Origin of the sequence: Kitasatospora sp. HPM-01-4 (genome assembly GCF_051374625.1) — a bacterium.
Taxonomy (GTDB): Bacteria; Actinomycetota; Actinomycetes; order Streptomycetales; family Streptomycetaceae; genus Kitasatospora.
Genome location: NZ_JBPQGP010000005.1, coordinates 6,744,646 through 6,799,945 on the forward strand (window position 1 = coordinate 6,744,646; position 55,300 = coordinate 6,799,945).

Genomic DNA, 55,300 nt, shown 5'->3' on the forward strand with positions numbered 1-55,300 from the left:
GGACGGCCGGGATCCACTCGATCGCGGCTCCGTCCTCCGCCGGACGCAGGCCTGGCAGCCGGGTGAGCAGGGTGCCGAGGGCGATCTGGAGTTCGGCGCGGGCGAGCGCGGCGCCGGGGCAGAAGTGGATCCCGTGGCCGAAGGACAGATGGGAGTTGGGGGTGCGGTCGAAGTCGAGGGTGTCGGCCTCGGGGAACTGCTCCGGGTCGCGGTTGGCGGCGCAGAGCGAGACGATCACGGAGTCCCCGGCGGGGATCCGGGTGCCGTGCAGCTCGCTGTCCTCGGCGAAGAAGCGCCAGGTGGTCAGCTCGAACGCGCCGTCGTAGCGCAGGAGTTCCTCCACCGCGCGGGGCAGCAGCGCGGGCTCGCGACGCAGCCGGTCCAGCTGCTCGGGGTGGCGCAGCAGGGTCATCAGCATGGTGCTGATCTGGTTGGTGACCGGCTCCTGGCCGGCCACCAGCAGCTGGAAGACCATGGAGTCCAGCTCCTCCTTGCTGAGCTCCCCGCCGTCCCGGGCGGCGACCAGCCGGCTGAGCAGGTCGTCCCCGGCCTGGCTGCGCTTGGTCTCGACCACGTCGGCGATGTAGCCCTGGAGCGCGCGCAGCCGGGCCTCGTAGGCGGGGCGGCCCGGGTCGTTCGGCCCGACCGGCTGCACCACCTTGCCCCAGTCGCGGTCGAAGCGGAGCGCCAGCTCCGGCGGCAGCCCGATGACCTCGGCCAGTACCCGGAACGGGAAGTGGGCGGCGAAACCGCCGATCAGGTCCGCGCCGCCGTGCTCGGGCAGCGCGTCCACCAGGGCGTCGGCCAGTTGCCGGAAGCGCGGCCGGAGCGACTCGATCCGGCGCGGCGCGAAGGCGTCCAGCACCAGGCGGCGCATCGTGGTGTGCTTGGGCGGGTCCTGGTGCAGCAGGTGCACCTGGAGCTGGGAGTGCTGGGGCTCGGGCATGATCGAGGCGAGCTTGCGCCAGCCGTCGTTGCCGAGGGCGTGGTTCTTGCCCAGACGTGGGTCGTTGAGCGCCTGGTGGGCGGCCTGGTAGCCGGTCACCAGCCAGGCGGCTATACCGCTGGGGAACCGTACCCGGTGCACCGGACCGGCCTCGCGCAGCTCGCGGTAGAGCGGGTACGGGTCGCGCTTGTACTCGGGTCCGTACAGGGGAACGGGCTCGGCACCGTGGCCGAGCGGGCAGCGCGGCGGATCGGTGGCACGGCGTGGGTCGGGCGGGGTCATCGGGTCATTCCTTCGGGCGGGGCGGGTCGACGGGCGGGAGGGCGAGGGCCGGCCGGGCCGGAGCTCACAGGGCGAGCGTCGGCCGGTGGTGGTCGAGCCAGAGCGAGAGGTCCACCACCCGTTCCAGGCGCAGGCGCATCCCCCAGGACAGCTGTTCGGGGGCGGCGTCCAGGGCGGGTTTGAGGGCGGCGGCGTCGGCGATCTCGCGTACCGCCGCCAGGTCGAGGGCCGCGCGGGCGAGCCGCTGCAACCCCCGGGTGTACTCGGGGTGGTGGGTGGCCGGGTAGTGGTTCTTGGGGCGGAGCAGTACCGACTGCGGGGCCAGGCCGGCGCCGATGTCGCGCAGCAGGCTCTTCTCCCTGCCGTCGTGGCTCTTCAGCGCCCAGGGCGTGTTGAAGGCGTACTCGGCCAACCGGTGGTCGCAGTAGGGGACTCGGACCTCCAGGCCCTGGGCCATGCTCAACCGGTCCTTGCGGTGGAGCAGTTGGCGCAGCCAGCGGGTCAGCGAGAAGTGCTGCAGCTCGCGCCGGCGCCGCTCCGCCGGGTCCTCGCCGTCCAGGTGCGGGACGGCGGCCAGGGCCTCGCGGTAGGCCGCGTCGCGGAACTCGCCGATCCGCAGCTCGGCGGCGAGTTCGGGGTGCAGCGGCATCGCCGCGGTGTCGCCGGTGACCAACAGCCAGGGGAAGGTCTCGGCGGCGAGCGCGGCCGGGCTGTGGAACCAGGGGTAGCCGCCGAAGACCTCGTCGGCCGCCTCGCCGGAGAGCGCGACGGTCGAGTGCCGGCGGATCTCGCCGAACAGCAGGTAGAGCGAGGTGTCCATGTCCCCGACGCCGATCGGGGAGTCCCGGGCGACCACCACCGCGCGCCGGTGTTCCGGATCGAGCAGTGCGGCAGGGTCGAGGACCACCGTGCTGTGCTCGGTGCCGATGAAGCGGCCCGCCTCGGCGGCGTACGGGGTGTCGTGGCCGGTGCGCAGCACGTCGCCGGTGAAGGACTCGGCCTGGTCGAGGTAGTCGACGGCGTACGAGCGCAGCCGCGCCCGCGGACCCTCGGCGGATCTGAGCTCGTCGGCGGCGAGTGCGGTGACGACGGTCGAGTCGAGGCCGCCGGAGAGCAGGCTGCACAGCGGGACGTCCGCCTCCAGCTGGGTGCGCACCGTGTGGTCGACCAGGAAGCGCACCTGCTCGACGGTCTCGGGGAGGCCGTCGGTGTGCGGGCGGGCGGTCAGCTCCCAGTACCGCCGCTCCCGTACACCGGCGCGGTCCACGACGAGCAGGTGGCCGGGCGGTACCTCGCGCACCCCGGCCCAGAGCGTGGGCCCGGTGCCGAACAGCAGGCTGTAGGCCTCGCGCAGCCCGTCCGCGTCCACCCGGGGGCTCAACTCGGGGTGTGCGAACAGGGCCTTGGGCTCGGAGCCGAAGGCCGCACCGCCGTCGATCCGTGCCCAGAACAGCGGCTTGACGCCCAACCGGTCGCGCACCAGCAGGAGTTGACCGCGGCGCTCGTCCCAGACCGCGAAGGCGTACATGCCCTCCAGCCGGTCGGCGACGCCCTCGCCCCACTGCAGGTAGCCGCGCAGGACCACCTCGGTGTCACTGCGGGTGCGGAACTCGTGCCCGAGCGAACGGAGTTCGGCGCGCAGCCGGTGGTGGTTGTAGACCTCGCCGCTGTAGCTGAGGACGACGTCGGGCCGCTCAGGGCGGTCGGCCATCGGCTGCACACCGCCGGCCAGGTCCAGTACGGAGAGTCTGCGGTGCCCGAGGGCGGCGTGCGCGCCGAGCCAGACGCCGCCGGCGTCGGGGCCGCGCCGGGCCAGGGTGGCGGTCATCTCCTCGATGACCCGGGCGTGCCCGGCGGTGCGCGGGCCGTGGTCGTCCTGCGGGCCGGGGCGGAAGGCCGCCCAGCCGGTGATGCCGCACATACGGCTGCTCCTTGATACGAGTCGGGGGTCAGATCGGGCGCCGGCCGGGCCGGAGCAGCAGGGCGGTCGCGGTACCGGCGCAGGCCGCGGCCAGTGCCAGCCCGGCCCGTACGCCGCCGCGGTCACAGCCGCCGAGCGCCCAGACGGCGGTGGCCAGCGCGGGACCGAGGGTGAACCCGAGGCTGCGGGCGAGCTGCACGGCGGATCCCGCCGTGGCCATCCGCTCCGGCGGTGCGGCGCTCAGCACCAGGGCCTGCACCGGACCGCCGTACAGCCCGGTGCCGAATCCGGCGAGGGCCAGCCGCCAGGCGAGGTCGGCGGGTGTCCAGCCCTCGCCGAGCGGTACGAGCAGCAGCAGGCCGAGGGCGGTCAGCGCGGCCCCGCCGACCGCCGGGGTCCGGGCGTCGAAGCGGTCGGCGAGCCGGCCGCCCAGCGGCCCGGCCAGGCCCATGGCGGCCGGGAAGCAGAGCAGGGTCAGGCCCGTCGTGGTGGCGCTCGCGGCGTCGTCCCGTTGGAGGTGGAGCGCGATCAGGTAGTGCATCGCGGCGAAGCCCGCCGCCAGCGCCAGTACGGCGGCGTTGACCCCGTGAGTACCCGCCTCCCGCAGCACGGCGGCGACCTGTCGACCGCCCGGCCGGCGCAGCCAGCGGGCGGCGAGCGGTACGGCGGGCAGGGCCAGCAGCAGCCAGAGCGGCGAGTCGGGGGAGAGGCTGAGCGCCAGCAGTACGGCGGCCACGGCACCGCCGACCAGGCCGGCGTCGGCGAGGGTGCCCCGCTCGGGCGGGCGCAGCGATCCGTCGGCCGGGGCGCGGCGACGGACGATCAGCAGCGCGGCCAGGCAGACCGGGAGCTTGACCAGGAAGATCGCCCGCCAGCCGAGGTGGTCCAGCAGCAGCCCGCCGAGAGCCGGTCCGGTCACCGCGCCGAGCGGCCCGAGGGTCGCGGGCACGCTCATCGCCCGGCCGCGCAGCTCGGGGCGGACCGACCGGGCGGCCAGCACCGGCATCAGCACGAACAGCGCCGCGCCGAAGGTCCCCTGCACCAGCCGGGCCGCGATCAGCCAGAGCGCCGAGGGCGCCGCCGCGGCGGCCAGGCTGCCCAGCGCGAAGCCGCCGATCGAGCAGAGCAGCGCGGGCCGGAGCCCCACCCGGTCCAGCCACCGGCCGGCGGGCAGCAGCAGGGCGACCACGGGCAGTTGGTACCCGAGCACGGCCCACTGGGCGGTCTCCACGGACACCCCGAAGCCGCGGGAGAGCGCCGAGACGGCGAGGGTGACGATGTTCATGTCGAGCATCGCCACGAAGGACAGCAGACCGGCGACGACCACCAGGCTCCACCGGTCCACCGTCGGCGGCGTGACGGCTGCGCCCGGGGCCGGACCGTTCCCGGCGGACCGGCGCGGACCCGGGACCGGATGGGCTTCCGGTTCTCGTGGCGTCAACTGCGGGTCCCTCCCTCCACGGTGACGGACGCCGTCGGGCGACGGCGTCCGTCACAGCAGTCGGGTGGCCGCCGCCGCGGGTTCCCGAACAGACTGCTGATTTTCGGGACGGCCGGCGGGGCGGCGGCGGGGCGGTGGCGGGACCGGCCGATGGGACGGCCGACAGCGGTGGCGGGACCGGCCGGTGGGGTACCGCCGCCAGCCCGCCAGCCCGCCAGCCCGCCAGCCCGCCAGCCCGCCAGCCCGTCAGCCCGTCAGCCTGCCAGCGCCGGGGAGCGCTCCCGTCCGGGCCACGGCGTCCGCCCGGTGACCTGCCGCGCCCCCGCCGCGCAGCGCGCGGCCGGAGCGCTCACCGGCCCGGCCGCGGGCCCGACCGCGGGGCCGCTCGGGCTCCAGTCGCCGTCCGCCGAGCGCAGCAGCGCCACCAGTTCGTCCCGTGCCCGCGCGACCCTGGACCGTACGGTTCCCACCGGGCAGCCGGACACCGCCGCCGCCTCGGCATAGCTGAGCCCTACGACCTGGGTCAGGACGAAGGCCTCCCGCCGGGGCGCGGGCACCCGGTCCAGCAGGTCGCTCAGCACCACCTCGTTCTCGAACCGCGGTACCTCGTGGGGCCGTTGCTGCTGCTCGGCGGCGGCCTGCCAGTCCTGCACCGCCGCGTACTGCGGCCGGGCCGCCGCGCTGCGGTAGCGGTCCACCACCACCCGGCGGGCGATCGACAGCAGCCAGGTCCGGGCGGAGGAGCGCCCGGCGAAGCCGGGCAGGCTGCGCAGTGCCCGCAGGAAGGTCTCCTGGGCGAGGTCGTCCGCCGACTGGACGTCGGTGAGGTGTGCGACGAACCGCCAGACATCCCGTTGGGTGGCCCGGACGAAGGCCTCGATGTCGGCGGGGCGGCCGCTGCGCGCGCGCAGGGCCAGGGCCGTCAGCTGCTCGTCATCCACGGTGCGCCCCCGGCTCCTCGGCCCGGGCGGCGGCGCGGGTCGGCGCCGCCGGGGACTCCGGCGCTACCGCACACACGGTCGGGTGCGAGACCATGGCGGCATGATCTGCGCCGAGTACCGAACCGCGATGTCCGCCCGCCTCGACGGTGAGCGTACGACCGTCGTGGTCGGCGGCGAGGCCCTGGCCGGGCACGGGGAGCGGTGCGCCGACTGCCGCGACTGGCTGGCGGCGGCCCGCGGGCTGCGGGCGCTGACGGCCGGGGCGCCGGGTCCGTCCCCGGAGTGGTCCGCCGGGCTGGTGGACCGGCTGCTCGACCGGCTCGCCGCCGACGGCGGCGAGGACGCCCGGACGGCGTGAGGGCGCCGCCGGCCTGGCGGCGCGGGCGCGGAGGGATGCGGCGGGGTGCTGGCCGCCTACGGGATGTCCTGAGGTCATGGCATGTCCTGAGGGCAGGGAGTGGCTGCGGCACCACGCTCGGGTGGTACCGCCAGGTGAGCGCCCGTCACCACGGCGCGCCGGAGACCCGCCGCCGGAAGGGGCGGAGCCGGAACGGGCGCCCTGGGCGGCTGCCCGGGCACGGTCGTCGTCCGTCGCGGTGGTACGGGCCGGCCCTCGTGTCCGTCCCGGTCCGGGACGGCGTACGCAGGGCGACCTGCCCGCCGCTGCCGAGCGGACGCCGGTTCGGACGTCTCCGGGCTCAGGCGAGGCGGGCGCTGGGTACGGCGAGGACGGCCGGCGGCCCGCGCCGGACGAGGGCGTGCGTGAGCAGCACCGACCTGAGCTGCCCGGTCCGACGGAGCGTCGGAAGACCGGGGACGGACGGCTCCGGGCTGCCCGGTACGAACAGCAGGAGCAGCGGTACCAGGACGTCCGCCAGGGTCCGCACCAGCTCGAACAGACCGGCCACCGCGGCCTCGCCGCGCCAGAGCAGCAGCGCGCAGGCGAGGCCCGCGAGCAGGTGGGCGATGAACATGCCCGTCGAGAGCCCGTGCGCCATCGGCATTCCGGACATCGGCGCACCGGGCATCGGCATGCCGGGCATCGACCCCGTCATGCCGGCGGCCGACAGGGCGTCAGGGTCGAGGCCCGCCGTGCGCGCCAGCTCCAGGGGCTGCACCCCGGCGGGGACGCCGTCCGAGGTGCAGAGCAGCAGCCGGGTCCAGTCGAGCGCTCCGTGCGCCCGTCCGGCCGTACCGGCGGCACCCGCGCCCATCGGCGAGCCGTACTCGAAGAGCAGGTGCAGGAAGGTCTGGGCGGCGACCATCCACAGACTGATCACGGCCGGTCCGCGGCGCCGCCCGGCCAGCAGCCAGGTGACCGCGGCCGTTCCGGCGAACGCGGCGAGCAGTACCCACCCGGAGATCCCGGCCGTGGACATGCTGAGGTGCGCGGTGGCGGACACCGCCACGCACAGGGTGGCGAAGACCGCGGCGCGGATGGTGCGGAGCTGCCAGGTCGTCACGATGCCGACCATCGTCGCATCCGCCGGCCCCGGCCGTCCGACCGCCTCCGGGTTGTCGGACACGCCCCGGGTCGGCGCCCGGCAGGCGGCGGGGGTGCGGACGGGCACGCCGGGCTGCCCGGACCCCTGTTCCGGGCAGCCCGAAAAGGCCGTGTCCGACCGGGCTCGGACGCGTTCCGTACGTGGATGTCTTCAGTACCCGAACGGATTCGGTGTCCGGAGGTGCCCGGCGGCGGGAGGCCCCTCAGCGGCGGGAGGCGTCACAACCCGAGGGGCTCGTGCCGGACCGCCGCCGGATGCTGGTGGGACGGCAGCTGGTGCGAGGTCACGGGGATCGGCGGCGCGAAGTGGCGTTCGGGCCGGTGCAGTGTCGGATCGCCGGTGACACCGGTACGCGGCCTGGCCGCATCGTTGCCAGGGAGCGGGATGAGCCGGCGGGCGGCGAGGTGGCCGACCCAGTGGCGGTGGCACTCGGGGCAGGCGGGCGCGCCGTCGGCGGAGTAGGGGGAGGCGACGGGGATGCCGTCGTGGGAGAAGTACTCCCAGTCGGCGCCGTCGTCGTCACGGTAGTGCTGCACGTCGTAGTCCGCGCTCCAGGCGTGCCAGCAGTGCCCGCAGGTGAATTCGACTCGTTCCACAGCAAGTTCGGTGATCATGGCGCCTGCCTTTCCGAGGGCGGTTCGGCGGTGGCGGCTCGGGGTCGGGGCTCGCGGGGCCGCTACGCGAGCTGGGCGGTGGGTGCCGGGGGCGCTACGCGAGCTGGGCGGGTACCGGGGGTGGTGCCGGCGGAGGCTCGGTGACGGCTGCCGGTGCCAGGGCGGCGCCGGGTCCGCCCGGCGGGAGCGGTAGGAGCGAGCCGGGCCGCGGCAGGAGATCGGCGACGGCCGCGCGGGCGGCATCGTGGACCGTCGGGAACACCGGCAGCAGCCGGTCGAGACCGGTCAGCCGCAGCAGCCGCAGCACCCGGCCCTCGGGTACCACCAGGCAGAACCGTCCGCCGTGGCGCCGCGCGGTCCGGTAGGCGTCGATGAGCGCGGACGCGCCGCAGGCGTCGCAGAAGTCGAGCTCGGACAGATCGGCGATCACCCGGGCCCGCGGGCCGCGCCGGGCGAGGACCCCGCTGACCTGCTGGCGCAGCTGCTCCGCGGTGGCGATGTCGAGTTCGCCCGCCACGTGCACCACCGACCAGCCGTCCTCCCGGTGTGATGACAGCTGCAGATACATGACCTGCCCTCCCGGCTCGAAGCTCCGCGGATCCTTCGGGGGAGTCTGCGGACGCTGCTGGGTGCGGGGCCTTTCTCCGCTGCGCGCGGCCTTCCGACCAAAACCGGATATATCGGTCATATAACCCAAACGGTGCACCCTTGACAAGGGCCTGGCCCGCTCCGGTCCGGATCCGTGGGGCGGGCCCTGGCCGCTCGCGATCGCCGCCGCCCCCGCTGCCACCGGCATCGCCTTGCCGAACCGCCGTGACCCGGGCTGACCCGGGCTGAACCGGGTCTGCCGGCCGGGTCCGTCCGGGGCCGGTCCGCCCGCCCGGGACGGGTCCGGCACCATGGCGGCCGGTGGTGCGTTGGCAGCGGGGGAGGCAACTGATGAGTGGACGCACCGGGGTCACCCGGCTACTGGTCGCGGCGGGGGCCGCGCTGGTGATCTGGCTGCTGGTACGCGGCGGGCACGAGCCGGGTCGGCCCGTGCCGGAGCAGGCGTCCCGGCAGCCGGCGGCAGGAGCGAGCGCCTCCGCGCGGCCGACGGAGGACGGGAGCACGTCCCCGGCGCCCGCCGAGCCGTCCACCCCCGCTACGGGCAGCGGTGCCTACGATCCCGCGAACTTCGCCGAGCAGGTCCGCACCTTCGCACACCCGGCCGAGGTCAGTCCGCAGCTGCTGATGGCGATCCTCTACAACGAGTCGTACAAACCGCACGATCCCGCGCTGGAGCGCGCCTGGCAGCGGATCAAACCGGACTCCGCCTTCGGGATCGCCAACATGCACCGGGCCGCCTTCGACGACACCAAGCAGGGCCGGGACTTCGCCGGCCGCAGCTGGGAGGAGCTGCCCGACCACCCGGATCTCGCCATCGAGGCGGCGGCCTGGTACCTGCACGACCTGGCCGCACAGCTCCCGTCCCACTGGTCCGGGCCGTACACCAGGGACGAGCTGCTGGCCCTGGGCTACAACGCCGGGGCCGGGAACATGCTGGCCTTCGCCCGTGGAGCGACCCTCGGCACGCTGTCCCGGTCCTACCTGGACCGGCTGCACGACAACTGGGCCAAGGCGGGCCAGGCCGTGGGCTCCGGGCAGTAGCCCGGACCGTGCGGCCGCCCCCGGTCGCCCCGTGCGGTCCCCTGCGCTCCCGGCCGGCCGGCGGCGCCGGACCGTGCGGCCCCGGTGCCGGGCTCAGTCCGCCAGGCTGCCCGCGAGAAGGCTGCTGCGGCGCGCGAGGATCCGCAGCGCGGCCTCCGAGGGGGAGCCCGCCTCCACGGTGTGCATCAGCAGGGACTGGTCCGGGTCGTCCGGCAGCCGCAGCGTCTCGTAGGAGACGGTGAACTCGCCCACCGCCGGGTGGCGCATCCGGTGCGTGCCGTGCGTCTTGTCCCGGACCTCCTGGTCCGCCCACAGCCGCCGGAAGTCCGCACTCTCCTCGGACAGTTGGCCGATCAGCAGGGCGAAGTCCGGATCGCACGGGTGCCGCCCGGCGTCCATCCGCAGATAGGCGACCAGGTCGCGGGCCTTGGCCTCCCAGTCCGTGAACCGGCTCCGGGCCTGAGGGTGGCAGAACACCAGCCAGGCGAGATTGCGCTGCTCGGGCGGGAGCTCGGCGAGATCCACCATCATCGCGGCGAACATCTCGTTCCAGGCCAGGATGTCCGTCCGGCGCCCGACGACGTAGGCGGGCACCTCCGCCACCGACTCCAGCAGCCGCAGCAGCCCGGGGCGCACCACCTGCGTCTCCGCAGAGGCGTAGTGGTGCCCGTCGACGGCGTGCGGCCGGGCCAGCCGGAACAGGTGGGCGCGCTCGTCGTGGTCCAGCCGCAGGGCCCCGGCCACGGCGTCGATCACCGCGTCCGAGACGTTCTCGGTCCGGCCCTGCTCGAACCGTACGTAGTAGTCCACGCTGACCCCGGCGAGCTGGGCCAGCTCCTCCCGGCGCAGACCGGGCACCCGTCGGCGCTCACCGTACTGCTGCAGTCCCGCCTGCTGGGGCTTCAGCCTCGCCCGGCGGGAGCGCAGGAAGCTGCTCAGCTCAGCTCGATTACCCATGCCCCGATCCTAAAGGGGGTTCTGCCGGGCCCAGGTTCGCCGGACCCAGGTCCGGTGGTTCCCAGGAAGGATCCGGCCCTGGGAGGGGTCCGTCGAGCCGTGCAGGATAGGGACCGACAACGAAATCGAGACGGGCACCGGGACCGGAACCAGCCGCAGAGCCCGGGCCAGCAGAGGACCAGCAGACATGACCACCACCGTCGCCGCCTACGCCGCACCCGCCCCCAAGGCACCGCTGGAGCGCACCACCATCACACGCCGCGCGGTCGGCGAGCACGACGTTCTGATCGAGATCAAGTTCGCGGGTATCTGCCACTCCGACATCCACCAGGTCAACGAGGACTGGGGGCAGTCACCCTTCCCGATGGTCCCCGGCCACGAGATCGCCGGAATCGTCACCGAGGTCGGCTCCGGCGTCACCCGCCACGCGGTCGGCGACCGGGTCGGCGTCGGCTGCTTCGTCGACTCCTGCCGCGAGTGCGCCAACTGCCTGGCCGGCATGGAGCAGTACTGCAAGAACGGGACGCCCACCTACCCGGCCGGCCACGACGGGCAGCCCACCTACGGCGGCTACAGCACCCACATCGTGGTCGACGAGAACTACGTGCTGCGCATCCCCGAGGGCATCGGCCTCGACGTCGCCGCGCCGCTGCTCTGCGCCGGGGTCACCCTCTACTCCCCGCTCAGCCACTGGCAGGCCGGCCCCGGCAAGAAGGTCGCCATCGTGGGCCTGGGCGGCCTCGGGCACATGGGCGTGAAGATCGCCAAGGCGATGGGCGCAGAGGTGACCGTGCTCAGCCAGAGCCTGCGCAAGCAGGAGGACGGCCTGCGACTGGGGGCCGACCACTTCCACGCCACCTCCGACCCGGCCACCTTCACCGAGCTCGCCGGCACCTTCGACCTGATCGTCAGCACCGTCTCGGCCCCCGTCGACCTGGACGCCTACCTCGGCCTGCTCGCGGTCGACGGCACCCTGGTCAACGTCGGTGTTCCGGCCGAGCCCAACTCGATCCGCATGTTCTCCCTGATCATGGGCCGCAAGTCGCTGGCCGGCTCGATGATCGGCAGCATCCGGGAGACCCAGGACATGCTCGACTTCTGCGCCGCCCACGGCTTCGGCGCCGAGATCGAGACGATCGGCGTCGAGCAGATCAACGACGCCTACAAGCGCGTGCTCGACAGCGACGTCCGCTACCGCTTCGTGATCGACATCGCCACCTTCGCGGCCTGACGGCCGCCGGGGCCAGGACGGCCCGCCGGCCCCGACGATGGGGTCGGCGGGCCGTCAGCCCTTCCGCCGACTCCCGCCCGGGGGTGGGTAGTTGTGCTCAGGGAGCACTACTCCCTTCCGGGGAAACCCGGTTGCGCACCTGGACGGCTACTCCCGTCCGGGAGCGGCTACTTGAGCAGGCGGGACAGCCGCCGGTCGGCGAGGACGCGGCCGCCCGTCTGGCAGGTGGGGCAGTACTGCAGCGACTTGTCGGCGAAGTTCACCGACCGGACGGTGCTCCCGCAGCGCGGACAGGGCTCGCCGGCCCGGCCGTGGACGGCGAGAGCGGCCTTCTTCTCCGCCTTCAGGGCGTCGGCCGGGGCGGCGTGCGCCTCGGCCACCGCCGTCCGCAGCACCTCGCGGATCGCCCGGTACAGCCGTGTGCGCTGCTCCTCGTCCAGTGCGGCGGCGGTCGCGTACGGCGAGAGGCGGGCCGAGTGCAGGATCTCGTCGGAGTAGGCGTTGCCGATCCCGGCGAGGACGGACTGGTCGGTGAGGAAGGTCTTGAGCCGCCGGCGGGAACGCGAGGCGAGCTCGGTCAGGACGGCCGGGGTGAAGGCCGCGCCGAGCGGGTCGGCACCGAGCCCGCTGATACCCGGCACCAGCTTCGGGTCGGTGACCACATAGGCGGCGAGCCGCTTGGTGGTGCCCTGTTCGGTGATGTCGAACCCGGAGCCGTCGTCGAGCACCAGCCGGAGGGCGAGCGGGCCGCGCCCGGGGCGGACCGGCTTGGGCGGAAACGAGCTCCGGTGCCGGATCCAGCCCGCCCGGTCGAGGTGCAGGACCAGATGGGGCCCACCCGCCGTCCGCACGTCGAGGAACTTGCCGTATCTGCCCACCCCTTCGACGGCCAGCCCCTCCAGAGCGCTCACCGGCGGATCGAAGGTCTTGAGGACCTGGACGGAGAGCACCTGTACGCGCGCGACGGTCCGGCCGGCGAACGCCTCGGCCATCCGCTCGGCCAGGGCCTGCACCTCGGGCAGTTCCGGCACACCGCCAGTCTGGCCCGCTCCGCCCGCACCCGGCATCTCCTCGGGGCGCGGGCCGCGACGCGAAGGGCGGCCGCCCCGGACCGGACCGGGAGGCGCGACCGGAGCAGGAAAGGCGACCGGACCGGGCAACGCGGGCCGCGACCCGTCCCCGGGCACCGGCCTTCCCTCAGCCGAAGGCTTCACGCAGGCGGGCGATGCCCTCGGCGACGTGGGACGGGCCAGGCGCGCAGGCGTAGCCGATCCTCAGGTGCGGGGCCGGGGCCTCGGCGACGAAGTACGGGCGGCCGGGGCTGACCGCGACCCCCGCGCGCAGCGCGGCGGTGGTGAGGGCGGCCTCGTCGGAGCCGTCGGGCAGCCGAAGCCAGAGGTGGTATCCGCCGTACGGGATCTGCGGGCCGAGCAGCGCGGGCAGCTGCTCGTGGAGCGCGGTGACGGCGGCCCTGCGCCGTTCCAGCAGCGCACCGGAGAGGTCGCGCAGATGGCGGGCCCAGGCAGGGGAGCCGACCAGTTCGAGCGCGGCCTCCTGGAGCGGACGCGGGACGAAGAAGCTGTCCACCGCCTGGACCGAGCGCAGCCGGTCCAGCGCCGGGCCCCAGGCGGTGAGCGCGCCGACCCGCAGGTTGGGGGAGGCCGCCTTGGTGAGCGAGCGGACGTGGACCACCACGCCGTCCGGGTCGTCGGCGGCGAGCGGCAGCGGTGGGGCGGGCGCGTCGGCGTGGACCAGGTGCCGGGCGAAGTCGTCCTCGATCACGAAGGCCCCGGCGCTGCGGGCGATCCGCAGTACCTCCCGGCGTCGCTCGGCCGAGAGCACCGTGCCGGTCGGGTTCTGGAACAGCGGCTGGCACACGAAGGCGCGGGCGCCGCTGGCCGCGAAGGCGTCGGCGAGCAGGTCGGTCCGTACGCCGTCGCCGTCCACCGGCACCGGGACCGGGCGGAGCCCGGCGGCGCGGGCAACCGCGATCAGGCCGGGATAGGTCGGGGACTCGATGAGCACCGGGGTGCCCGGTGGGACCAGCGAGCACATCGCGGTGGTCAGGGCGCTCTGCCCGCCCGCCGTGATCAGGACGTCGGAGGCGGTGAGGTCTCCGCCGGGACCCGCGATGTCCTGGGCGAACCAGGCCCGCAGCTCCGGTAGGCCCTCGATCGGCGGCCGTCCCCAGGCGCCGGGCCGGCGGCCCGCCCTGGCGAGCGCGCCGGCCAGCGCGCGTTCGGGCTGCAGCGAGGAGTGCAGGTAGCCGCTGTTGAGGTCCAGCACGTCCGCCGGGGGCAGGGCGAGCGCGTTGAGCACTCCGGTGGCGTCGGTGCTGCGGGCCGGGGCGCGGCCGGCCTCGGCGCTGAGTGCGACCTCCTGCCAGGAGACGTCCCGGGGCGCGGCGGAGGCGGAGTGCGGTTCGGCTCGGAAGACCCCGGCGCCCGGCCGGGTGACCACCAGCCCTTCGGCGGCCAGCCGGGCGATCGCCCGGGAGACCGTCACCGGACTCACCTGGTGACGATCCACCAGGGCCCGGCTGGACGGGAGCTTCTCCCCGATCGAGTAGCGCTTCAGCTCGTGCCGGAGCACCGCCGCGAGTTCTGCCTCACTGCTACGCTCATTCATGACAGTGCAGAATAGCGCTACTGCCCCACGTGCGATAGCGGTCGGCAGCGGCACCACCCTCGCCGCCCTCGGCGTCCTCTCCTTCTCCTTCACCTTCCCGTCCACCGCCTGGACCTTGCAGGGCTTCGGGCCGTGGACGGCGGTCGGGCTGCGGGGCGTCCTCGCCGCCGTCGTGGCCGGGCTCTGCCTCGCGGTCGGCCGGGTGCCGCTGCCGTCCCGGCGGCAGTGGCCCGGCCTGATCGTGGTGGCGCTCGGCTGCGTCATCGGGTTTCCGCTGCTCTCCACGCTGGCGCTGCAGGCCTCCTCGACCGCCCACTCGGCCGTGGTGGTCGGTCTGCTGCCGCTCGTCACGGCCGCGTTCGCCGCGCTGCGCGGTAGCGGTCCCCGGCCCGGCCCGGCGTTCTGGTGCGCCTCCCTGGCGGGTGCGGCGGCGGTGCTGGCCTTCATCCTGGTGCAGAGCCACGGCGGGCTGAGCCTGGCCGACCTCTACCTGTTCACCGCGCTGCTGATCTGTGCGGCCGGGTACGCCGAGGGCGGCCGACTGGCCCGGGAGATGCCGGGCTGGCAGGTGATCGGCTGGGCGGTGCTGGCCGCGCTGCCGGTGACCGCGGTGACCGCGGTCACCGCGCTCGGCGCCGAACCGGTCCACCTGACCGCCCACGCGGTGGCGGGGCTGGCCTACCAGGGGGCGGTGTCCCAGTTCGGCGGCTTCGTCCTGTGGTACCGGGGGATGGCGGCGATCGGGGTGCCGAAAGCCAGTCAGCTCCAGCTCGCCCAGCCACTGCTGACCCTGGTCTGGGCGGTGCTGGTGCTGGGCGAGTCGCTCTCACCGCTGGCCCCGGTCACGGCGCTGGCGGTGCTCTGCTGCATCGCGGTCACCCAGCGGGCGCGTGGCTGACCGCAGCCGACCGCGGCCGGCTCGGCCGGGGCCGCTCCTACTTGAGCCCGGCCGAGCTGCAGGCCTCCGCGTACTTGTCGTTGCAGATGTCGGAGACCTTGTAGAGGCCGCCGGCGATCACGGTGTCCGCGACGTTCTGCTTGGTCACGACCACCGGGGACAGCAGCGTGGAGGGGATCCGGGTGCCGTCGCTGATGGTCACCGTGGTGGCCACCGAGGTGACGTCCAGACCCTTGAGCAGGTAGACGGCGAGATTGGCGGCGGCGTCCGTCTCCTGCCGGAACGGCTTGTAGACGGTGTACGCCTGCTCACCGGAGATCACCCGGCGGATGGCGTCGAGCGAGGCGTCCTGCCCGCCGACCGGGACCTTGATCCCGGCGGACTGGAGCACACCGATGATCGAGGCGGCCATGCCGTCGTTGGCGGCGTAGACCGCCTGGAAGCCGTCCTTGCCGAGGCGCTGGATCGCCTCGGTCATCTTCTGGGCGGCGAGTTCGGGCTTCCATTCGCCGGACTGCTCGTAGACGATCTTGTTGACCTTGCCGTCGAGCACCTTGTGCGCGCCGGCCTTGAACTGGGCCGCGTTCGGGTCGGCGGCGGCACCGTTGATCATGACGACATTGGCGCTGGAGGCCTTGTCCTTGAGCGCGTCCAGCAGGGCCTGCCCCTGGAGCTCGCCGGCCCGCTCGGAGTCGTAGCCGACGTAGGCGGTGACATCCCCGCTGGCCAGCCGGTCGTACGAGATGACCTTGGTGCCCTTGGCCTTGGCCTCCTGGACCCAGGAGGCCGTGCCCTTGCCGTTCACCGGGTCGAGGATGATGACCTTGGTGCCCTTGCTGACCATGTCGTCGAACTGCTGCTTCTGGGTCTGCTCGCTGCCCTCGGCATTGGCGTAGTCGAGCTTGCACTTGGTGCACAGACCGGTGATCGCCGCCGCGATCTGGGGCTTGTCGAACGACTCGTACCGGGTGGACGAGGCCCTCTCGGGCAGCAGCAGACCGACGGTCTGGCTGCCGCCCGAGTTCGAGCTGCTGCTGTCCTGGCCGCCGCAGGCGGTCAGCGACAGCGCCATCGACGCAGCGGCGGTGCCGACGATGATCCGACGCGTCATAGCGTTCATGCTGGGTGGTGCCTCCCTGAGAGCGCCGCACCGTCGCGGCTGAGGGGGGGAGTCAAGCGGCCGCGCCGAGTTGGCGTCAAGAATTAAACCACCAGAATGAGGCTGGTCGAACGTGGGACCACTTTGTGAAGAATCCATGCGGATAGGTGGGGCGAGTCGGACACACTCCCGTCAGGTGTTCAACGAATAAATCGGTGAATCAATGAGCCGCTCAGCCGACGAGGTTCGTCTCCCAGGGGCCCTGCTCGGGCCGGGCCTCGTCGTCGTCCTCCGGCCAGGGCGGCATGGTGACGGCCGTCAGCCGCAGCGGCACGGAGTCCGGGTCGGCGCGGAACTGGAAGGCGGTGCCGAGCGGGACGGTGACCACGGTCCCCGGCCGCAGCCCGGTGATCTCCTCGCGGCCGTCCTGGCGGCGCCAGATCTGCCCGGTGCCCTCGGTGACCTGCCAGATCTCCTGGACGGTGGCGTGTGAGACCGCCGCAGTGACCCCGCCGGGCGGCAGCTCGAACTGGGCCATGCTGCCCTGGCCCGCGAGTGCCGCCAGCGGCCGGACCCTCGCGCCGTCGGGGGCGCGGACCACCGCCGCGCGCTCGACGCTCCAGGTCCCGAATGCGGGGTGGTCCATCGGTTTTCCCTCCGAATCTCGAAACCGCCTCCTGGGGCGGTTTCTGCAGCGGTTTTCTCAACGGTGATCAGAGTCAGCGATATGACTACACGTCAATATGCTCACTCCGGTCACTGTTGACTCATCGTTCGCTGCGGACCACCAGGAAGACTCCGCCCACCACGATCGCCCCGCCGAGCATGATCGGCCAGCTGAGCGGCTCGGAGACGATCAGCCAGCCGAGGAAGACGGCCACCACGGGGTTCACATACGCATAGGTCGCGACCAGCGGCAGCGGGGCCGACTGGAGCAGCCAGGCGTACGCGCTGAAGGCGATCAGCGAACCGAAGACGATCAGGTAGCCGAGTGCCAGCCAGGAGCCGGTCGAGACGGCCGACGGGTCCAGGTGGTGCAGCTCGCCCTTGGCCGCCGCGACCGGCAGACAGGCCAGTCCGCCGGCCAGCATCTCGTACACGCTGGCGGTGAGCGGGTTCCCGGGCAGCGGCAGCCGGCTCGCCAGGAACGAGCCGGCCGACCAGGACAGGGTCGCGCCGATGACCGTGAGCAGCCCGGCCAGCTTCACCTCGCCGCTCAGCCCCGGCACCGTCAGCACCACGAGTCCGAGCAGGCCGACCAGTACGCCTGCGATGGTGACCGCCGGGGTGTGCTGACCGGAGGCACGGCGCAGCAGCACCACCCAGAGCGGTACGGCCGCCACCAGAAGGGCGGCGAGCCCGGACGGCACCCCCGACTGCTCCGCCAGCACCACCAGGCCGTTGCCGCCGAGCAGCAGCATCACCCCCACCAGCGCCGCCGACCCCAGCTGGCGGGCGCTCACCCGCAGTACGGAGGGCCCCTGCCGCCCCGCCAGCAGGAGCGCCAGCAGCAGTCCCGCCACGACGAAACGGGCGGTCGCCGAGAGGAACGGCGGGATGGTCTCGACGGCTATTCGGATCGCCAGGTAGGTGGAGCCCCAGACGACGTAGACGATGGCGAGCGCGGCCCAGGTGGTGCCGCTGATCCTCGGACGGGCGGTGTCGGAGCCAGGCGCGAGCAGCTCGGGGGCGCTGGAGTCGGAGGGACGGGACTGCCCCGGTGCAGCGGTCATGAGTATCTCCCGGTATTGGTGCTGTACAAGGTATGGCATCACAGCCGGGACGGCGGACGCGAGGGGATATGACGTCCCGTCGGGGATCCGTCCGATGCCGGAAGGGGGCGCCTGGCGCTCCGCCCGGGGGTACGGACTGGACCGTGCGCCGGGTCCGCCGAGTGGTTGAACCCGGCGCCGCCCGCCGCCCGCCGCGGCCCGCCCCGGGACCGGCGAGTGGTAGGCATGACCCCCGGAAGGCGTGGGAGGAGCAGCCGGCGTGGAGTGGTTCGCGGCACCCGAGTACTGGCTCGGACGGCTGGTCTTCCAACGGCTGGTCGCCGCCCTCTACTTGATCGGCTTCCTGGCCGCCGTCAGCCAGTTCCGCGCGCTGATCGGCGAGCGCGGCATGCTGCCCGTGCCGCGCTTCACCGCCCGGGTCCCGATGGAGCGTTCACCCAGCCTGTTCCATCTGCACTACTCCGACCGCACGTTCGCCGCCGTCTGCTGGACCGGCGCCGCGCTCGCCGCGGCGGTCCTGGCCGGCGCGGCCGACCTGGTCCCGCTCTGGGCGGCGGTGCTCGGCTGGCTGCTGCTCTGGGTGCTCTACCTCTCGATCGTCAACGTCGGCCAGACCTGGTACGCCTTCGGCTGGGAGTCGCTGCTGCTGGAGTCGGGCTTCCTGGCCGCCTTCCTCGGAAACGCCCGGATCGCGCCGCCGGTGCTGATCCTGTGGCTGCTGCGCTGGCTGCTGTTCCGGGTCGAGTTCGGGGCCGGGCTGATCAAACTGCGCGGTGACCAGTGCTGGCGCGATCTGACCTGCCTGAACTACCACCACGAGACACAGCCGATGCCGGGGCCGCTCAGCTGGTTCTTCCACCACCTGCCCGTACCGCTGCACAAGGCCGAGGTGGCCGCCAACCACTTCGTCCAACTCGTCGTCCCCGTCTGCCTCTTCCTGCCCCAGCCGATCGCCAGCACCGCCGCCCTGCTGATCGTGGTCACCCAGCTCTGGCTGATCACCTCCGGCAACTTCGCCTGGCTCAACTGGCTGACCATCGCCCTGGCGCTCTCCGCCGTGGACACCACCTCGATCGCCCGGCTGCTCCCGGTGCCGACGCCGCCCGCCCTGCACCCCGGACCGCTCTGGTTCCAACTTCCGGTGCTCGCCGTGACGGTGCTCTTCGTCGTCCTCAGCTACTGGCCGGCCCGCAACCTGGTCTCCCGCCGCCAGCTGATGAACCGCTCGTTCAACCGGTTCCATCTCGTCAACGCCTACGGAGCGTTCGGCTCGATCAACCGGATCCGCTACGAGGTGGTGGTCCAGGGCACCAGCTCACAGGAGCTCGGCCCCGGCGTGCAGTGGCGCGAGTACGCCTTCAAGGGCAAACCGGGTGAGCTGAGGCGCCTGCCGCGCCAGTTCGCGCCGTACCATCTCCGGCTGGACTGGCTGATGTGGTTCGCCGCGATCTCCCCCGTCTACGGCCGCCCCTGGTTCGCCGCCTTCGTCGCCCGGCTGCTGGTCAACGACCCCGACACACTCCGCCTGCTGCGGCGCAACCCGTTCCCCGACGAACCCCCGCGCTATGTAAGGGCGCTGCTCTACCACTACCGGTTCACCGACTGGCGCACGCTGCGCACCACCGGCGCGTGGTGGGAGCGCACGCCGGTACGGGAGTACCTTCCTCCCGTGACCTACCGTGATCTGGCGTTCCTGGTGCCGCGGGCGGCGAAGCCCGCCCGGCACCGACCGGCGCCGGGGGAACCGTGAACCGCGGCGAGCCCGCCGCGCACCGGGCCGCCGAGCCCCCGAACCGGGAGAAAACCGGCGGCCGCGTGCGCCAACGGGGTGTGTCACCTCAGGTCGCAGCGGACCGGGTGCGTGCATGCCTCGAACGCCCACCCGTATCCTGGTCGCCCGCGCCGGGCACCGCGCTCCTCCCGCCCGCGCCGCCGGACGATGCCCGTCCCGTCCCTGACTGCCCTGCCACGAACCGGACATCACCATGACTGTGCGTTACCAGAACGACACCGAGCCCGCGCCGGCGGACGACCCGGCGGCCACCACCGACACCGGGACCCGGCCGAATCCGCGCGAGGACCTCGGCCGGTACGCCGAACTCGGCGGCTTCACCGTGACCGCCGACACCCACCCCTGGTACGCGGCCTGCGAAGCCATCGGCAGCTCCGAGGACGCCCGCGCCGCCTCCACCGTCCTCGCCGAGCTGCGCAGCCGGGACGTGCCGGCCACCCGAGCCGCCGTCACCGCGCTGGTGGCCCCGGGCGGCCTGGGCGAGCCGGACAGTGTGGTCGCCCTCGGCCTGGTCATCGGCGTCCTGCGGCGTATGCAGGACACGTCCGCCAAGCTCAGGCCCGAGGCGTACGACGCCGACCTGGCGGCGCTCGCGGCGGCGACGGCGGGTTCCCGCTGGCGCAAGGAGCAGGGCGTCAGGCTCTCCTGGGGCCGGCGCCGGGCCCTGCGCGCCCAGGCCAGGCAGCTGGCCGCCGGCGGCCGCACCCGGCGGGCCGACCTGCACGAGGCGCTGGCCGCGGCGGCGGCGGAGCGGGCCGACTGGACGGCCCTCGCGGGCTCCGCTCCGGCCGACCCCGCTCGGAAGGTGCGGCCGGTCGTCCCGGTCGACGCGACCCGGCTGGCCGAGGCCGCGCAGGCGGTGGAGGCGCTCACCGAGGCCGTCCGCGCGCTCGGAAGGCTGCTGCCCGGACGCGACCTGGAGCAGGCCCCGCTCGGCGAACTCACCGAGCTGGTCGACCGCCTGGCCGCCGACGAGGGCACCCTCTACCGGCTGCCGACGCTGCGGGCGCTCCGTGCGGAGCTGCACGGCGCCGGGCTCGCCGAGCTGTACGAGGAGCTGGCGGAGCGCCAGGCCGACCGCGAGGCCGCCCTCGCCGCGTACGACCGCCGCACCGGTGCCGCCGACACCGCCGACGGCGGTGTGGAGGCGGCCCGGCAGGCGCTCGCGGCCGGGCCGCGTACCGAGAGCGATCCCGGTGCGGAGGAGGCCGCGGCAGCCGAGGCGGCTCCGGTCGTCGAGGTGGAGATCCCGGCGGCACGGCCGGAGACCGTGATCGAGGCTGACGCGGTCGAGCCTGCGCCCGAGGCTGAGGTCGAAGTTGAGGCCGTGGTTGTGGCCGTGGCGGCGGAGGTCGCGCCCGCGCCCGCGCCCGAGGCTGAGGTTGAGGCCGAGGCCGAGCAGGCTGAGGTCGTGGCAGAGGTTGCCGAGGCTGCCGTCGTGACCGAGGAGCCCGAGGCCGGCGTCCCGGCCGGGGCTGATGTCGCGGTCACCGAGGAGCAGACCGAGGCCGAGCCTGAGGCCGTCGCGCCCGAGCCTGAGGTCGCCGCCGAGAGCGAGATCGCATCGGTCGCTGAGCCTCAGCTGGAGGCCGAGCCGGTGACCGAGCCTGAGGCCGTCGCCGAGGAGGCGGCGGAGGCCGTCGCGCCCGAGCCTGAGGTCGCCGCCGAGAGCGAGATCGCATCGGTCGCTGAGCCTCAGCTGGAGGCCGCGCCGCTGGCCGAGCCTGAGGCCGTCGCCGAAACCGAGGCCATCGCGCCTGTGGCCGAGCCCGAGGCGGCACCGGCTGCCGAGGCCGAACCGATGGCGGAGCCCGAAGCCGCCCCGGAGCTGACCACCGAGCCCGCCCCTGTCGCCGAGCCTGAGGCCGTCGCCGAGCCCGCCCCCGTCGCCGAGGAGGCGGCCGCCACCAAGGCCGAGCCGGAGACCGCGTCCGAGCCGGAGACCGCGTCCGAGCCGGAGCGCCCCAAGCGGGTCCGCCGTCCGAGGAAGCCCTCGCTCACCGCGGGTCAGCCGATCACCGCCTACACGCCCGGGGAACTCCGTTCCCTGGTCCGCTGGATCGACGGCGACGGCGTCGAGCGCACCGATGACGAACTGCTCCGGGCCGCCATGAAGGAGCTCGGCTTCGCCCGCCTCGGTCCCCGGATCAAGGAGGCGCTCGGCGCGGCCGTCGCCGAGGCCCGCGGCTGACGCGCCCGTACAACCGCCGTCAGGGGCGGCCGGATCCCCCGCTCACCGAGCGGGGGATCCGGCCGCCCCTCGTGCTGTCCGCGTGCGCCGGCGCCGGGACCGCTCACCGAGCGCGGGCGCGTCCAGCTGAGGCGGCGCTGGGTCAGGAGACGTTGAGCGCGGTGTCGTCGATGACGAAGCTGGTCTGCAGCGAGGAGTCCTCGGTGCCGGTGAACTTGACGGTCACCGACTTACCCGCGAAGGAGGAGAGGTCGAAGGTCTTCTGGACGTAGCCGGTGTTGGCGTCGGCGTTGGAGTAGGTGGCCAGCGTGGTCGAGTTGGCCTGGACGGTCAGCGTGTCGTACGCGGTGCTGCCGGTCTCGGCGGTGTCGACGTGCAGCCAGAAGCTGAAGGAGGCCTTGCAGCCCGCCGGGATGGTCACGGTCTGCGAGAGGGTGTCGGTGTGGGTGGTGCCGTAGCCGTCCAGCCAGGCCTTCCAGCTGCCGGAGTGGGCGGGCTCGCTGCTGGAGTTGTCGATGACACCGCTGGTCGCGGTCCACGGCGAGGCGCTGCCGGTCTCGAAGCCGGGGTTGCCGAGCAGCTGGGCGCCGGTGCAGCCGCCGGAGGAGCCGGTGACCGTCCAGGTGAAGGCGGCCGAGCCGCTCGCGTTGGTGGAGTCGGTCGCGGTGACGGTCACGTTGTAGGTGCCCGCGGCGCTCGCGGTGCCGGTGATCAGGCCGGTGGTGGAGTTGACGGACAGTCCGGTGGGCAGCCCACTCGCGCTGTAGCGGAGGGTCTGGCCGGAGGCCGAGTCGTGCGCGGAGAGCTGCAGGCTGACCGAACCGCCCTGTGCGGTGGTCTGGTTGCCCGGGTTGCCGACCGTCACGGTGTTGCCGCCGGTGCTGCCGCCGGAGGTGAAGGCGGCGGTGCCGTTCGGGGTGCCGAGGCCGGTCGGGCCGTCGTAGCCGGCGCCGGCCGTGCAGAGGTACGACGGCGAGCAGCTGCCGTTGGCGCCGCTGGTCACGTCGTTGAGCGCGGAGGGGTGCGCGTACGGGTACGAGGCCGGGTAGCCGCCGGCGGCGGGGGCGCCGGCCAGCGCGTACACGCTCGCGATGATCGGCGAGGAGGCGCTGGTGCCGCCGTAGACCGCCCAGCCGCTGCCGCCGTAGGTCTGGTAGACGGCCAGGCCGGTGGCCGGGTCGGCGACCGCGGAGACGTCGGCCACGGTACGCATCGAGCAGCCGCTGTCGGTCTGCCAGCTCGGCTTGGGGTCGTCGGCCGAGCAGCCGGAGCCCGCGCCCTCGCCACCGGAGCTGGAGCCCCAGACCGACTCGCTCCAGCCACGCGCACTGGAGTCGCGGTTGAGCGTGGTGCCGCCCACCGAGGTCACGTACTGGGAGGCCGCCGGGTACTCCACGCCGTAGCCGGAGTCGCCGGAGGAGACGGTGATGGCGACACCGGGGTGGTTGAAGTAGCTGCTGTCGGAGCTCAGGTCGGTGGAGTCCTCCGCGGCACCGTAGCTGTTGGAGACGTACTTGGCGCCCTGGGCGACGGCCTCGTTGACGGCCGCGCCGAGGTCGCTCATGTTGGCGCTGCTGGCCTCGACCAGCAGGATGTGGCAGTTGGGGCAGATCGCGCTGACCATGTCGACGTCGAGCGAGATCTCCCCGGACCAGCCGGTGTCGGCGGTCGGGTAGTTGCTGCCGCCGTTCTGGTCGATCTTCTTGAAGCAGCCGTTGGCGGTGGTGCAGGCGGGCAGGTTGTACTGCGTCCGGTAGGTCGCCAGGTCCGACTCGGCGTTGGGGTCGTCCTGGGCGTCGACGATGGCGACCGTGGTGCCCGATCCCGCCGTGGCGGACGGGAGGTTGTAGGCGGAGGCGAGGTCGCTCGGTCCGTAGCCGGACGGTGTGGCGTTCGGCGCGAGGGACGGCTTGGCCGCGATGTCGGTGCGGGCCAGCGCGAGACAGGCCATCTCGCCGGGGTGGCTCGGGGCCGCGCACAGCCGCTTGGTGTGGACGGCCGGGGACGGCGTGCCCGCGGTGGCGGTCGCACTCGGGGCGGAGACCGCGAGCAGGCCGGTGGCGGCCATCGCCATGGCGGGCAGGGCGGCGAGGAGTCTGCGCGGTCGCGGCAGGCGCGGACCGGTGGGGGAGTGGAAGCGCAAGGGTCGACCCTCCGTGGGGGCGAGGGGACGCGGCCGCCCGGCGTGGGGTCGCTGCCGGTGCGGGCTCGTGCCCGTGCTGACGGTGCTCGGCATGTGCTGAGCGGCTGCGGCTGTTCGGCCGCGTGCCGTCGACGCGCGGTACAGGTGCCGCGCGATCAATGTGCGTGCGCGGTACGGAAGTTGCGCTGAAGGGAGTTGCGCTGAAAGCGAGGTGCACCGTGAAGGGACGGTGCTGTGAAAGGGTGGTGCTGCGTGGGGGATCCGGTGCCGGTGGCCGGCGCATGGCGTACGGCTCGGCTCGCCAACGGACGCGCCGCGTACGGCAGCGCCAGGATGGCGTGACCATGACGTTACTGACGGGTCGTGGGTCGGGACAAGGCCGGGCGCGCAGCCTTTACCGCTCCTTGCCCATCAATTTCCCGCCGAAAAGGGGCAGTTGGCTCATGCCACGGGCAAGTCCGCCGACCCTCCGGCGAAGCCGCAGGTCAGGCGGTCGGCCCGCCGATGTCCTCGGCCCAGAGCTCGGGCCGGGCGGCGATGAAGGCGGTCATCAGGCGGACGCACTCCGGGTCGTCCAGCAGTGTGATCCGTACGCCGTGCCGGGCCAGCCAGTCCTGGCCGCCGGTGAAGGTCCGGGACTCGCCGATCACCACGTGGCCGATCCCGAACTGCCGTACCAGGCCCGAGCAGTACCAGCAGGGCGAGAGCGTGGTGACCATCGTGGTACGGCCGTAATCGCGCAGGCGGCCCGCCGCGCGGAAGGCCGCGGTCTCGGCGTGCATGGACGGATCGCCGTCCTGGACCCGGCGGTTGTGCCCCCGGCCGAGCACCTCCCCGCCCGGCCCGAACAGCGCCGCTCCGATCGGGATACCGCCCTCGGCGAGCCCGGTCCTGGCCTCCTCGATCGCGACCGCCAGCATCTGCTGTGGATCCACCGCCGCACCTCGCCCACATCCGCGACCGGCCCCGTGGCCGCCTGCCTGGACGGTATCCCAGGCGGACTGCCACGGGGCGGAGCAGGCGTCGAAGCGGAGCAGGGCCGGGTGCTCCGCCGCCGCCACCCGGCCCCGCGGACCGGCGCACCGCCTGGCCGGGCGGCGGTCAGCCCCGCCGGAAGGCGCCCAGGAACAGCTTCAGCGCCTCCGGGTCGCCGAAGGTCTCCAACTGCTCGGGGGTGCGGCGCTGCCAGAGCAGGAGCAGCAGGTCGGAGGCGCTGCCCCGGACGGCGGCGGCACCCTTGCCGTGCTCCTCGCGCAGCTGCCAGGCTCCGTCCACCGCGCGCAGCGACCACTCGCCGGGGCCGTCCGTGGCGTGCAGGTGGAGCCCGGCCTCGGGGAGGCCGGCCGGCGGGGTGCCGCCGAAGTGGGTGAGGAACTCGGCCACGCCGTCCACCGCCAGCCCGCGCTCGACCGGCTCGTCCCGGCCGGTGGCGGCCAGCCCGTCCCAGGCGTGGACGGCGGTCTCCTGCGCCATCCTGCGCTGGATGAAGCCGGCGTCCTTCCGGTCGGACCAGGTCCAGCGGGGCAGCTCCGGGTCGAGCCGCTCCAGGGTGGCCGCGCACCGCTCCAGGGTGCCGGCGAACCAGGCGAGCAGGTCCTCCTCGGCCGGGCGCCCGGGCTCGACGTACTCCTCGTGGCCGGCCAGCTCGCCACCGGCGATCCCGGTCCAGAAGGTGTACACCTCGCCGGTGTGCCAGACCAGGTCGGCGACGCTCCACTCCGGGCAGCTGGGTACGGGCAGGGCGAGGTTTCCCGCGGCGGCCTCGGCCAGGCGGGCGCCGTCGCGGCGGAGTGCGGACGCGTAGTCAGTTCGGTTCATAGGGGCAGACGTTATCGGGTCGGTAGGACAGTGCCGGTGAAGGCGGTTTTCCTGCGCCGTCATATCATTCGCAACGAAAATCCTTATGGCGCAGGGAATTTGACATCCAGTAGATCACTGAACGATAACTTCCGCATGAGCGCACCGGCGGGCACCGCCTCGGACACCGGCCACCCACTCGGTGGGATCGACCCCGCCCATCCGGGGTTCTGGAGCCTTCCGGTCCGGGAACGGACCGCCGCCTTCGCCCGGCTGCGCGCCCTCGACCGGCCGCTCTTCTGCACCGACCCGCGTACCGGCCGGGGTTTCCACGCCCTGGTCCGGCACGCCGACGTGGTCGCCGCCAGCCGAATGCCCGAGGTCTTCATCAGCTCCCCCGGCGTCACCACCCCCGAGCCGGCCCGCTGGGTCCGCGTGCTGTTCGGCGACTCGATGGTCAACCTGGACGACCCCCGCCATGCCGACCTGCGCCGGATCGTCTCCCGGGCCTTCACCCCCCGCCTGATCGCCAGGGTCGAGGACGACATCCGCCGGGTCGCCGGACGGATCGTGGACGACGTGCTGGCCCGCCGCCCGGACGACTTCGTGGCAGCGGTCGCCGCCGAACTGCCCTACCAGGTGATCTGCAACATGATGGGCATCCCCGAGCGGCAGCGCCGCCGGATCCTCCAGCAGGTCAACCGCGCCTCCGAGCACACCGGAGTGGCCCGGGGCCGGCTGCGCGTACCCGGACGCGGCCTGCGCGCCCTCGCCCGGATGCAGTCCGTCATCGCCGCCCTCGGCCGGGAGCGGCGCCGCCGGCCCACCGACGACCTGATCTCCGCCCTGGTCACCGCCGACGTCGACGGAAGGCGGCTCAACTCCCGTGAACTGGGCGCCTTCTTCTCCCTGCTGCTGGTCGCCGGGGTCGAGACCACCCGCAACGCGCTCGCCCACGGGCTGCACCTGCTGACCGGCCACCCCGACCAGCGCGAACTGCTGCTCTCCGACCTCGACGCCCACCTCGGCGGCGCGGTCGAGGAGATCGTCCGGTACTCGACCCCGATCATCCAGTTCCGCCGCACCCTGGCCGCCGACCACCGGCTCGGCGGCGCGCCGCTCGCCAAGGGCGACAAGGTGGTCCTGTTCTTCGGCTCGGCCAACCGCGACGAGGCCGTCTTCACCGACCCCGAGGTCTTCGACATCACCCGCTCACCCAACCCGCACCTCGGATTCGGCGGCGGCGGACCGCACTTCTGCCTCGGCGCCCACCTCGCCCGCCAGGAGATGAAGGCCCTGCTGCACGAGCTCTACACCCGGCTGCCCGACCTCCGCTCGGTCGGCGAACCCGAGTTGATCCCCTCCAGCTTCGACCACCGGGTCGGATCGCTGCGCTTCACCTTCACCCCGCCGGGCCACTGAACCGGCCATGCCCTGTCCGGCGCCGTCCCCACGGACGACCTTGCCCATCGACTACGACCCGGCACCCTCGGTCGGGCCCGTGGGATCCACATCGAGTACTGCGGCCGGTGGGAGCCGCAGGCCTGACCGGTCCGTCGCGGGAGGCCCCGCACAACTCGCCCCGCCACGACGGCCGGGCCCGTGCGGACGGCCGGTGTATCCGCTCAGGCGGGGTGGGCGCCGACCGCGTCCCGGATCTGCTCGCCCAGGCCGCCGTCGCGGCGGGCGCAGTTGGCGCAGCAGAAGAACTTGCCGGAGACCTCGACCCCGTGCCCGACGATCCGTACCTGGCAGTACTCGCAGCGGGGCGCCAGCTTCTCCATGGCGCACTCGAAGCTGTCGAACACGTAGCTGTCACCGGTGATCGTCCGGACCTCGAAGGCCAGCCAGTAGTCGTTGTTGCACACCACGCAGATCGCCATGGGGAGTGTCCCCTTTCCCTGTCTCGATCCGTTTCCCGGGCCGGTCCGGCCGGGCGTCTTCTGAGTCTCGGGCGGGTCCGGAGCACCGGCAATCGGCGCGCGGCCGAACGGACCTTTGAACCGGTCCGCGCGCGGATAATGGGAACACCCCTCGCGAGGAGGCAGCCATGATCATCAGAATCTGGGAGGCGCAGGTCACGCCGGAACGGGCCGACGAATTCTGCGCCAAGCTCGCCACCGAGGTGCTCTCGGGGCTGGACCGGACCGACGGCTTCGGGGGAGCCGAGCTGATGCGGTCCGTGACCGACACCGACCACCGGATCATGGTGATCAGCCGCTGGCGGGACGAGGCGGCGGTACGCGCCTACGCGGGGCCGATGTGGCGGATCCGCCCGATCTGGGCCGAGGGCGAGTTCGGCTATCTCAAGCACCCGCCGACCGTCTCCCACTTCGCTCCGGTCGGATTCGACTGAGCACGTCCGCCGCCGGCCGGTACGTGCCGCTCCCCTCCGAGCCGCCGGCCAGCGCGGACGGCGCTCCCGGCCGCACGGCCGCCGGTGGCCGCCGGGGTGACACCCGGCGCCTCAACCCCGGCCCGGGGCACCCGGGTTCGACCGGTCATCCGGTGCTCACCCGGATGTCGGCTCGGATCAGTACACTCCGACGATGACTCAAGAAGGGCGGGGGAACCCTCAGGTCGAGCCTTCGGGCGAGCGGTTCACGGGCCACTACGTGGTCTGCGGCGGGAACGCGCTCGCACACCGGCTGATCCGCGAACTCATCGAGCAGTACGACGTCCAGGTGGTGGCCCTGGTCCCGGACCTCACCCGGGACCACGGCCCGCAGATCCTGCGAATAGCGGGAGTCTCGGCCGTACTGGAGCATGCGACCATCACCGACGAGGCGCTGCGCGCCGCCGGGGTGGACGGCGCCCGGGGCATCGCCCTGGTGGACGCCTCGGACCAGGAGAACATCCACGCCGCGCTGAACGCACAGGGCCACAACCCCGGAATCCGGGTGGTCCTGAGGATGTTCAACCAGCGGCTGGGCGAGCACATCGAGCAGCTGCTGGACAACGGCTCGGCGCTGTCCGGCTCGGCCACCGCCGCGCCCGCCTTCGCCGCCGGTGCCCTCGGGCGTCCCAACTCGGTGAAGGTGGGCGACCGCTACCTCTACGTCGCGTACGACGAGGACATCCACGCCAACCAGATCTGCGTGGTGGCGGACCGGATCGACCGGCAGGACCTGAGCCGGCTGCGGCTGCTGCCCGACACCGCCGGGCGGGCGGCCGAATTCATCGAGCTGGCCCGGCGGTTCGGCGAGGAGGGGCCGATAGAACTGGGCTCGCGCGCGGACCGTGCCGAGCGGCGGGACTCCGGCGGGATCGCCGCGCTGCAGACGCTGACCAGCGAACCGCCGCTGGCCATCGGGTGGTTCACCAGGCTGCGCTGGGGAGTGCTGGACGCGCTGCGGTTCTTCACCAGCGCCCGGCTCCGGCTGGTGCTGATCACCGCCCTGGTGGCGGTGCTGATCGGCGCGGTGGTGATCTGGTACTACACCGGAAGCCTCCCCTGGGCGGTCTACTTCACCCTGCTGGACATGGCGGGCGCCGCCCAGCCGGACCAGCCGGGTGTGGTGGTGCCGGGAGCGCTCTGGCAGCGGGCGGCCCAGGTGGTCGTCACCTTCTGCGGGATCACCTTCGTCCCGGTGCTCACCGCGATGGTGGTGGACGCGCTCTCCACCGGGCGGCGCGGCCTGCCGAGGGCGCCCGGCGCGGGCATCCGGGACCACGTCATCGTGGTCGGCCTCGGCAACGTCGGCACCCGGGTGGCGACCCTGGTGCGGGAGGCGGGGGTGCCGGTGGTCTGCGTCGAGCGGGACCCTCAGGCCAGGGGTATCGCGGCGGCCCGGGCCCTGGGGATCCCGGTGGTGGTCGGCGACGGCTCGCTGGAGAACCAGCTGCTGCGGGCCCGGGTCAGGTACAGCCGGGCGGTGGTGGCGGTCACCAGCGACGACGCGACCAATCTGGAGGCGGCGCTGGAGGCGCGGGCGGCCCGCCGCGAGGTGCGGATCGTGGTCCGGCTCTTCGACGACGACTTCGCCCAGCACGTCTACGCCACCCTGGGCAACGTGGCCTCCCGCTCGGTCTCCTACCTCTCCGCCCCCGCCTTCGCCGCCTCCCTGATGGGCCGGGACGTGCTGGGCACCCTCTCGGTCTACCGGCAGGTGCTGATGATCGCCGAACTCGCCGCCGAGGAGGGCAGCGCGCTGGTCGGCCAGAACCTGCACGACATCGAGGACCCGGGCGGCGTACGGGTGATCGCCGTACGGCTGGCCCGCCGCCCCGAGGACTACCAGTGGAACTACGCGGACTGGGCGAGGCGGCTGGTGCCCGGCGACCGCATCGTGGTCGCCGCCACCCGGGCCGGTCTGGCCCGCATCAACGCCCTGGTCCCGCTGGACGGTTAGGGACCGTCCGGCGGACCACTCCAGGCGCGCGAGGCGGATCACGCCGGGCGCGCGAGGCGGCGCGCGGGCGCCGGTCCGCGCCGTGACGGCTCGCCCGGGCCGTGGAGCCTCGCGCGCCCCGAAGGAGGTGCCCCGGTGCCTACCGGTTCTGGAAGGAGGGCTTGCGCTTCTCGGCGAAGGCGGCCATGCCCTCCTTCTGGTCGGCGGTGGCGAAGGCGGCGTGGAAGAGGCGGCGTTCGAAGCGGACGCCCTCGGCGAGGGTGGTCTCGAAGGCCCGGTTGACGCTCTCCTTCATCATCACGGCGGCCGGGGTGGACATCGCGGCGACCTTCTCGGCGGTGGCCAGCGCCTCGGTGAGCAGGTCGGCTGCCGGGACCACCCGGGAGACCAGGCCGGCCCGCTCGGCCTCCTCCGCGCCCATCATCCGCCCGGTCAGGCAGAGTTCCATCGCCTTGGCCTTGCCGATCGCCCGGGTGAGCCGCTGCGAGCCGCCGATGCCCGGGATGACGCCCAGCTTGATCTCCGGCTGGCCGAACTGCGCGGTGTCGGCGGCGAGCAGGATGTCGCAGAGCATCGCCAACTCGCAGCCGCCGCCCAGCGCGTAGCCGGCCACGGCCGCGACTACCGGCTTGCGCAGCCGGCCGAGCTCGTCCCACGGGCCGAGCCAGTCGTCCAGGTAGACCTCGGGGAAGCGGTTGTCCTGCATCTCCTTGATGTCCGCTCCGGCCGCGAAGGCCTTCTCGGATCCGGTGACCACCAGACAGCCGATCTCCGGATCGCGGTCGAAGGACTTCGCGGCCGCGACGACCTCGGTCATCAGCCGGGTGTTCAGCGCGTTGAGCGCCTTCGGCCGGTTGAGCGTGATCAGCCCGACCCGGCCCCTGCGCTCCACCAGGATCGTCTCGTACTCGGTCATCGCCTGTGACTCCCACTGCTGTTCGGCGGCATACGCCCTGACGAGCCAACAATCCCGGACCGAGGCCGCCGAGCGCCAGTCTCGGCAGCCGAGACGATGGTCACCCGAGCGAGGCGGCCAGTCCCAGGCCGCCGTCCGGCCGCGGGGCGAAGAAGCGGGCGACCTCCTGAGGGGTGACCCCGGAGAGGGCTGCGGGGGACCAACGGGGGTCGCGGTCCTTGTCGACCACCTGGGCGCGGATGCCCTCGACCAGGTCGGGCGTGTCGAGGGCGGCGCAGGAGACCCGGTACTCCTGCTCCAGGGTCTCGGCCAGCGTGGCGTGCGTACGGGCCCGGCGCAGCGCGGCCAGCGTCACCTTGAGCGCGGTCGGGGACTTGGCCCGGATCCGCTCGGCGGCCTCCTTGGCCTCCGGCACGCCGCTGTCGAGCAGCCGGTCCAGGATCTCCTCCACGGTGTCGGCGGCGTAGCAGCCGTCGATCCACTCCCGCTGGGCGGCGATCTCGGCCGCGGGGGCCTCGGCGGCGAACTCGCGGACGGCCTCGGGGGCGTCGCGTCCGGCGAGCGCGGCGGTGAAGGCGGCCAGCGACGCGGTGGGCACGAAGGTGTCCGCGAAGCCGAGCAGGATCGCGTCGCCGGGACCCATCGAGGCGGCGGTCAGGCCGAAGTGGGTGCCGAGTTCACCGGGCGCGTGGGCGAGCAGATGGCTGCCGCCGACGTCCGGCACCAGCCCGATCCTGGTCTCCGGCATGGCCACCTGGGAGCGCTCGGTGACCACCCGGACGCCGCCGTGCGCGGAGAGGCCGACACCGCCGCCCATGGTGATGCCGTCCATCACCGCGACGTAGGGCTTGGCGTAGCCGGCGATGGCGTGGTTCAGCAGGTACTCGTCCCGGAAGAACCGCCGGGCGCGGGCTCCGCCGAGCTTGGCGTCGTCGTGCAGGGCGCGGATGTCCGCGCCGGCGCACAGCCCGCGCTCGCCCGCGCCGGTCAGTACGACGGTGGCGATGCGCTCGTCCACGGCCCAGGCGTCCAGGGCCTCGCGGATCCGCAGCAGCATCCCGTGGGTGAGGGCGTTGAGGGAGCGTGGCCGGTTGAGCACGATGCGGGCGGCTCGGCCGTCGGTGTGCAGGGTTACGTCCGGTCCGTCCGTGGTCATGCTGCGTACCTCTCCTCGCTGTCCGGGCAGGTCCACCGTGTGCCGGACGGCGGTGCCGGTCGGCGGTGCGGTGCAAGATCCACGGACACGGTACTCGGACGTGCGTCCAGGTGCGGCCCGCTTCCGTGATCCCCCCGGACACGGCGGCGCCCCCGCCCTGTCCCGGGGCGGGGGCGCGTGCCGGAGCCGTCAGCGGGCCGGGTCGGGGACGGTGAACCTGTATCCGGAGGCGATCAGACGGGGCAGGTAGGCCTTGACGGCGGCGACGGTCTCCGAGCGGTCGGCGGCGCCGCCGATCTCGGTCTCGCCCGGGTCGAGCAGCGCGCCGTCGTGGTTGAGCACGATCGCCCCCGGCTCGATCGCGGTCAGCACCCGCTGGGTGATGGCGTCGGCACCCGGCCTCGACCAGTCCCTCGGGTCGACCGACCAGTCCACCGGGTGCATCCCGAGGGAGGCGCTGACGGCCATCGCGGTGCTGGTGAAGTTGCCGTAGGGCGCCCGGAACAGGATCGGCGGACGGCCTCCGCCGACCCGGGTGATGATCTCGCTGGTGCGTTCGATCTCCTCGCGGACCTTGGCCGGGGCCAGGGTCCTGAGGTCGGGGTGGGACCAGGTGTGGTTGCCCACCAGGTGCCCGGCCGCGAGGACCTGGCGCAGGACGTCGGGGTGCCGCTCGACATTGGTGCCGATCATGAAGAACGTCGCGGTGACGTTGTACTGGTGCAGGACGGAGAGCACCTGCGGGGTGTACGTGGGGCTCGGGCCGTCGTCGAAGGTCAGGGCCACCTCCATGTCCCCCGCGTGAACGTGGTACTCGGGTTCCTTCGCGGTGGCGACGGGCTGGACGGCGGGGAGCGAGGGAGCCGGCGTGGCCCCGCCGCCCGGGCCGCCCTTCGCCGTCGGGCTCCCCGAGGCGGAACCGGTCGGGGCGGGCTCCCCGGAGGCGGTGCGGTCCTTGCCGGACGATCCGCAGGCGGCGAGCAGGGTCATTCCGCCGGCCACCAGCAACAGGCGTCTTGGCACATAATCCTGACGTTCGCTCATCGCCGCAGTATCAGCGCGTCGACCGGGGAAATCCGTTCGACCCGCCCCGACCGTTCGCGCTGTCAACCGCCTGGCGCAGCTGCCCGGCAGGGCGAGCGGTGACTGCTCGCCACGAGGGCGGGACGCGCCCGGACACGGTGGGGAACCGCGCAAGGTGCCTGGCCCGGCACGCGGTTCCCCACCGAGGCGTTACGGGACGATGCGTCCGGTGACCTCGCCGAAGCCGATGCGGGTGCCGTTCGGGCCCGGGGCGGTGGCGGTGATGGTGACCTCGTCGCCGTTCTCCAGGAAGGCGCGGGTGGTGCCGTCCGGGAGCTTGACCGGGTTCTCGCCGTTCCAGGTGAGCTCGATCAGGGCGCCCCGGCTGTCGACCTCGGGGCCGCTGACGGTGCCGGAGGCGAACAGGTCGCCCGGCCGCAGCGAGGCGCCGTTGACCGTCAGGTGCGCGAGCTGCTGCGCCGCCGTCCAGTACATCGACGCGAACGGCGGCCGCGAGATGGGGTGCCCGTTGAGCCGGACCTCCAGGGCGATGTCCAGGCCCCAGGGCTCGGCCTGGCGGTCGTCCAGGTAGGGGAGCGGTTCGACGTCACGCGCCGGCGGCGCCGTGCGGGCGTGCTCCAGGGCGTCGAGCGGTACCACCCACGGGGAGACCGAGGTGGCGAAGGACTTGCCGAGGAAGGGGCCGAGCGGCACGTACTCCCAGGCCTGGATGTCCCGCGCGGACCAGTCGTTGAGCAGCACCACACCGAAGACGTGCTCGCGGAACGCCTCCAGCGGGACGGCGGTGCCCAGTTCGGTCCCGGTGCCGACCACGAAGCCGACCTCGGCCTCGATGTCCAGCCGTCGGGACGGCCCGAAGGACGGCAGCGGGTCGGTGGGTGCCTTGCGCTGGCCGTGCGGCCGGACCACCGGTGTGCCGGAGACCACCACCGTTCCCGCGCGGCCGTGGTAGCCGATCGGCAGGTGCTTCCAGTTGGGGGTGAGCGGGTCGGAGCCGGGGCGGAAGATCCGGCCGAGATTGCTCGCGTGGTGCTCGGAGGCGTAGAAGTCGACGTAGTCGGCGACCTCGAACGGCAGGTGCAGCTCGACCTCGCCGCGCTCCAGCAGACAGGGGCTGATCACGGAGCGGAACGACTCGTCGCCGAGCCAGCGGACCAGCGCGGTGCGGACCTGAGTCCAGACCGAACGGCCCGCGGCCAGCAGCGGGTTGAGCGTGTCGGCGTCGAGCAGCACCGAGGGTTCGCCCGCCGCACGGGCGGCGGCGCCCAGGTCCAGCACGAACTCGCCGATGGCGACGCCGATCCGGCGCCGACCGGGCTGGTCGGGCGCGGTGAAGACGCCGTACGGCAGATTGTCCGGGCCGAACGGCGAATCCTGCGGGACGGCGAGCCAGGTGGTGGTCAACGGTTCTCCAGTGGGGTTTCCAGCAGGCCCAGTTCGGCCAGGTCGGCGAGCGGTTCGACGATACTGCAGGTGCCGAAGGCGGTGAACGAGCCGCGGATCCGGGCGATCTGGCCCTCGGTCAACTCGCCCGCCATGGCGGCCAGGACCTTGCCCGAGCGCTCGGCGAGCAGCTCGCCGGCCCGCTCCGGTGCCCCGGCCGCCAGCAGGACGTTCAGGAAGCCGTGGTACTCGAAGCCGCTCGCCGGGTCGGTGTGCCGGACGGCGTGGTGCAGCCCCGCGGTGCACTTGTAGGGCAGCCCGCGCTCGGCGCAGCCGGTGAGGAAGGCCGCCAGCTCCGCCTCGCTCGGGAACGTCTCGGCGGTCAGCCCGCCGGTGCGGAACTTGGCCCGGTACGGGGTTCCGGCCAGCGCGTCCAGCGACTGCCCGAGGTCGCGGCCGTCGCGCGGGATCTCGACCACCGCCGTGACCCCCTCGGGCAGCCGCTCGTCGAGCGCGGCCACCACCTTCCGGACCGGGGTGGTGGCGGCCACCTCGACGGACACCAGGTTCACCGGCGCCGCCACCGCGGACCCGAGCTGTGCCACGCCGCCCGGCAGTACCAGGACGACCTGCACCCCGGTCGAGTCCAGCGCGGCCAACTCGGCCAGCCGGCCCGCTCCGCAGAGGAACGGGCCGACCGCCTCGGTGTACCAGGCGGCCCGGTGGACCCGGTGCGCGGGCACCGCCTCGGGCACTGGCATGTCCCCCGGCGGGAAGACCGCCGCGTCGTCGAACAGCCCCTGGAACAGCGGGGGGATGGCGCTCACCGGGCCGGCCCCCGTCCGCCCGACCAGGTCCAGGCGTAGCCCGGGTCCTCGCTCGCCGTCGCACCCTCGCCCAGCTCCAGCGGGCGGAAGGTGTCCACCATCACCGCCAGTTCGTCGAAGAACTCGACGCCGATGCTGCGCTCGTAGGCACCCGGCTGCGGCCCGTGGGTGTGGCCGCCCGGGTGCAGCGAGATCGAGCCCTGGCCGATCCCCGAGCCCTTGCGGGCCTCGTAGTTGCCGCCGCAGTAGAACATGACCTCGTCGCTGTCCACGTTGGCGTGGTAGTACGGCACCGGGATGGACAGCGGGTGGTAGTCCACCTTGCGCGGCACGAAGTTGCAGATCACGAAGTTGTCGCCCTCGAAGACCTGGTGGGCCGGCGGCGGCTGGTGGATCCGCCCGGTGATCGGCTCGTAGTCGCTGATGTTGAACGCGTACGGGTAGAGGCAGCCGTCCCAGCCGACCACGTCGAACGGGTGGTGCGGCAGCACGTACCTGGTGCCGACGACGCCGTTCGGTCCGCGGTGCTTGACCAGCACCTCCACGTCGGTCCCCTCGACCAGCAGCGGGCCGACGGGACCGCGCAGGTCCCGCTCGCAGTACGGCGCGTGCTCCAGGAGCTGGCCGTACTTGGAGAGGTAGCGCCTGGCCGGGGTGATGTGGCTGTTGGCCTCGATGCAGTACGCGCGCAGCGGGGCGTCCCCGGTCGGCACCCAGCGGTGGGTGGTGGACCGGGGGATGATCACGTAGTCGCCCTGGCCGACCTTCAGCGCGCCGAACACCGTCTCCAGCGTGGCCGCCCCCGACTCCACGTAGACGCACTCGTCGCCGAGCCCGTTGCGGTAGAGCGAGCTCGGCGCACCGGCGGCCACGTACCCGATCCGCACGTCGCCGTTGCCGAGCACCAGGCGGCGGCCGGTCACGGCGTCGGTGTTCTTCCACTCCTCACCCGGGAACAGCTCGTGCAGCTTCAGGTGCCGCGGCTTGAGCGGCAGGTTCGGGGTGGTGGCGAGGCCGGGCAGCTCCCACGGCACGGCGTCCACCATCGCCGAGGGGATGCCCTTGTGGTAGAGCAGCGAGGAGTCCGAGAAGAAGCCCTCCTCACCCATCAACTCCTCGTAGTACAGCCCGCCTTCGGGGGTACGGTGCTGGGTGTGCCGCTTGCGCGGGATGCTGCCCAGCTGCCGGTAGTGCGCCATGGTCGGATCTCCCTCGGGTGACGCGGCTCAGAGGTTGCCGCGCTTGTCCTGCTCACGCTCCAGGGACTCGAAGAGCGCCTTGAAGTTGCCCTTCCCGAAGCCCAGCGAACCATGCCGCTCGATGAACTCGAAGAACACCGTCGGCCGGTCGCCCTGCGGCTTGGTGAAGATCTGCAGCAGGTAGCCGTCCTCGTCGCGGTCGACCAGGATGTGGCGCTTCTTGAGCTCCTCGACCGGGACCCGCACCTTGCCGATCCGCGCCCGCAGCTCCGGGTCGTCGTAGTAGGAGTCGGGGGTGGAGAGGAACTCCACGCCGTTGGCGCGCAGCACGTCCACCGTGCTCAGGATGTCGTTGGTGGCGAGCGCCAGGTGCTGGCAGCCCGGGCCGCCGTAGAACTCCAGGTACTCGTCGATCTGCGACTTCTTCTTGGCGATGGCGGGCTCGTTCAGCGGGAACTTCACCCGGTGGTTGCCGCTGGCCACCACCTTGCTCATCAGGGCGGAGTACTCGGTGGCGATGTCGTCGCCGACGAACTCGGCCATGTTCACGAAGCCCATGACCCGGTTGTAGAAGGCGACCCACTCGTCCATCCGGCCGAGCTCGACGTTGCCGACCGCGTGGTCCAGGGCCTGGAACAGGCGGCGGGGGGCGCCCTCGGGGCGGGTCACCCTGGTCTCGGCGGCGACGAAGCCCGGCAGGTAGGGGCCGTTGTAGCGGGAGCGGTCGATGAGGGTGTGCCGGGTCTCGCCGTAGGTGGCGATGGCGGCGCGGCGGACGGTGCCGTGCTCGTCAAAGACGTCGTTCGGCTCCTCCAGGACCTTCGCACCCAGGGAGCGGGCGTGCTCGATGCACTTGTCGACGTCCGGCACCTCCAGCGCCAGGTCGACCACGCCGTCGCCGTGGCGGCGGTGGTGGTCCAGCAGCGGGCTGTCCGGGGAGACACCGCCCTCGATCACGAAGCGGCACGAGCCCGAGCGGAGCACGAAGGACTTGCGGTCCCGCTGGCCGGTCTCCGGGCCCGCGTAGGCGACCAGGTCCATACCGAAGACGGCCTGGTAGTAGTGGGCCGTCTGGGTGGCGTTGCCGACCACGAAGACGATCGCGTCCTGCGCGATGACCGGGAACGGATCGCCGGCCGAGTCGTGCTCGACCAGCCCCACCAGGCGGCTCAGCTGCTCCGCGTCGAGGCCCGCGTCCAGCTCCTCGGGAGTGAGTTCAACGGCGTTGGCGGTCATCGGTGTTCCTCCACATTGAGGCCTCCGCAGGTCGGGGGAGTGGGTGCCTGCGGTTGTGCGCAGAGCTTGCTCCCGACCAGGCCAGTGGGCAACAGTGAGATTTCCAGCTGATCAATCTGTGCAAGATGAGCAGAAGGTCGCGGCAACCACTGGGCAGATTGCTCAGTGAAACCGCTGAGTGTTGCCCTCCGCTACCGGCGTGGGATATCGGCTCCCCGGCCCGTCTCCACGGTACGGCGGCGGGCAGGGGAGTGCTCCCGCCCACCGGTTCCGGGGCCCGGCGGTGGAGTGCTCCTGCCCACCGGTTCCGGGGCCCGGCGGGGCGGCCGGGACTCTGAGGAACCTCATAGGGTCGGGGTCTGGCCCCGCGTGGTGATGCGCCGTCAGAATTGAGCGCAGTACGTCAAGTGGCGCCGCGCGCAACGGGCGGGCGGCGTGTCACGCAGTGCGTTCGTACGCGCCGGTACCGGAGTGGGGCCGATGCCGGGTCCGTCTCATCCCCGTGCGGCCGACCGGTCGGCCGCCGACCGAGGAGAACCCGATGTCCTTCGATCCCCACGCTCTGGCCGATCGCGCCAGGCCGCACGTCCTGGCGCTGTTTCGCGTCGTCGTCGCCCTGCTCTTCACCTGCCACGGTGCTGCCGGCCTGTTCGGGGTGCTGGGCGGCGCCCACGGCAGGACGGTCCCCCTCGGCCAGTGGCCGGGCTGGTGGGCCGCGCTGATCCAGCTGGCCGGCGGGGTGCTGGTGCTGCTGGGGTTCGGCACCCGGCCCGCGGCGCTGCTCTGCTCGGGGTCCATGGCGTACGCCTACTTCAGCGTGCACCAGGGGCATGCGCTGTGGCCCATCGAGAACGGCGGTGAACCGGCGGTGCTGTTCTGCTGGGCCTTCCTGGCCATCGCCGTGACCGGCCCCGGCAGCCTCGCCGTGGACCGCCTCCGCCCGTACCCGACCGGGCGCACGGTGAGGGCCGCGGTCCCGGTGGAGTGAGCGGCCGGGAGTGAGAACGGCCGGTCCCCGGGGTCCGCGCGGACCCCGGGGACCGGCCGTGGCCTTTCGAAGCGGCTACGGCTGCATCTCGTAGGCGCCGCTCAGTGCGGCGACCTGCTGCCAGATCCGCTCGGCGCGCTCGGCGTCCGCGACCGGGCGGCGGAGGTGGGCGAGCGCCCAGGCGGCCTGCGCCTCGCTGGTCGAGCTCTTGCCGTGGAGCTCGGTGGCGTGGGCGGAGAAGTCGCGGACCAGGAAGTCGAAGATGCCGTCCAGCAGGTCCGCGTCGACCCCGGTCAACTCGGCCTGCTCCAGCACCAGGTGGCCGTAGACCACCAGGGCGAACAGCTGGCCGATCTCCAGCAGGAAGTCCAGGTCCTGCTGCTGGGCCGCGTCGGGCGCGTGGGTGGCGAGCAGCGTGCACAGGCCGTCGGCCTGCTCGCGGAAGCGCGCCACGTTCGGGACGTGCGCGTGCGCGTCGTAGGCGGTGCGCCAGTCGTGGAAGCGGATCGCACCCAGGCCCCGGGCCGGGCCCTGGTGGAACAGGAAGGTGTCGTCGGTGGCGTCCAGCCGGGTCGGCACCGCCGGGTAGTCGGCCGGGTTGAACAGGTAGTTGGCCATGAACTTGAGGATCAGCGCCAGGTTGACGTGGACCGTGCCCTCCAGCTTCGGCAGGCCCCGGATGTCGCGGGCGGCCTTGTCGAAGTAGGTGTCCGCCTCGAAGCCCTTGGCCGCGATGACGTCCCACATCAGGTCGATGACCTTCTCGCCCTCGGTGGTGACCTTCATCTTGGTCATCGGGTTGAACAGCAGGTACCTGCGGTCCTCGGGCGAGGCCGAGCGGAAGTAGTCCACCGCGCGGTCGCTGAACAGCTTCATCGCCACCAGGCGCGCGTAGGCGTCGGTCAACTCCCGGCGCACGTGCGGGAACTCGGTGACCTTCCGGCCGTACAGCACCCGGTTGTGGGCGTGCGTCACCGCCTCGTACATGGCGTGCTCGCAGATGCCGATGGAGGCCGTGCAGAGGTTGAACTTGCCGACGTTGACGGTGTTCAGCGCGGCGTCGAAGGCGGCCTTGCCGGTGTGCAGCACGTCCTCGGCGCGCACCGGGTAGTCCTCCAGGCGGAACTCGCTGACGTACATCTGCGCGTTCACCACGTTCTTCACCAGGTGGTACGCCTCGTGCCGGCTGTCGGCGGCGAAGAAGACGTACCCCTCCGGGCCCTCGACGTCCGAGCGGCGGCCGAAGACCGAGACCAGGCCGGCCACGTTGCCGTTGCCGATGTAGTACTTGGAGCCGGTCGCGGTGAAACCGCCCTCGCCGTCCGGGGTGAGGATCATGTCGGTCGAGTAGATGTCGGCCCCGTGGGTGCGCTCGGAGAGACCGAAGGCCATGACATGGCCCTCCGTCAGCAGCTTCGCCGCACGCGCCCGGACGGCTTCGTTCTCGCTCTGCCAGACCGGTCCCAGGCCCAGGATGGTGACCTGCCAGGTGTACCAGTAGCCCAGGCCGTAGAAGCCGAGGATCTCGTTCAGCTCGGCGATCCGGGCGGTGTCCCAGCGCTTGGCTGCTACTCGCCCGCTCGCACCGGGGTCGGCCGAGGAGGGCGTCAGGAACTCCGCGAACAGCCCCTCCTTCGCGGCGAATTCGAGGAAGTCCCCGTACCAGGCGCGGTCGATGTAGGTGTCGATCAGCGCCTTCTTGCCACGCGACTCGAACCAGTCCACGGTCGCGCGCAGCAGGCGGCGGGTGGTGTCGTCGAACTGGGCGGGGTCATACGTACGCGGGTTGAAGAGCACGGGAACTCCTGGGTTTCGAGGGTCAGTCGGTAAGGCGGTGCAGGGTGGCGAGGACGTCGTCCAGCCAGGCGAGGGTCATCCGCTCGTACTCGATGCCGCCGCGCAGCACCACGTGCTGGAGCTGCTGCTGGGCGTCGAGCGCGGCCGGGTCGGGGAAGTCCCGCTGCTCGCCGGTCAGATAGCGGGCCAGCAGGGCCGCATGGCTCTCCCGGTGCCGCTCGACCTCGGGGATCAGCGCCCCCGGGTCCTCGAACGCGGCCGCGCGGATCTTCACGGCCAGTTCATGGCGGACGGTCTCCGGCTCCACCGGCTCGCGCAGCCAGCTGCCGAGCGCGGAGCGGCCGGGCGCGGCGACCGAGTACACCTTCTTGTCCGGCCGTCCGTCCTGGGTCACCGCTGTCGCGGCGATCCAGCCGTCCGTCTCCATCCGCCGCAGCACCCGGTAGATCTGCTGGTGGGTGGCGGTCCAGAAGCGCCCGATCGACCGGTCGAAACGCCTGGCCAGCTCATAGCCCGAGGCGGGCTGCTCCAGCAGCGAGACGAGGATCGCGTGCTCCAGTGCCATGCCCGCATCCTGCTATGCAACAAGTTGCATAGGCAATGGCGCGGCAGTCCGGTGAGACGCAGCTCACGATCGGGCTGCCGTCGGGCCGCCCAGGTGCTCGCGCGAAGGCGCTCGCGGGGGATGACGTTCGTTCGGGACGGCGGCCCATAGGGCCTGCGGGGCAGTGGCGCTCAGTGGTGGGGGTGCCCTCAGGCGGGCCCGGTGAGGGCTGACCCGGCCAGGTGATAAATCGGGACAAACCGTTACTCCTGCCACAAAATGGATAGTGGCCAGGCGGATCGCCCATGGCCCAGAGTTAGGAGGTGGTCCCGGTGTCAACTCAGCTGCCGATGGGCATGGAGCACCATCCGGACATCCTGGAGCTGCGTGAGCAGTCCGAAAGAGTGGTGGCTACACCGAGAGCGCAGGGCATCGAGGCGCTGGGGACGCTGGCAGGCCTCTTCCTGGCGGTGTCACCGTGGGTGGTCGGGTTCACCCCCCTGCACGCACTCACCATCAACAACCTGGTGCTCGGTCTCGCCTTCGCGGCGCTGATTTCGGGCTTCGGCTCGGCCTACGAGCGCACCCACGCCCGGGCCTGGGCCGCAGCGGTGATCGGTGTCTGGACGATCATCGCCCCCTGGTCGATGGCCGGCCATGAGGCGATCATGCGGTCGATCCTCACCAATGTGATCACCGGCGCCGTGATGCTCTGCCTCGCACTCGCGGCCATCGCCGGAGCGCGGGCCCTCGGCGGCTCGAAGAAGGCCGGACACCTTCACGGCCACTCGGCCGCCACCCGGCCGCCCAGGAGCGAGACCAGGTGACGGTAAGGGGGCAGCATGCGAGTTCGGGCCGGTCACCTCGGTGACCGGCCCGAACTCCGTTCACGCCACGGACGTGCGGGTCACGGACGGGTCATCCGCAGGACGTCCAGCGCCTCGTCCAGCTGAGCCTCGGTCAGCTTGCCCTCCGCCAGGTAGCCCCGTTCCACCACCACCTGCCGGATGGTCTTGCGCTCGGCCAGCGCCTGCTTGGCCACCTTGGCGGCCTCCTCGTAACCGATGTAGCGGTTCAGCGGGGTCACCACGGACGGCGAGGACTCGGCGTACTCCCTGGCCCGCTCGACGTTGGCGGTGATGCCGTCCACCGCCCGGTCGGCCAGCAGCCGGGCGCTGTTGGCCAGCAGGCGGACGGACTCCAGCAGATTGCGGGCGATCACCGGGAGCATCACGTTCAGCTCGAAGTTACCGCTCGCCCCCGCGACGGTGACGGTGCCGTCGTTGCCGATCACCTGGGCCGCGACCATCAGCACCACCTCGGGCAGCACCGGGTTGACCTTGCCCGGCATGATCGACGAACCCGGCTGGAGATCCGGCAGGTTGATCTCGCCGAGCCCGGTCCGCGGGCCCGACCCCATCCAGCGCAGATCGTTGGCGATCTTCGTGAAGCCGACCGCGATGGTGCGCAGCTGCCCGCTCAGCTCCACCAGGCCGTCCCGGGCGCCCTGGGCCTCGAAGTGGTTGCGCGCCTCGGTCAGCGGCAGACCGGTGGCCCGGGCGACCTCGGCGATCACGGCGGCGGAGAAGCCGGGCGGGGTGTTGATGCCCGTGCCGACGGCCGTTCCGCCCAGCGGCAGCTCCGCCACCCGGGGCAGGGTCGCGGACAGCCGCTCGATCCCGTACCGCACCTGTGCCGCGTAGCCGCCGAACTCCTGGCCGAGGGTGACCGGGGTGGCGTCCATCAGGTGCGTCCGGCCCGACTTCACCACCTCGGTGAACTCCTCGGACTTGCGCTCCAGCGCGGCCGCGAGCTGCTCCAGCGCCGGGATCAGCTCGCCGGTGACGGCCGCCGTCGCGGCGATGTGGATCGAGGACGGGAAGACGTCGTTGGAGGACTGGCTGGCGTTGACGTGGTCATTGGGGTGCACCGGCTGGCCGAGGCGCTCGGTGGCCAGGGTGGCGATCACCTCGTTGGTGTTCATGTTGGAGGACGTACCGGACCCGGTCTGGAACACGTCCACCGGGAACTGGTCGTCCCACCGTCCCGCGGCGACCTCGCCGGCCGCCTCCTGGATCGCCTTCGCCTTCGCGAGGTCGAGCACGCCGAGCTCGGCGTTGACCTTGGCGGCGGCGGCCTTGATCAGGGCCAGCGCCTCGATGTGCGCGCGTTCCAGACGCTGGCCGGACACCGGGAAGTTCTCCACCGCCCGCTGCGTCTGCGCCTGCCACTTCGCCGATGCGGGGACCCGGACCTCGCCCATCGAGTCGTGCTCGACGCGGTACTCCTGCTCGCCACCCATGGTGGGACACCTCCCTGATTGCCGGCTTCTGATCACGAGAGCCTCCGGGAGGGCCGAGGTATTTCCGTGGAGCGGCGACCGGTTGCGCCCTGCGGGTGATCCGGCGGAGGGCCGGGAGCCCGGAAGGGCTCCCGGCCCTCCCCGCCGGGGTTCCGGTCCCGCTCAGGCGGCGGCGCGACGGGCGGGCTCAGGCGAGGCTGGCGGTGGTCCGTTCGGCGGGCGGGGCGTGGAGCGGGGGCTGGACGAGGACGGGCTCCTCGTCCCGGGCGCGGGCCAGGTGGCCGGGGTCCAGGACGGCGGTGACCAGGCCCGGAGCGGCGTCGCCCGCGTCGGCCAGGAGGGTGCTGTCGGGGCCCCAGACGGCGCTGCGGCCGCAGCCGACGTACGGGCCGGAGGGGCCGATGTGGTTGGCCAGCACGGTGTACATGGTGTTGTCCATGGCGCGCGCGGGGAAGAGCGTGCGCAGCTGCCGCGTGCCGGAGCCCGTGCCGAAGAGCGCGCCGACCAGATAGGCGTGTGCGCCGTCCAGTGCGGCGGCACGGGCGTGCTCGGGGAAGCCGGAGTCCCAGCAGATACCGAGGCCGAGCCGCCAGTCCCCGAGCCGGACCGTGCAGCCGCCGCCGGCACTCGGCGCGAAGCCCGCCGCGCGCTCGCTCGGGGTGGTGAACTGCTTGCGGTAGGCGGTGGCCAGGCGGCCCGAACCGTCCAGGACCAGGGCCGCGATGTGCAGCAGGCCGGTGTCCGGGTCCCGCACCGGTGCACCCACCACCACCGAGGTACCGGTCCCGGCGCAGGCCGTGACGAGCGGATCCAGGCGCGGGTCGTCGGAACCGACGGCGAGCCGGTCGGGGTCGGCGGCGATGGCGGCGAGTTCGTAGCCGGTGAGGAAGAGCTCGGAGAGCAGCAGCAGTCGCGCTCCGCCGTCGGCGGCGCGGCGGACCAGCCCGGCGGCGGTGGCGGCGTTGGCCGCCACGTCGAGCGGGGTGAGTGCGGTCTGGGCGGTGGCGACGGTCAGCGGTGCCGTCGGCAGCGGTGCCGGGATCTGTATGGTGTCAGTCACGGATTTCATACCTTACTCATGACTCCCCGTCGGCTCAAGGCTCCCGGTCGTGGAGTCCGCTGCCGGACCGGCTGGCCGTGACGTGAGGCGGAGCGGGCCCCCGAGGTGCAGCATGGCGGCATGACCGACACCACCGACCCGGCGGCCCGCTACGAGGAGATCGCCGAGGAACTCGCACCACGCGGCGCCATCCGCTCGCGGATGCTCGGCATGCCGTGCCTCAAGGACGCCGACGGCAGGGCCTTCGCCGCCCTCCACCGGGGGGAACTGGTCTGCCGGTTGGGCCATGACACACCCGCGCACACCGAGGCGCTGCACCTGCCGGGGGCGCACGTCCTCGACCCGGTGGACGGGCGGCCGATGGGGGACTGGGTGTGCATCCCGGTCGCCTCGGCCGGCCACTGGGACAACTTCGCCGAAGCGGCCTTCGGCTCCCCGCACTGAGCACACCGCCGGCCGTCCCGTGGTCGCGTCAGGAGCCCGTACCGGCAAGGGTGGTGGCGAAGCAGCGGTGTGGGCAGCGTCTCGTACCCTCCCGTGCCCCGGTGCGCGATACTCGTCGCCGTGGCCCACCCCGCCGCGCTCGCCGCACCGTCCCGAGGAGCCCGAATGGCGACGACCCCTGCCCGCCTCGACCCGGCCGACCTGCTCTCCGTCGGTGAGCTGCTGACCGACGAGGAACGGCTGATCCGGGACACGGTACGGAAGTTCGCCGACGAGCGGATCCGGCCCGACGTGGGCGACTGGTTCGACCGCGGCGTCTTCCCGGCCCGCGAACTCGCCCCGGAACTGGGCGAACTGGGCGTCCTCGGCATGCACCTGGACGGCTACGGCTGCACCGGCTCCTCCGCCGTCGCCTACGGTGTCGCCTGCATGGAACTCGAGGCCGCGGACTCGGGGCTGCGCAGCTTCGTCTCGGTCCAGGGCTCGCTCGCCATGCGCTCCATCCACGCCTTCGGCTCCGAGGAGCAGAAGCAGCAGTGGCTGCCCGAGCTGGCCGCCGGACGTGCGATCGGCTGCTTCGCCCTCACCGAACCGGACTTCGGCTCCGACCCGGCCAACATGCGTACCAGGGCCCGCCGCAAGGGCACCGACTGGGTGCTCTCCGGCAGCAAGATGTGGATCACCAACGGCAGCATCTCGGACGTCGCCGTGGTCTGGGCGCAGACCGAGGAGGGCGTGCGGGGCTTCCTCCTCCCCAAGGGCACCCCCGGGTTCACCGCCCGCGACGTCCACGGCAAGCTCTCGCTGCGCGCCTCGGTGACCAGCGAACTGGTGCTGGACGAGGTCGTGCTCCCGGCCGACGCGGTGCTCCCCGGCGTACAGGGGCTGCGCGGCCCGCTGTCCTCGCTGAACGAGGCCCGCTACGGCATCCTCTGGGGCACCGTCGGCGCGGCCCGCGACTGCTACACCACCGCACTGGACTACGCGAAGAGCCGGATCCAGTTCGAGCGGCCGATCGCGGGCTTCCAGCTCACCCAGCAGAAGCTGGTCGAGATGATGCTGGAGGTCGAGAAGGCGTACCTGGTCGCGGTCCGGATCGGCCGACTGAAGGACGCCGGGCAGTGCCGCCCCGCGCACATCAGCTTCGGCAAGCTCAACAACGTCCGCACCGCTCTGGAGATCGCCCGCAGCGCCCGCACCATCCTGGGTGCCAACGGCATCACCGTCGAGTACCCGGTGCTCCGGCACGCCAACAACCTCGAATCCGTGCTGACCTACGAGGGCACCGCCGAGATCCACACCCTGGTCCTCGGCGAGGCGATCACCGGTGAGTCGGCCTACCGCTGACGCCGGGTCAGCGCGCGAAAAGCGATGGTCACGGTCGGGTTCGCGCCGATACGGTCGGCGCCTCACCGAAGCCGCGCCGGCGGCCGGCGCCGCCACCGAACGGAGAGCCCGACCATGACCGCGCCGAAGACCACCACGCTCTGGCGGCCCACCGGCCCCGAGGAGCTGGCGCTCGTCGCGGCTTCGTTGTGGCGCGCCTGGCCGCCCAGGCTGCCGGACCAGCCGATCTTCTACCCCGTGCTCAACGAGGACTACGCCGTCCGCATCGCACGGGACTGGAACGTGCCCGCGTCGGGCGTCGGCTACGTCACCAGATTCGAGGCCGAGAGCGGCTTCCTCGCCCGCTACCCCGTCCGGCAGGCCGGCGGCCGGACCATCCTGGAACTGTGGGTGCCGGCGGAGGAACTGGCCGAGTTCAACCGGCACATCGTCGGTTCGATCGAGGTCGTCCACGAGTTCCGGCCCGCCACCTGACAGGGGGCCGATCGGGGGGTGGTCCCGCGGGCGGGTACGCCCAAAGGCGGATCCGGATCGGTACCTGATGACTATCGCCGGGGCGGTCCGCACCACTCAGGATGGAGAGGTAGAGGCAAACCGGAACAGAACCGAGGTCGTCATCATGGGTTTCGCGGGCAAGGCCGCGGTGGGCGTCATCGCTGCCGGGGGTGTGGCGCTCGGAGCGGTGATGCTGGTGCCGAAGGCGGCCGACCTGGGCGAGAGCAGGCACCGCGAGGAGGCCACGTACGCCACCGGCAAGGAGGCCAAGGCCGACCGCAGGTCGATGCCCGGCTGGCTGCCGGACGGCGCCACCAAGGTCTCGTACATGATGTCCACCATCGGCGGCGACCGCCTGCTGAAGGCCGCCCTGCCGGAGCGGAAGCTGCCGGACGGATGCACCAAGGGCACCCCCGAGGGCGCGGTGCACCTCAAGGCGCCCTGGTTCCCCGGTGACGTCCCCGCCAAGGCCACCGCGCGCTGCGGCTTCTACAACGTGGCCCTGGTCGGCAACGAGCTGTACGGCTGGCAGGACGACGCGGTCGTCGTCGCGGCCCGCAAGGCCGGCCGGACCGCCGACTGACGCTCCGGCATGGCCGGCGGCGTACGGCTGAGCCGGGCCCGGTGCCGGGCCCGGCTACCGGAGAGGCCCGTAGCTGCGATAGGACGGACGTATCCGACCTACCCGCAGAGGAGTCCCATGTCAGGCCCGACCCTGGGCGCCGCCGGTGACCAGTCGTCCGACACCTCCCAAGCCGCCGCGAGCGACCCGCTGACCGACTCTCAGAACAGGCCGCCGAGCCGGGCCACCGTGGCCGTGCTCGCCGGCCTGACCGCGCTGGGGCCGCTCACCACCGACCTCTACCTGCCCGCCCTGCCCGCGCTCACCACCGACCTCGGCTCCACCGCCGCGACCGCCCAACTCACCCTCACCGGCTCGATGTTCGGCATGGCCTTCGGCCAGCTGCTGTTCGGGCCGCTCAGCGACCGCCTCGGCCGCCGGCCCCCACTGCTGGTCGGCATGACGCTCTACACGCTGGCCACCGTGGTCTGCGCACTGGCCGGTTCGATGCCGCTGCTGATCGCCGGGCGGCTCCTGCAGGGCTTCGCCGGGGCCGCCGGCCTGGTGATAGCCAGGGCCGTCGCCCGCGACCGGTACGAGGGCGTGGCAATGATCCGCTTCATGGCCTCGCTCGGCGTGATATCCGGCCTCGCCCCGATCCTGGCCCCCGTGCTCGGCGCCCAGCTGCTGCACCTCACCAACTGGCGCGGCACCTTCGCCGCCCTGGCCCTGGTCGGCGCGGTGATCACCGTCGGCGCCGCGCTGGTGCTGCCCGAGTCGCTGCCGCCCGAGCGCCGCCACACCGACGGCATCGGCAGCACGGTCCACGCCATCGGCGGGCTGCTGCGCGACCGGCGCTTCCTCGGCTACACGCTGACCAGCACCTTCGCCTTCGGTGCGCTCTTCGTCTACGTCAGCGGCTCCTCCTCGGTGCTGCAGACGGAGTACGCCATCTCGCCGCAGATGTACAGCCTGGTCTTCGCCACCAACTCCGTTGCGGTGGTGGGCTCCACCCAGCTCAACGGCCGACTGCTGGTGCGGAAGCTGCCGGCGAACACCCTGATGCTGATCGGGCTCGTCTGCGCCGGGATCGCGGGAGCGGAGGTCGTGCTCGCCAGCGGTGTCTGGCACCTGGGCCTGCTCGGGGTGTGGCCAGGGCTCTTCCTGCTGATGGCCAGCATGGGCATCCTGGTGCCCAACTCCAACGCCCAGGCGCTGACCATGGCACCGCACGCCGCGGGCTCCGCCTCCGCGCTGATCGGCACCGGCACCTTCCTGTGCGGTGCCGTCGTCGCACCGCTCAGCAGCGCGGGCGGCCGGCCGTCGGCGCTGCTGCTCGGCGTGGTGGTCCTGGGCTGCGCGGTGCTCGCCACCGCCTCCTACGTCCTGCTCTGCCGCCCCGGGCGTGACGGGGAACCGACGTGACGTCTCCCGCTGCGTACCGGCGGTCGTTCTCGGGCTGACCCGCTGACCCGCTGACCCGCTGACCCCGGGCCCGGCCGCAAGCGCGCCGGTGTCCGGGGCGGGGCCGGCCGGCCGTGCCGCGCCCTCAGGCGAGGCGCATGAGGAGCTTCCTGACATTGCCGTTGTCGATGGCTGCCTTCTGCGCCTCGGTGAGACCGGTCCGCGTGTCGAGGATCTCGGTGAGCTCCGTGGCCACCGGTGTGGGGGCGTAGGGGAAGTCGCTGCCGAAGAGGATGCGTCCGTGGTCCGCGAACGTCAGGAGGCCGGCGAAGGCGTGAGGCCCGGAGGACAGGGCCGTGTCCCAGTGGAAGAGTCCGAACTTCGCGAACAGTTCGTCGGCTGTGGGTCCTCGGGGATCGAGTTGCGGTTGCGTCTCGCAGAACCGGAGGACCGCGTAGGGCACGAACCCGTCCGCGTGCGCGAGGATGATCTTCACATCGGGGTACTTGTCCAGCACCCCGTTGAAGACCATGTGGACGGCGTTGCGCGTGGTGTCGAACGGGTAGTCCACCAGGGGCGCGGGTACGTCCGCCAGGGGCGGGACGGGCGGAAGGCAGGGGTGGACGAGGACCACGGCCGACCGCCGGTTCAAGGAGTCCCAGAGCGGCGCGTACCGTGCGTCCCCGAGGTAGACGCCCTCGTAGTTGGTCAGCAGGACGACGCCGTCCGCACCGATCCCGTCCAGCGCGTGCTGAAACCGACGGGTTCCGGGATTCCGGAAGCAGAACAGCCGCGAACCCGCCGCAGAAGACCTGTCCTGGCCCGGAGTCTGCGGCGGGTTCGCGGCTGTTCCGTGGTGAGTGCTCAGTCCCAGTCCTGCAGCTGCTGGAGCAGGTCGGCGTTGCCCTCCATCCGCAGCGAGCCGGCCGGGATGCGCATGTACATGAGCAGGGCCATCTCGCTCGCCGTGCCGTAGATGGCGGCGGTGGGCTTGCTCTCGGCGGCCTCCGCCGCGGTGAGGCGGGTGAAGCGGGAACCGGCGGCGTCCACCGTCTGGCGCCAGGAGCCAGCCTCGGCTGCGTGGTAGTCCATGGTGGCGGGCTCGCCCGGCCACGGGACCGTGACGGTGCAGACGGTGGCGAGGAACTCCTCGATGGCGTCGACCGCCTCGGTCGTCGGCAGCTCCTGCGGGGTACCGGAGGCCAGCTGGGCGTCGTAGGTGTGGATCAGCGACTCCGGGACGCGGCGGCGGGCCACGGCGGCCACCGTGTGCGGCGAGGCCAGCGGCTCCCACCAGGCCCAGCAGCCCCGGTCCGGGCCGGCCTCGCGCAGAGCAGTAAGCAGCTGCTCCGTCGAGTCGGCCAGCCAGGTTATGAGGGCCTCGCGCTCCCTGGGCGCCGCCAGCCCGTCCTTGCTCGGCCGCTCGTCGCCCGGCGCGGTGTTCAGCACGATGTAGGCCCAGAAGCGGTCCCCCTCACTGAGGTGGTTCGCCAGGTCGTACAGCGTCCAGCCCGGGCAGGACGGGACGTCGGCGTCGAGGCTGGGGGCCGCGGCGACGGCGGCGCGGAACGCGGCGGACCGCTCGTCAATCATCCGCAGCAGGGTGGAGAAGTAGAGATGCTCAGTCACGTAGGCCTTGTATCACCCGGACCGGGACTCTCACACTCGATTAAGACCGACTTGTGGACCTCGCGGTTCGCGGTCACCTCTCCCGTCGCCAACAGCTCGGCGAACCTCTCGTTGCCTGCGTTCAGGTCGCGGACCAGCGCGGCCAGGCGGCTGTCCCGGGGGAAGCGGCCGGTGGCGCGGCGCAGATCGGAGACGAGGGCGGCGTCGGCGGTGTCGGGGTCCGTCTCGGTGACCGGCCACAGCGCGAGGGGGGTGTGATCGACGTCCACCGGGAACCTGTCGCGGGCGAAGTTGCGCATCCGCGGCGGCGAGGCCAAGGGGTCTCCCAGCAGGGCGGCCCACCCGTGGTTCCACCACACCAGCTGCCAGTCCGCCGCGAACACGGCCACCGGTACGTCTCCGAGGCGGACGATCGCCCTCGCCACCGAGGGGCCCGGTGCCGGCACCGGACGCTTCATCGACCGCCATGGCGAGATCGCCTGGTCCTGAGACCGGCGGTGCCGGGTCACCGGCCCTGAAGAACAGAACGGGCAGGACATCGAGACCGGTCCCGGACAGGAGAGCCGCTGCCGCTACTGGCGTCGGCGGAACCTCCGGCCGAGGTGATCAGGACGTACGAGCCGGGGCCCGGCACGTCGAGACGGTAGCCGCCGTCGGGCCCGGTGACCGCGCGGTCCAGACGGCCTCCCACATCTCCGCCGCCCTCTCGGTGGCCGCCGCCCTCGTCGCCGCGTTTGTACTCAAGCAGAAGGGCTGGGAGAGCGTCGCCGAGGCAGATGCCGCCGTCGGGATGGCGGAAGGATGACGATGCTGCGGCAGCTCGGGTTCCTGACCGGAACTACTGCGCGACGCAATGGACTTGCGAGTGAGCACGGAGCCGGCGGCGATCACGATTCGGCCGGCGCGCCACCGTGCTGGGTGAGGCGGACCAGACCTGGCGCCCGTGCGGTCGGGGAACAGGTGGAGCCCCGGGGGCGGGGGAACCGCGTGGTAGGCCGGTGCCGAGGCGGGTGGCCTGCCGCGCGGTTCCCCGCGCCCGGTCGGTTCAGGAGATCGAGAAGTCGTCGCCGTAGACGTTGCCCTGGCCGTACCAGCCGTGCAGGTAGACGGTGACCGTGCCGGTGGAGCCGGTGGTGAACGGGACGCTCAGCTTGGTCCAGCCGCTCGACGAGGTCCAGGTGCTGGCGGTCGCCTCACCGCTGACACCGAGGTAGGCGTAGTTGCCCTGCACCCAACCCGTCAGCGTGTACTTGGTGTTGGGGGTCAGCGTGACGGCCTGGTCGCACTCGCCGGTCTGGCTCGCGCCGGCCGCGGCCGACAGGGCGTAACTGCCGGAGTGCACCGGGGTGGTGACCACCGCGCCGCCGCTCTGGCAGGTCCAGGGGCTGAGGCTGCCGGTCTCGAAGTCGCCGTTGACCAGGCCCTTCGTCCCGCCGCCGGAGCCGGTCACGGTCAGCGTGTAGGTGGTGCTGTGGCTGCCGGAGGCCGCACTGCCGGTGACGGTGAGCGGGTAGGTCCCGGGCACCGTGGCCGCGGTGGCGGAGACGTTGAGCGTGGCGCTGTCCCCGGCGTTCACCGGGCTCGGGCTGACGGTGGCGGTGACCCCGGCGGGCGCGCCGGACACGCTGAGCGCGACGGACTGCGCCGAGCCCGCCGTGACGGCGGTCGCGATGCCGCTGCGCAGGCTGCCGCCGGGGGTGAGCGAACCGGCGGCGGGGGAGGCGCTCACCGAGAAGTCGTTGGTGACCGGGCCGGTGCTGCCACCCCCGCTGAACGGGGCGAAGACGTGGGTGAAGTCCCAGGTGTTCTGGCTGATCCCGGAGCAGCTGTCACTGCCCGCGGTGCCGACGCAGCCGCCGTTGTCGCGCTGCAGCGCCCAGAACGAGAGGGTGTTGATGCCCTTGGCGGTGGCCCAGTTGTAGACGTTGGCGGCGTCGGCGGTGCTGAAGGTCTCGGCCGGGCCGAAGTCGTCGATGCCGAGCATGTCGGTGACCCCGATGGACCCCCACAGCTGCGCGGGCGTCCTGCCCGGGTAGAGCTGGGCCAGCTGGTTGTAGAGTCCGGTCGCCGCGTTCTGGGTGTCGTTGCCCATGTTGTGCGAGGCGTTGTCGTAGTAGTCGAACGTCATGATGTTCACGACGTCGATCCGCGCGTTGTTCTTCACCGCGTTGTTCAGCACGTTCAGCCCGGTGTCGGCCAGCCCGCCGGTGGTGGTCGGCAGGGTGTAGGAGAACTGGATGCTGCGGCCGTTCGCGGCCGCCCAGTCCTCGACCTGCTTGACGGCCTTGTTGCGGCGGTCGATCCCGGCGCTGTCGGTCAGCGAGTTGTCCTCGATGTCGAGGTCGATCCGGCTGACGCCGTAGGTGGTGATGACCGACTCGTAGGCGGCGGCGATCGAGTTCACGTCGGTGCAGCTGTCGGCGATCTCGGTGCCGGTGTTGTCGGCCGTGTAGCCGCCGAACGAGGGGATCACGTCGCCGCCGGCCGCCCGGATGGTGGCGATGTCGGCGCCGAACTGGGCCGAGGCGATGGGCATCGAGCCGTCGCCGTTCCAGTACGGCGTACAACTGCCCTTGGTGGCGGCCTGGATGAACGCCATGGTCAGGTACTTGGCGCCGGACTGGCTCGCCAGCTTCGCCGGGCTGTCACCGGTCCACGCCTCGAAGTACGGCGCGAAGACGTGCTGCGGCAACGAGGTCGCGGCCGGGGCGGTGGCGTGGGCGACGGTGCCGCCCACGACCGTCAGCCCGACCGTGGCGGCCAGGCCGGCACAGCCGGCCAGCAGTGCGCGGATGGATCTGTTCAGACGCATGGATGCTCCAACAGACGTGAAGGTGAAGACCGTTCGCCCGGAAATGGGCATGACGGTACCTGACGCGGGCCCTGCAGGGGTGGTACGGCGTGCGGGAAACAGCGCACGGCCGGCCGGTGTTCACACCCCCACAGTGCATCCCGGTCGGAACTACACCGCCTATGTTTGGTCTGGACCACTTGTGTGTCAAGGCATCTGACACCGGGACGGTAGGTCCACCGTCCGTCGGTCGGGTTCACGGCCAGGATGCGGCCGGAGTGGTCCCGCGGGATCACGTCGGCCGCCACGCGCTTGCGTGCCTGGCGGGCGTTGCCCTCGGCGAGGTAGGCGTTCCAGGCAACGGGATCAGCGGACGATGGCCTCACGATGTTCCTCCCCGAGGCGGCGGGATGATGTCGGCGAGCAGCACCATTCGCGTGTGAGCGGGGCGGAGTCGAGTAGACCCCACTGCCGGTGGAGCGGCGGTGGGGTCTCGGGGGCAGGTGGTCGGTCCGGTCAGACCTCGCCGAACTCACCGCTCTTGACGCCTGCCACGAAGGCGGCGAAGGCGTCGGCGGAGAAGACCGGAGCCGGGCCTTCGGGCTCCTTGGAGTCGCGTACGGGGATGACGCCGGTGTATCCGGGCGCGATCTCGATGCACTGGCCACCGTTGCCGCTGTAGGACGACTTGAACCAGGAAGCTCCGCTCAGATCGATGTCTTCGCGCATGTCGCACAGTTCCTTTCGGGCCTTGCGGATCATTGCGCGCGGCAACGCCGGTCACCAGGACCGCAATCGGGTCGTGGAGACCGGCGTCGCGTAGGGCCTCGGAGCAGCCCGCACCGTCCGGAAGCACCGTCCGCAAGCACCGGGTGGCTGGCCCCGGACCGGCGTCGGGTGGGCGGAGAGCGCCTGCTCAGACAGCGACGAAGCGGCGCGGGCCGTCGGTGGTGACGACCCGGCCGAACCGCAGCTGCGGGAAGTGCGCGGCGCCCAGGAGGTCCTCGGTGTCGGCCACTTCGTCGGCCAGCCGGTTGCGCACCGCCGAGGCGGCGACAGGGTCGATGTCCCACACCACCTGCCAGTCGGGCTCGCTCAGCTGCACCACCGAGTGGGCCACGTCCCCGAGCAGCAGGGCGCGCCTGCCTTGGGAGGAGACCACGTAGACCGTCGAGCCCGGGGTGTGCCCGGGGGTGTGGCGGGCGTCGATCCCCGGCGCGATGGTGAAGTCGGCGTCGAACAGCTCCAGTCGGGGCTCCAGCGGGCTGAGCTTGTCGACCGTCTCACGCCCTGCGGCCGGACCGGTGACGAAGTGCTCCCAGTCGGCCCGGTGCACCCGGTGGACCGCGTTCGGGAACACGATGCCGCCGTTGTTCGTGGCCCACCCGATGTGGTCGAAATGCAGATGCGTGAAAACCACGTCGGTCACGTCGCCGGGCGTGATTCCGTGTTCCCGGAGGGAATCGAGCAGACCGCCGCCGGAGTACTTCCCGTTGTCGAAATCCCCGAGACCGGCGTCCACCAGGACGACCCGGTCGCCGGTACGGACGCAGAACGCGCCGACCGGAAGCTCCCACGTCCCGTCGGCGTTGAAGTGCTCGCGGTGGCAGGCGAACGGATCGTCAACTCCCGGGCGGCTGAGAATCTCCGCCGCGACCTCGACACCCTTCCCGTCGGCGACGGGAATCACCTCGATGTCCCCGATCTTCATTCGCACACTCCCCGTTTCATCCGGACGACGGAGGCCGTCGGCCTCCGGCACGACCCAACCGTATTGGACCGACCGGCATTCCCGTCCGATCCGGAAACAACCGGGCCCCGCGCCTCACGGTGGTGGGGTACGGGGCCGGTGCGGGCCGGGATCAGCCGAGGCCGTTGGACCCCAGCCAGTCCTTGGCCACCGCCGACGGGTCCTCCTTGTCGACGGAGACCCGCTTCATCATCTCGGTCAGGCCCGGGGTGTCGAGCTTGGCCGAGACGGCGTTCAGGGTGGCGGTGGCGGTGGCGTCGAGGCCGGCCTTGTTGACCAGCGGGGTGACGTTCTGCGAGCTGAAG

At 72.6% G+C, this 55,300-nt stretch carries 51 protein-coding genes and 1 pseudogene (2 of these 52 running past the window's edge); 16 read left to right on the top strand and 36 right to left on the bottom strand.

All coding sequences use genetic code 11. The features are described from left to right. From ACSMTC_RS29520 to ACSMTC_RS29535, 4 genes are all read right to left on the bottom strand, one after another. Positions 1–1,228, bottom strand: the 5' portion of a protein-coding gene (locus ACSMTC_RS29520) for a cytochrome P450 family protein (protein WP_436562769.1). Its footprint begins 50 nt before the window's first position; 1,228 of the gene's 1,278 nt are visible here — the first part of the coding sequence; it begins with the start codon at positions 1,226–1,228; the stop codon falls past the left edge of the window. A gap of 64 nt (positions 1,229–1,292) precedes the next feature. Next, entirely contained in the window at positions 1,293–3,149 is a 1,857-nt protein-coding gene (asnB, locus tag ACSMTC_RS29525) for an asparagine synthase (glutamine-hydrolyzing) (RefSeq protein ID WP_436562770.1), read from the bottom strand. A gap of 28 nt (positions 3,150–3,177) precedes the next feature. Further along, positions 3,178–4,494, bottom strand: coding sequence for an MFS transporter (locus ACSMTC_RS29530; protein WP_436562771.1), 1,317 nt, complete (start codon positions 4,492–4,494; stop codon positions 3,178–3,180). A gap of 350 nt (positions 4,495–4,844) precedes the next feature. Then, complete coding sequence (locus tag ACSMTC_RS29535; RefSeq protein WP_436562772.1) at positions 4,845–5,531, bottom strand: sigma-70 family RNA polymerase sigma factor; 687 nt, start codon at positions 5,529–5,531, stop codon at positions 4,845–4,847. Positions 5,532–5,613: 82 nt separating this feature from the next. Between ACSMTC_RS29535 and ACSMTC_RS29540 the strand changes: the two genes are divergently transcribed. After that, positions 5,614–5,889 carry a zf-HC2 domain-containing protein gene (locus ACSMTC_RS29540; RefSeq protein WP_436562773.1) on the top strand — a complete coding sequence of 92 codons (276 nt, stop codon included), beginning with the start codon at positions 5,614–5,616 and terminating at the stop codon, positions 5,887–5,889. A 340-nt stretch (positions 5,890–6,229) separates the two neighbouring features. On the opposite strand, the gene ACSMTC_RS29545 is transcribed toward ACSMTC_RS29540, so the two are convergent. The 3 genes from ACSMTC_RS29545 to ACSMTC_RS29555 all read right to left on the bottom strand — a co-directional run bounded on the left by ACSMTC_RS29545 (position 6,230) and on the right by ACSMTC_RS29555 (position 8,218). Then, entirely contained in the window at positions 6,230–6,994 is a 765-nt protein-coding gene (locus tag ACSMTC_RS29545) for a hypothetical protein (protein WP_436562774.1), read from the bottom strand. Between the two features lie 260 nt (positions 6,995–7,254). After that, positions 7,255–7,632 (bottom strand): hypothetical protein, encoded by a 378-nt coding sequence (locus ACSMTC_RS29550; RefSeq protein WP_436562775.1) that lies wholly within the window; start codon positions 7,630–7,632, stop codon positions 7,255–7,257. 112 nt (positions 7,633–7,744) lie between these two features. Continuing rightward, positions 7,745–8,218, bottom strand: coding sequence for an anti-sigma factor antagonist (locus ACSMTC_RS29555; RefSeq protein WP_436562776.1), 474 nt, complete (start codon positions 8,216–8,218; stop codon positions 7,745–7,747). A gap of 371 nt (positions 8,219–8,589) precedes the next feature. Here ACSMTC_RS29555 and ACSMTC_RS29560 point away from each other — a divergent pair, with 371 nt between their 5' ends. Then, entirely contained in the window at positions 8,590–9,300 is a 711-nt protein-coding gene (locus ACSMTC_RS29560) for a transglycosylase SLT domain-containing protein (protein WP_436562777.1), read from the top strand. Between the two features lie 93 nt (positions 9,301–9,393). Here ACSMTC_RS29560 and ACSMTC_RS29565 read toward each other — a convergent pair whose 3' ends face one another. Beyond that, positions 9,394–10,257 (bottom strand): helix-turn-helix transcriptional regulator, encoded by an 864-nt coding sequence (locus ACSMTC_RS29565; protein WP_436562778.1) that lies wholly within the window; start codon positions 10,255–10,257, stop codon positions 9,394–9,396. Positions 10,258–10,444: 187 nt separating this feature from the next. Here ACSMTC_RS29565 and ACSMTC_RS29570 point away from each other — a divergent pair, with 187 nt between their 5' ends. Then, complete coding sequence (locus ACSMTC_RS29570) at positions 10,445–11,488, top strand: NAD(P)-dependent alcohol dehydrogenase (RefSeq protein WP_436562779.1); 1,044 nt, start codon at positions 10,445–10,447, stop codon at positions 11,486–11,488. Positions 11,489–11,655: 167 nt separating this feature from the next. Here the strand turns inward: ACSMTC_RS29570 and ACSMTC_RS29575 are convergent, their stop codons facing one another. Next, positions 11,656–12,519: an Fpg/Nei family DNA glycosylase gene (locus tag ACSMTC_RS29575; RefSeq protein WP_436562780.1), complete on the bottom strand. Its 864-nt coding sequence runs from the start codon at positions 12,517–12,519 to the stop codon at positions 11,656–11,658. Positions 12,520–12,685: 166 nt separating this feature from the next. Further along, positions 12,686–14,116 carry an aminotransferase-like domain-containing protein gene (locus ACSMTC_RS29580; RefSeq protein ID WP_436562781.1) on the bottom strand — a complete coding sequence of 477 codons (1,431 nt, stop codon included), beginning with the start codon at positions 14,114–14,116 and terminating at the stop codon, positions 12,686–12,688. On the opposite strand from ACSMTC_RS29580, the gene ACSMTC_RS29585 reads away from it, so the two are divergent. After that, positions 14,115–15,014 (top strand): DMT family transporter, encoded by a 900-nt coding sequence (locus tag ACSMTC_RS29585; RefSeq protein ID WP_436562782.1) that lies wholly within the window; start codon positions 14,115–14,117, stop codon positions 15,012–15,014. The two genes, ACSMTC_RS29580 and ACSMTC_RS29585, sit on opposite strands and share 2 nt — an antisense overlap. Positions 15,015–15,051: 37 nt before the next feature. On the opposite strand, the gene ACSMTC_RS29590 is transcribed toward ACSMTC_RS29585, so the two are convergent. The 3 genes from ACSMTC_RS29590 to ACSMTC_RS29600 form a co-directional block, all read right to left on the bottom strand. Beyond that, positions 15,052–16,134: a sugar ABC transporter substrate-binding protein gene (locus tag ACSMTC_RS29590; protein WP_436562783.1), complete on the bottom strand. Its 1,083-nt coding sequence runs from the start codon at positions 16,132–16,134 to the stop codon at positions 15,052–15,054. A gap of 211 nt (positions 16,135–16,345) precedes the next feature. Next, a complete protein-coding gene (locus ACSMTC_RS29595; RefSeq protein ID WP_436562784.1) occupies positions 16,346–16,759 on the bottom strand; it encodes a cupin domain-containing protein in 414 nt (137 codons plus the stop codon). Positions 16,760–16,880: 121 nt separating this feature from the next. Next, complete coding sequence (locus ACSMTC_RS29600; protein ID WP_436562785.1) at positions 16,881–17,846, bottom strand: EamA family transporter; 966 nt, start codon at positions 17,844–17,846, stop codon at positions 16,881–16,883. A 259-nt stretch (positions 17,847–18,105) separates the two neighbouring features. Between ACSMTC_RS29600 and ACSMTC_RS29605 the strand changes: the two genes are divergently transcribed. After that, positions 18,106–19,596 carry a lipase maturation factor family protein gene (locus tag ACSMTC_RS29605; protein WP_436562786.1) on the top strand — a complete coding sequence of 497 codons (1,491 nt, stop codon included), beginning with the start codon at positions 18,106–18,108 and terminating at the stop codon, positions 19,594–19,596. Between the two features lie 235 nt (positions 19,597–19,831). Beyond that, entirely contained in the window at positions 19,832–21,829 is a 1,998-nt protein-coding gene (locus ACSMTC_RS29610) for a hypothetical protein (RefSeq protein WP_436562787.1), read from the top strand. Between the two features lie 142 nt (positions 21,830–21,971). On the opposite strand, the gene ACSMTC_RS29615 is transcribed toward ACSMTC_RS29610, so the two are convergent. The 3 genes from ACSMTC_RS29615 to ACSMTC_RS29625 form a co-directional block, all read right to left on the bottom strand. Then, entirely contained in the window at positions 21,972–23,903 is a 1,932-nt protein-coding gene (locus ACSMTC_RS29615; protein ID WP_436564842.1) for a putative Ig domain-containing protein, read from the bottom strand. Between the two features lie 554 nt (positions 23,904–24,457). Then, the gene (locus ACSMTC_RS29620) at positions 24,458–24,892 is read right to left on the bottom strand and encodes a nucleoside deaminase (protein WP_436564843.1); all 435 of its coding nucleotides are present in this window, start codon (positions 24,890–24,892) and stop codon (positions 24,458–24,460) included. Positions 24,893–25,073: 181 nt separating this feature from the next. Next, entirely contained in the window at positions 25,074–25,790 is a 717-nt protein-coding gene (locus ACSMTC_RS29625; RefSeq protein ID WP_436562788.1) for a maleylpyruvate isomerase family mycothiol-dependent enzyme, read from the bottom strand. Positions 25,791–25,925: 135 nt separating this feature from the next. On the opposite strand from ACSMTC_RS29625, the gene ACSMTC_RS29630 reads away from it, so the two are divergent. After that, positions 25,926–27,191, top strand: coding sequence for a cytochrome P450 (locus ACSMTC_RS29630; protein WP_436562789.1), 1,266 nt, complete (start codon positions 25,926–25,928; stop codon positions 27,189–27,191). A gap of 203 nt (positions 27,192–27,394) precedes the next feature. On the opposite strand, the gene ACSMTC_RS29635 is transcribed toward ACSMTC_RS29630, so the two are convergent. Beyond that, on the bottom strand, positions 27,395–27,652 hold the full coding sequence (locus ACSMTC_RS29635; RefSeq protein ID WP_436562790.1) for a Prokaryotic metallothionein: 258 nt from the start codon (positions 27,650–27,652) through the stop codon (positions 27,395–27,397). Between the two features lie 167 nt (positions 27,653–27,819). Here ACSMTC_RS29635 and ACSMTC_RS29640 point away from each other — a divergent pair, with 167 nt between their 5' ends. Together ACSMTC_RS29640 and ACSMTC_RS29645 are read left to right on the top strand one after the other, a co-directional pair. After that, positions 27,820–28,125, top strand: a complete 306-nt coding sequence (locus ACSMTC_RS29640) for an antibiotic biosynthesis monooxygenase family protein (RefSeq protein WP_436562791.1) — start codon at positions 27,820–27,822, stop codon at positions 28,123–28,125. Between the two features lie 193 nt (positions 28,126–28,318). Continuing rightward, entirely contained in the window at positions 28,319–30,121 is a 1,803-nt protein-coding gene (locus ACSMTC_RS29645) for an NAD-binding protein (protein WP_436562792.1), read from the top strand. 139 nt (positions 30,122–30,260) lie between these two features. Here ACSMTC_RS29645 and ACSMTC_RS29650 read toward each other — a convergent pair whose 3' ends face one another. From ACSMTC_RS29650 to hppD, 7 genes are all read right to left on the bottom strand, one after another. Further along, the gene (locus ACSMTC_RS29650; protein WP_436562793.1) at positions 30,261–31,037 is read right to left on the bottom strand and encodes an enoyl-CoA hydratase; all 777 of its coding nucleotides are present in this window, start codon (positions 31,035–31,037) and stop codon (positions 30,261–30,263) included. Positions 31,038–31,137: 100 nt separating this feature from the next. Beyond that, on the bottom strand, positions 31,138–32,193 hold the full coding sequence (locus ACSMTC_RS29655) for an enoyl-CoA hydratase/isomerase family protein (protein WP_436562794.1): 1,056 nt from the start codon (positions 32,191–32,193) through the stop codon (positions 31,138–31,140). Between the two features lie 189 nt (positions 32,194–32,382). Then, a complete protein-coding gene (locus tag ACSMTC_RS29660) occupies positions 32,383–33,237 on the bottom strand; it encodes a polysaccharide deacetylase family protein (RefSeq protein WP_436562795.1) in 855 nt (284 codons plus the stop codon). A 189-nt stretch (positions 33,238–33,426) separates the two neighbouring features. Then, entirely contained in the window at positions 33,427–34,641 is a 1,215-nt protein-coding gene (gene fahA / locus ACSMTC_RS29665; RefSeq protein WP_436562796.1) for a fumarylacetoacetase, read from the bottom strand. Then, on the bottom strand, positions 34,638–35,447 hold the full coding sequence (locus ACSMTC_RS29670) for a hypothetical protein (protein WP_436562797.1): 810 nt from the start codon (positions 35,445–35,447) through the stop codon (positions 34,638–34,640). The genes fahA and ACSMTC_RS29670 overlap by 4 nt, the downstream gene beginning before the upstream one ends. Then, positions 35,444–36,646: a homogentisate 1,2-dioxygenase gene (locus tag ACSMTC_RS29675; RefSeq protein WP_436562798.1), complete on the bottom strand. Its 1,203-nt coding sequence runs from the start codon at positions 36,644–36,646 to the stop codon at positions 35,444–35,446. Before ACSMTC_RS29675 ends, ACSMTC_RS29670 begins: the two co-directional genes overlap by 4 nt. Before the next feature lie 27 nt (positions 36,647–36,673). After that, positions 36,674–37,810, bottom strand: a complete 1,137-nt coding sequence (hppD, locus tag ACSMTC_RS29680) for a 4-hydroxyphenylpyruvate dioxygenase (protein ID WP_436564844.1) — start codon at positions 37,808–37,810, stop codon at positions 36,674–36,676. 613 nt (positions 37,811–38,423) lie between these two features. On the opposite strand from hppD, the gene ACSMTC_RS29685 reads away from it, so the two are divergent. Continuing rightward, positions 38,424–38,870, top strand: a complete 447-nt coding sequence (locus ACSMTC_RS29685; protein ID WP_436562799.1) for a DoxX family protein — start codon at positions 38,424–38,426, stop codon at positions 38,868–38,870. Positions 38,871–38,945: 75 nt separating this feature from the next. Here the strand turns inward: ACSMTC_RS29685 and ACSMTC_RS29690 are convergent, their stop codons facing one another. Then, positions 38,946–40,667 carry an acyl-CoA dehydrogenase family protein gene (locus ACSMTC_RS29690; RefSeq protein WP_436562800.1) on the bottom strand — a complete coding sequence of 574 codons (1,722 nt, stop codon included), beginning with the start codon at positions 40,665–40,667 and terminating at the stop codon, positions 38,946–38,948. Between the two features lie 22 nt (positions 40,668–40,689). Then, positions 40,690–41,232 carry a PadR family transcriptional regulator gene (locus ACSMTC_RS29695; RefSeq protein WP_436562801.1) on the bottom strand — a complete coding sequence of 181 codons (543 nt, stop codon included), beginning with the start codon at positions 41,230–41,232 and terminating at the stop codon, positions 40,690–40,692. A gap of 311 nt (positions 41,233–41,543) precedes the next feature. On the opposite strand from ACSMTC_RS29695, the gene ACSMTC_RS29700 reads away from it, so the two are divergent. Next, positions 41,544–42,038, top strand: coding sequence for an SPW repeat protein (locus tag ACSMTC_RS29700; RefSeq protein WP_436562802.1), 495 nt, complete (start codon positions 41,544–41,546; stop codon positions 42,036–42,038). Between the two features lie 80 nt (positions 42,039–42,118). Here ACSMTC_RS29700 and ACSMTC_RS29705 read toward each other — a convergent pair whose 3' ends face one another. Together ACSMTC_RS29705 and ACSMTC_RS29710 are read right to left on the bottom strand one after the other, a co-directional pair. Continuing rightward, the gene (locus ACSMTC_RS29705) at positions 42,119–43,513 is read right to left on the bottom strand and encodes a class II fumarate hydratase (protein WP_436562803.1); all 1,395 of its coding nucleotides are present in this window, start codon (positions 43,511–43,513) and stop codon (positions 42,119–42,121) included. Between the two features lie 187 nt (positions 43,514–43,700). Continuing rightward, entirely contained in the window at positions 43,701–44,573 is an 873-nt protein-coding gene (locus ACSMTC_RS29710) for a carbon-nitrogen hydrolase family protein (RefSeq protein WP_436562804.1), read from the bottom strand. A gap of 120 nt (positions 44,574–44,693) precedes the next feature. Between ACSMTC_RS29710 and ACSMTC_RS29715 the strand changes: the two genes are divergently transcribed. The 5 genes from ACSMTC_RS29715 to ACSMTC_RS29735 all read left to right on the top strand — a co-directional run bounded on the left by ACSMTC_RS29715 (position 44,694) and on the right by ACSMTC_RS29735 (position 48,846). Next, a complete protein-coding gene (locus tag ACSMTC_RS29715; protein WP_436562805.1) occupies positions 44,694–45,017 on the top strand; it encodes a hypothetical protein in 324 nt (107 codons plus the stop codon). Between the two features lie 165 nt (positions 45,018–45,182). Continuing rightward, positions 45,183–46,364 (top strand): acyl-CoA dehydrogenase family protein, encoded by a 1,182-nt coding sequence (locus ACSMTC_RS29720; RefSeq protein ID WP_436562806.1) that lies wholly within the window; start codon positions 45,183–45,185, stop codon positions 46,362–46,364. A gap of 114 nt (positions 46,365–46,478) precedes the next feature. Then, on the top strand, positions 46,479–46,838 hold the full coding sequence (locus ACSMTC_RS29725; RefSeq protein ID WP_436562807.1) for a hypothetical protein: 360 nt from the start codon (positions 46,479–46,481) through the stop codon (positions 46,836–46,838). A 145-nt stretch (positions 46,839–46,983) separates the two neighbouring features. Continuing rightward, positions 46,984–47,442 carry a hypothetical protein gene (locus ACSMTC_RS29730; RefSeq protein ID WP_436562808.1) on the top strand — a complete coding sequence of 153 codons (459 nt, stop codon included), beginning with the start codon at positions 46,984–46,986 and terminating at the stop codon, positions 47,440–47,442. Between the two features lie 117 nt (positions 47,443–47,559). Beyond that, complete coding sequence (locus ACSMTC_RS29735; protein WP_436562809.1) at positions 47,560–48,846, top strand: multidrug effflux MFS transporter; 1,287 nt, start codon at positions 47,560–47,562, stop codon at positions 48,844–48,846. A gap of 124 nt (positions 48,847–48,970) precedes the next feature. Here the strand turns inward: ACSMTC_RS29735 and ACSMTC_RS29740 are convergent, their stop codons facing one another. The 8 genes and pseudogenes from ACSMTC_RS29740 to ACSMTC_RS29775 form a co-directional block, all read right to left on the bottom strand. Next, on the bottom strand, positions 48,971–49,699 hold the full coding sequence (locus ACSMTC_RS29740) for an amidohydrolase family protein (RefSeq protein WP_436564845.1): 729 nt from the start codon (positions 49,697–49,699) through the stop codon (positions 48,971–48,973). Further along, positions 49,690–50,454 (bottom strand): maleylpyruvate isomerase family mycothiol-dependent enzyme, encoded by a 765-nt coding sequence (locus ACSMTC_RS29745; RefSeq protein WP_436562810.1) that lies wholly within the window; start codon positions 50,452–50,454, stop codon positions 49,690–49,692. The genes ACSMTC_RS29740 and ACSMTC_RS29745 overlap by 10 nt, the downstream gene beginning before the upstream one ends. After that, positions 50,451–50,912, bottom strand: coding sequence for an MmyB family transcriptional regulator (locus ACSMTC_RS29750; RefSeq protein WP_436562811.1), 462 nt, complete (start codon positions 50,910–50,912; stop codon positions 50,451–50,453). The genes ACSMTC_RS29745 and ACSMTC_RS29750 overlap by 4 nt, the downstream gene beginning before the upstream one ends. A 587-nt stretch (positions 50,913–51,499) precedes the next feature. Continuing rightward, positions 51,500–53,266, bottom strand: a complete 1,767-nt coding sequence (locus ACSMTC_RS29755) for a glycosyl hydrolase family 18 protein (protein ID WP_436562812.1) — start codon at positions 53,264–53,266, stop codon at positions 51,500–51,502. A gap of 200 nt (positions 53,267–53,466) precedes the next feature. Beyond that, positions 53,467–53,631, bottom strand: a pseudogene (locus ACSMTC_RS29760) (NUDIX domain-containing protein); the annotation flags it as partial. A 130-nt stretch (positions 53,632–53,761) separates the two neighbouring features. Further along, on the bottom strand, positions 53,762–53,974 hold the full coding sequence (locus tag ACSMTC_RS29765) for a DUF397 domain-containing protein (protein ID WP_436562813.1): 213 nt from the start codon (positions 53,972–53,974) through the stop codon (positions 53,762–53,764). Positions 53,975–54,161: 187 nt separating this feature from the next. Beyond that, the gene (locus ACSMTC_RS29770) at positions 54,162–54,956 is read right to left on the bottom strand and encodes an MBL fold metallo-hydrolase (RefSeq protein ID WP_436562814.1); all 795 of its coding nucleotides are present in this window, start codon (positions 54,954–54,956) and stop codon (positions 54,162–54,164) included. A 151-nt stretch (positions 54,957–55,107) separates the two neighbouring features. Beyond that, positions 55,108–55,300: the end of an ABC transporter substrate-binding protein gene (locus ACSMTC_RS29775; protein ID WP_436562815.1), read on the bottom strand. Its footprint extends 725 nt past the window's final position; only the last 193 of its 918 coding nucleotides appear in the window; the start codon falls outside the window, past its right edge — the gene reads right to left on this strand; the stop codon is at positions 55,108–55,110.

What these genes read in the sequence shown, in the direction of transcription:
- asnB (WP_436562770.1), bottom strand. Translation starts at nt 3,149, where the DNA reads ATGTGCGGCATCACCGGCTGGGCGGCCTTCCGCCCCGGCCCGCAGGAC.
- ACSMTC_RS29555 (WP_436562776.1), bottom strand. Translation starts at nt 8,218, where the DNA reads ATGTATCTGCAGCTGTCATCACACCGGGAGGACGGCTGGTCGGTGGTG.
- ACSMTC_RS29560 (WP_436562777.1), top strand. Translation starts at nt 8,590, where the DNA reads ATGAGTGGACGCACCGGGGTCACCCGGCTACTGGTCGCGGCGGGGGCC.
- ACSMTC_RS29565 (WP_436562778.1), bottom strand. Translation starts at nt 10,257, where the DNA reads ATGGGTAATCGAGCTGAGCTGAGCAGCTTCCTGCGCTCCCGCCGGGCG.
- ACSMTC_RS29570 (WP_436562779.1), top strand. Translation starts at nt 10,445, where the DNA reads ATGACCACCACCGTCGCCGCCTACGCCGCACCCGCCCCCAAGGCACCG.
- ACSMTC_RS29585 (WP_436562782.1), top strand. Translation starts at nt 14,115, where the DNA reads ATGACAGTGCAGAATAGCGCTACTGCCCCACGTGCGATAGCGGTCGGC.
- ACSMTC_RS29580 (WP_436562781.1), bottom strand. Translation starts at nt 14,116, where the DNA reads ATGAATGAGCGTAGCAGTGAGGCAGAACTCGCGGCGGTGCTCCGGCAC.
- ACSMTC_RS29590 (WP_436562783.1), bottom strand. Translation starts at nt 16,134, where the DNA reads ATGAACGCTATGACGCGTCGGATCATCGTCGGCACCGCCGCTGCGTCG.
- ACSMTC_RS29595 (WP_436562784.1), bottom strand. Translation starts at nt 16,759, where the DNA reads ATGGACCACCCCGCATTCGGGACCTGGAGCGTCGAGCGCGCGGCGGTG.
- ACSMTC_RS29600 (WP_436562785.1), bottom strand. Translation starts at nt 17,846, where the DNA reads ATGACCGCTGCACCGGGGCAGTCCCGTCCCTCCGACTCCAGCGCCCCC.
- ACSMTC_RS29610 (WP_436562787.1), top strand. Translation starts at nt 19,832, where the DNA reads ATGACTGTGCGTTACCAGAACGACACCGAGCCCGCGCCGGCGGACGAC.
- ACSMTC_RS29615 (WP_436564842.1), bottom strand. Translation starts at nt 23,903, where the DNA reads ATGGCGATGGCCGCCACCGGCCTGCTCGCGGTCTCCGCCCCGAGTGCG.
- ACSMTC_RS29620 (WP_436564843.1), bottom strand. Translation starts at nt 24,892, where the DNA reads ATGCTGGCGGTCGCGATCGAGGAGGCCAGGACCGGGCTCGCCGAGGGC.
- ACSMTC_RS29625 (WP_436562788.1), bottom strand. Translation starts at nt 25,790, where the DNA reads ATGAACCGAACTGACTACGCGTCCGCACTCCGCCGCGACGGCGCCCGC.
- ACSMTC_RS29630 (WP_436562789.1), top strand. Translation starts at nt 25,926, where the DNA reads ATGAGCGCACCGGCGGGCACCGCCTCGGACACCGGCCACCCACTCGGT.
- ACSMTC_RS29635 (WP_436562790.1), bottom strand. Translation starts at nt 27,652, where the DNA reads ATGGCGATCTGCGTGGTGTGCAACAACGACTACTGGCTGGCCTTCGAG.
- ACSMTC_RS29640 (WP_436562791.1), top strand. Translation starts at nt 27,820, where the DNA reads ATGATCATCAGAATCTGGGAGGCGCAGGTCACGCCGGAACGGGCCGAC.
- ACSMTC_RS29645 (WP_436562792.1), top strand. Translation starts at nt 28,319, where the DNA reads ATGACTCAAGAAGGGCGGGGGAACCCTCAGGTCGAGCCTTCGGGCGAG.
- ACSMTC_RS29650 (WP_436562793.1), bottom strand. Translation starts at nt 31,037, where the DNA reads ATGACCGAGTACGAGACGATCCTGGTGGAGCGCAGGGGCCGGGTCGGG.
- ACSMTC_RS29655 (WP_436562794.1), bottom strand. Translation starts at nt 32,193, where the DNA reads ATGACCACGGACGGACCGGACGTAACCCTGCACACCGACGGCCGAGCC.
- ACSMTC_RS29660 (WP_436562795.1), bottom strand. Translation starts at nt 33,237, where the DNA reads ATGAGCGAACGTCAGGATTATGTGCCAAGACGCCTGTTGCTGGTGGCC.
- ACSMTC_RS29675 (WP_436562798.1), bottom strand. Translation starts at nt 36,646, where the DNA reads ATGGCGCACTACCGGCAGCTGGGCAGCATCCCGCGCAAGCGGCACACC.
- ACSMTC_RS29685 (WP_436562799.1), top strand. Translation starts at nt 38,424, where the DNA reads ATGTCCTTCGATCCCCACGCTCTGGCCGATCGCGCCAGGCCGCACGTC.
- ACSMTC_RS29695 (WP_436562801.1), bottom strand. Translation starts at nt 41,232, where the DNA reads ATGGCACTGGAGCACGCGATCCTCGTCTCGCTGCTGGAGCAGCCCGCC.
- ACSMTC_RS29705 (WP_436562803.1), bottom strand. Translation starts at nt 43,513, where the DNA reads ATGGGTGGCGAGCAGGAGTACCGCGTCGAGCACGACTCGATGGGCGAG.
- ACSMTC_RS29715 (WP_436562805.1), top strand. Translation starts at nt 44,694, where the DNA reads ATGACCGACACCACCGACCCGGCGGCCCGCTACGAGGAGATCGCCGAG.
- ACSMTC_RS29720 (WP_436562806.1), top strand. Translation starts at nt 45,183, where the DNA reads ATGGCGACGACCCCTGCCCGCCTCGACCCGGCCGACCTGCTCTCCGTC.
- ACSMTC_RS29725 (WP_436562807.1), top strand. Translation starts at nt 46,479, where the DNA reads ATGACCGCGCCGAAGACCACCACGCTCTGGCGGCCCACCGGCCCCGAG.
- ACSMTC_RS29730 (WP_436562808.1), top strand. Translation starts at nt 46,984, where the DNA reads ATGGGTTTCGCGGGCAAGGCCGCGGTGGGCGTCATCGCTGCCGGGGGT.
- ACSMTC_RS29735 (WP_436562809.1), top strand. Translation starts at nt 47,560, where the DNA reads ATGTCAGGCCCGACCCTGGGCGCCGCCGGTGACCAGTCGTCCGACACC.
- ACSMTC_RS29750 (WP_436562811.1), bottom strand. Translation starts at nt 50,912, where the DNA reads ATGAAGCGTCCGGTGCCGGCACCGGGCCCCTCGGTGGCGAGGGCGATC.
- ACSMTC_RS29755 (WP_436562812.1), bottom strand. Translation starts at nt 53,266, where the DNA reads ATGCGTCTGAACAGATCCATCCGCGCACTGCTGGCCGGCTGTGCCGGC.
- ACSMTC_RS29765 (WP_436562813.1), bottom strand. Translation starts at nt 53,974, where the DNA reads ATGCGCGAAGACATCGATCTGAGCGGAGCTTCCTGGTTCAAGTCGTCC.
- ACSMTC_RS29770 (WP_436562814.1), bottom strand. Translation starts at nt 54,956, where the DNA reads ATGAAGATCGGGGACATCGAGGTGATTCCCGTCGCCGACGGGAAGGGT.